General features: G+C 56.3%; 53 protein-coding genes, 2 pseudogenes and 1 riboswitch (1 of these 56 cut by a window edge). Of the genes and pseudogenes, 24 read left to right on the forward strand and 31 right to left on the reverse strand.

The window, feature by feature from the left end; genetic code table 11:
* Positions 1-403: 403 nt before the first annotated feature.
* On the forward strand, positions 404-3,484 hold the full coding sequence (locus IBT46_RS23185; RefSeq protein WP_200547575.1) for a beta-galactosidase: 3,081 nt from the start codon (positions 404-406) through the stop codon (positions 3,482-3,484).
* On the opposite strand, the gene IBT46_RS23190 is transcribed toward IBT46_RS23185, so the two are convergent.
* Positions 3,473-4,693 carry a multidrug efflux MFS transporter gene (locus IBT46_RS23190; protein ID WP_200547576.1) on the reverse strand — a complete coding sequence of 407 codons (1,221 nt, stop codon included), beginning with the start codon at positions 4,691-4,693 and terminating at the stop codon, positions 3,473-3,475. The two genes, IBT46_RS23185 and IBT46_RS23190, sit on opposite strands and share 12 nt — an antisense overlap.
* A gap of 220 nt (positions 4,694-4,913) precedes the next feature.
* Positions 4,914-5,126 carry an RNA chaperone/antiterminator CspA gene (gene cspA, locus IBT46_RS23195; protein ID WP_105590741.1) on the reverse strand — a complete coding sequence of 71 codons (213 nt, stop codon included), beginning with the start codon at positions 5,124-5,126 and terminating at the stop codon, positions 4,914-4,916.
* Between the two features lie 429 nt (positions 5,127-5,555).
* On the opposite strand from cspA, the gene IBT46_RS23200 reads away from it, so the two are divergent.
* From IBT46_RS23200 to IBT46_RS23210, 3 genes are all read left to right on the forward strand, one after another.
* The gene (locus IBT46_RS23200; protein ID WP_200547577.1) at positions 5,556-6,227 is read left to right on the forward strand and encodes a MarC family NAAT transporter; all 672 of its coding nucleotides are present in this window, start codon (positions 5,556-5,558) and stop codon (positions 6,225-6,227) included.
* Between the two features lie 239 nt (positions 6,228-6,466).
* Positions 6,467-6,712, forward strand: coding sequence for a biofilm development regulator YmgB/AriR family protein (locus IBT46_RS23205; RefSeq protein WP_200547578.1), 246 nt, complete (start codon positions 6,467-6,469; stop codon positions 6,710-6,712).
* Between the two features lie 282 nt (positions 6,713-6,994).
* Entirely contained in the window at positions 6,995-7,528 is a 534-nt protein-coding gene (locus IBT46_RS23210) for a redoxin domain-containing protein (protein WP_234480259.1), read from the forward strand.
* A gap of 27 nt (positions 7,529-7,555) precedes the next feature.
* On the opposite strand, the gene IBT46_RS23215 is transcribed toward IBT46_RS23210, so the two are convergent.
* Positions 7,556-7,852 carry an I78 family peptidase inhibitor gene (locus IBT46_RS23215; protein ID WP_200547579.1) on the reverse strand — a complete coding sequence of 99 codons (297 nt, stop codon included), beginning with the start codon at positions 7,850-7,852 and terminating at the stop codon, positions 7,556-7,558.
* A 430-nt stretch (positions 7,853-8,282) separates the two neighbouring features.
* Here IBT46_RS23215 and IBT46_RS23220 point away from each other — a divergent pair, with 430 nt between their 5' ends.
* From IBT46_RS23220 to IBT46_RS23250, 7 genes are all read left to right on the forward strand, one after another.
* Positions 8,283-8,939, forward strand: a complete 657-nt coding sequence (locus IBT46_RS23220) for a CPBP family intramembrane glutamic endopeptidase (protein WP_200547580.1) — start codon at positions 8,283-8,285, stop codon at positions 8,937-8,939.
* A 143-nt stretch (positions 8,940-9,082) separates the two neighbouring features.
* Positions 9,083-10,651 carry an ABC transporter substrate-binding protein gene (locus tag IBT46_RS23225; RefSeq protein ID WP_105590735.1) on the forward strand — a complete coding sequence of 523 codons (1,569 nt, stop codon included), beginning with the start codon at positions 9,083-9,085 and terminating at the stop codon, positions 10,649-10,651.
* Positions 10,651-11,718, forward strand: a complete 1,068-nt coding sequence (locus tag IBT46_RS23230; RefSeq protein WP_200547581.1) for an ABC transporter permease — start codon at positions 10,651-10,653, stop codon at positions 11,716-11,718. The genes IBT46_RS23225 and IBT46_RS23230 overlap by 1 nt, the downstream gene beginning before the upstream one ends.
* Positions 11,715-12,566: an ABC transporter permease gene (locus IBT46_RS23235; protein ID WP_105590733.1), complete on the forward strand. Its 852-nt coding sequence runs from the start codon at positions 11,715-11,717 to the stop codon at positions 12,564-12,566. The genes IBT46_RS23230 and IBT46_RS23235 overlap by 4 nt, the downstream gene beginning before the upstream one ends.
* Entirely contained in the window at positions 12,556-13,404 is an 849-nt protein-coding gene (locus IBT46_RS23240; RefSeq protein WP_200547582.1) for an ABC transporter ATP-binding protein, read from the forward strand. The genes IBT46_RS23235 and IBT46_RS23240 overlap by 11 nt, the downstream gene beginning before the upstream one ends.
* A complete protein-coding gene (locus IBT46_RS23245) occupies positions 13,397-14,062 on the forward strand; it encodes an ABC transporter ATP-binding protein (protein ID WP_200547583.1) in 666 nt (221 codons plus the stop codon). The genes IBT46_RS23240 and IBT46_RS23245 overlap by 8 nt, the downstream gene beginning before the upstream one ends.
* A gap of 112 nt (positions 14,063-14,174) precedes the next feature.
* The gene (locus IBT46_RS23250) at positions 14,175-15,755 is read left to right on the forward strand and encodes an ABC transporter substrate-binding protein (RefSeq protein ID WP_200547584.1); all 1,581 of its coding nucleotides are present in this window, start codon (positions 14,175-14,177) and stop codon (positions 15,753-15,755) included.
* Positions 15,756-15,818: 63 nt separating this feature from the next.
* Here the strand turns inward: IBT46_RS23250 and IBT46_RS23255 are convergent, their stop codons facing one another.
* Positions 15,819-16,013: a hypothetical protein gene (locus IBT46_RS23255; RefSeq protein ID WP_200547585.1), complete on the reverse strand. Its 195-nt coding sequence runs from the start codon at positions 16,011-16,013 to the stop codon at positions 15,819-15,821.
* Between the two features lie 357 nt (positions 16,014-16,370).
* Here IBT46_RS23255 and IBT46_RS23260 point away from each other — a divergent pair, with 357 nt between their 5' ends.
* Together IBT46_RS23260 and IBT46_RS23265 are read left to right on the forward strand one after the other, a co-directional pair.
* The gene (locus tag IBT46_RS23260; RefSeq protein ID WP_200547586.1) at positions 16,371-16,574 is read left to right on the forward strand and encodes a KTSC domain-containing protein; all 204 of its coding nucleotides are present in this window, start codon (positions 16,371-16,373) and stop codon (positions 16,572-16,574) included.
* A 312-nt stretch (positions 16,575-16,886) separates the two neighbouring features.
* Entirely contained in the window at positions 16,887-17,033 is a 147-nt protein-coding gene (locus tag IBT46_RS23265; RefSeq protein ID WP_172606521.1) for a hypothetical protein, read from the forward strand.
* Positions 17,034-17,127: 94 nt separating this feature from the next.
* Here the strand turns inward: IBT46_RS23265 and IBT46_RS23270 are convergent, their stop codons facing one another.
* From IBT46_RS23270 to sgrR, 3 genes are all read right to left on the reverse strand, one after another.
* Entirely contained in the window at positions 17,128-17,358 is a 231-nt protein-coding gene (locus IBT46_RS23270) for a hypothetical protein (protein WP_105590725.1), read from the reverse strand.
* A gap of 515 nt (positions 17,359-17,873) precedes the next feature.
* A complete protein-coding gene (gene crcB, locus IBT46_RS23275; RefSeq protein ID WP_105590724.1) occupies positions 17,874-18,251 on the reverse strand; it encodes a fluoride efflux transporter CrcB in 378 nt (125 codons plus the stop codon).
* An 81-nt stretch (positions 18,252-18,332) separates the two neighbouring features.
* A riboswitch (Fluoride riboswitch) is annotated at positions 18,333-18,405 on the reverse strand.
* Between the two features lie 61 nt (positions 18,406-18,466).
* Positions 18,467-20,230, reverse strand: coding sequence for an HTH-type transcriptional regulator SgrR (gene sgrR, locus IBT46_RS23280; RefSeq protein ID WP_200547587.1), 1,764 nt, complete (start codon positions 20,228-20,230; stop codon positions 18,467-18,469).
* A gap of 106 nt (positions 20,231-20,336) precedes the next feature.
* Here sgrR and IBT46_RS23285 point away from each other — a divergent pair, with 106 nt between their 5' ends.
* Positions 20,337-21,155 carry a shikimate 5-dehydrogenase gene (locus tag IBT46_RS23285; protein WP_200547588.1) on the forward strand — a complete coding sequence of 273 codons (819 nt, stop codon included), beginning with the start codon at positions 20,337-20,339 and terminating at the stop codon, positions 21,153-21,155.
* 143 nt (positions 21,156-21,298) lie between these two features.
* Here IBT46_RS23285 and IBT46_RS23290 read toward each other — a convergent pair whose 3' ends face one another.
* The 6 genes from IBT46_RS23290 to gatZ are packed head-to-tail and all read right to left on the reverse strand — an operon-like array spanning position 21,299 to position 26,703.
* Positions 21,299-22,153, reverse strand: a complete 855-nt coding sequence (locus IBT46_RS23290) for a tagatose bisphosphate family class II aldolase (RefSeq protein ID WP_200547589.1) — start codon at positions 22,151-22,153, stop codon at positions 21,299-21,301.
* The gene (gene gatD / locus IBT46_RS23295; RefSeq protein WP_200547590.1) at positions 22,153-23,217 is read right to left on the reverse strand and encodes a galactitol-1-phosphate 5-dehydrogenase; all 1,065 of its coding nucleotides are present in this window, start codon (positions 23,215-23,217) and stop codon (positions 22,153-22,155) included. Before gatD ends, IBT46_RS23290 begins: the two co-directional genes overlap by 1 nt.
* Positions 23,218-23,256: 39 nt before the next feature.
* Positions 23,257-24,630, reverse strand: coding sequence for a galactitol-specific PTS transporter subunit IIC (locus IBT46_RS23300; RefSeq protein WP_105590719.1), 1,374 nt, complete (start codon positions 24,628-24,630; stop codon positions 23,257-23,259).
* A gap of 4 nt (positions 24,631-24,634) precedes the next feature.
* Complete coding sequence (gene gatB, locus IBT46_RS23305) at positions 24,635-24,919, reverse strand: PTS galactitol transporter subunit IIB (RefSeq protein ID WP_105590718.1); 285 nt, start codon at positions 24,917-24,919, stop codon at positions 24,635-24,637.
* A gap of 37 nt (positions 24,920-24,956) precedes the next feature.
* Complete coding sequence (gatA, locus tag IBT46_RS23310; RefSeq protein WP_200547591.1) at positions 24,957-25,415, reverse strand: PTS galactitol transporter subunit IIA; 459 nt, start codon at positions 25,413-25,415, stop codon at positions 24,957-24,959.
* A complete protein-coding gene (gene gatZ / locus IBT46_RS23315; RefSeq protein ID WP_200547592.1) occupies positions 25,408-26,703 on the reverse strand; it encodes a tagatose-bisphosphate aldolase subunit GatZ in 1,296 nt (431 codons plus the stop codon). The genes gatA and gatZ overlap by 8 nt, the downstream gene beginning before the upstream one ends.
* 309 nt (positions 26,704-27,012) lie before the next feature.
* On the opposite strand from gatZ, the gene IBT46_RS23320 reads away from it, so the two are divergent.
* The 3 genes and pseudogenes from IBT46_RS23320 to IBT46_RS23330 all read left to right on the forward strand — a co-directional run bounded on the left by IBT46_RS23320 (position 27,013) and on the right by IBT46_RS23330 (position 29,438).
* Positions 27,013-27,795, forward strand: coding sequence for a DeoR/GlpR family DNA-binding transcription regulator (locus IBT46_RS23320; protein WP_200547593.1), 783 nt, complete (start codon positions 27,013-27,015; stop codon positions 27,793-27,795).
* A 277-nt stretch (positions 27,796-28,072) separates the two neighbouring features.
* Positions 28,073-28,724: pseudogene (locus IBT46_RS23325) on the forward strand (hypothetical protein).
* 231 nt (positions 28,725-28,955) lie between these two features.
* On the forward strand, positions 28,956-29,438 hold the full coding sequence (locus tag IBT46_RS23330; protein WP_200547594.1) for a type VI secretion system tube protein TssD: 483 nt from the start codon (positions 28,956-28,958) through the stop codon (positions 29,436-29,438).
* Between the two features lie 248 nt (positions 29,439-29,686).
* On the opposite strand, the gene IBT46_RS23335 is transcribed toward IBT46_RS23330, so the two are convergent.
* The 4 genes from IBT46_RS23335 to proB form a co-directional block, all read right to left on the reverse strand.
* Positions 29,687-30,436 carry a glycosyltransferase family 2 protein gene (locus tag IBT46_RS23335; RefSeq protein WP_200547595.1) on the reverse strand — a complete coding sequence of 250 codons (750 nt, stop codon included), beginning with the start codon at positions 30,434-30,436 and terminating at the stop codon, positions 29,687-29,689.
* Between the two features lie 298 nt (positions 30,437-30,734).
* Positions 30,735-31,364, reverse strand: coding sequence for a LysE family translocator (locus tag IBT46_RS23340; protein ID WP_105590713.1), 630 nt, complete (start codon positions 31,362-31,364; stop codon positions 30,735-30,737).
* Positions 31,365-32,376: 1,012 nt separating this feature from the next.
* Positions 32,377-33,630, reverse strand: coding sequence for a glutamate-5-semialdehyde dehydrogenase (gene proA, locus IBT46_RS23345; protein ID WP_105590712.1), 1,254 nt, complete (start codon positions 33,628-33,630; stop codon positions 32,377-32,379).
* A 9-nt stretch (positions 33,631-33,639) separates the two neighbouring features.
* On the reverse strand, positions 33,640-34,743 hold the full coding sequence (gene proB / locus IBT46_RS23350) for a glutamate 5-kinase (RefSeq protein WP_200547596.1): 1,104 nt from the start codon (positions 34,741-34,743) through the stop codon (positions 33,640-33,642).
* Between the two features lie 301 nt (positions 34,744-35,044).
* On the opposite strand from proB, the gene ompC reads away from it, so the two are divergent.
* On the forward strand, positions 35,045-36,157 hold the full coding sequence (gene ompC / locus IBT46_RS23355; RefSeq protein ID WP_200547597.1) for a porin OmpC: 1,113 nt from the start codon (positions 35,045-35,047) through the stop codon (positions 36,155-36,157).
* Between the two features lie 83 nt (positions 36,158-36,240).
* Here the strand turns inward: ompC and crl are convergent, their stop codons facing one another.
* The 3 genes from crl to gpt form a co-directional block, all read right to left on the reverse strand.
* Positions 36,241-36,642, reverse strand: coding sequence for a sigma factor-binding protein Crl (crl, locus tag IBT46_RS23360; RefSeq protein WP_105590709.1), 402 nt, complete (start codon positions 36,640-36,642; stop codon positions 36,241-36,243).
* Positions 36,643-36,698: 56 nt separating this feature from the next.
* Positions 36,699-37,949, reverse strand: a complete 1,251-nt coding sequence (gene frsA / locus IBT46_RS23365) for an esterase FrsA (RefSeq protein WP_200547598.1) — start codon at positions 37,947-37,949, stop codon at positions 36,699-36,701.
* A gap of 118 nt (positions 37,950-38,067) precedes the next feature.
* Positions 38,068-38,526: a xanthine phosphoribosyltransferase gene (gene gpt, locus IBT46_RS23370; protein WP_105590707.1), complete on the reverse strand. Its 459-nt coding sequence runs from the start codon at positions 38,524-38,526 to the stop codon at positions 38,068-38,070.
* 258 nt (positions 38,527-38,784) lie between these two features.
* Here gpt and pepD point away from each other — a divergent pair, with 258 nt between their 5' ends.
* On the forward strand, positions 38,785-40,242 hold the full coding sequence (gene pepD, locus IBT46_RS23375; protein ID WP_200547599.1) for a beta-Ala-His dipeptidase: 1,458 nt from the start codon (positions 38,785-38,787) through the stop codon (positions 40,240-40,242).
* A 215-nt stretch (positions 40,243-40,457) separates the two neighbouring features.
* Here pepD and dinB read toward each other — a convergent pair whose 3' ends face one another.
* Entirely contained in the window at positions 40,458-41,513 is a 1,056-nt protein-coding gene (dinB, locus tag IBT46_RS23380) for a DNA polymerase IV (protein ID WP_200547600.1), read from the reverse strand.
* Between the two features lie 225 nt (positions 41,514-41,738).
* On the opposite strand from dinB, the gene dpaA reads away from it, so the two are divergent.
* Entirely contained in the window at positions 41,739-42,473 is a 735-nt protein-coding gene (dpaA, locus tag IBT46_RS23385; RefSeq protein ID WP_200547601.1) for a peptidoglycan meso-diaminopimelic acid protein amidase, read from the forward strand.
* On the opposite strand, the gene IBT46_RS23390 is transcribed toward dpaA, so the two are convergent.
* Both IBT46_RS23390 and lpcA read right to left on the reverse strand, forming a co-directional pair.
* Positions 42,444-43,211 (reverse strand): class II glutamine amidotransferase, encoded by a 768-nt coding sequence (locus IBT46_RS23390; protein WP_105590703.1) that lies wholly within the window; start codon positions 43,209-43,211, stop codon positions 42,444-42,446. The genes dpaA and IBT46_RS23390 overlap by 30 nt on opposite strands.
* 81 nt (positions 43,212-43,292) lie before the next feature.
* On the reverse strand, positions 43,293-43,871 hold the full coding sequence (lpcA, locus tag IBT46_RS23395; RefSeq protein WP_105590702.1) for a D-sedoheptulose 7-phosphate isomerase: 579 nt from the start codon (positions 43,869-43,871) through the stop codon (positions 43,293-43,295).
* A gap of 218 nt (positions 43,872-44,089) precedes the next feature.
* Here lpcA and fadE point away from each other — a divergent pair.
* Positions 44,090-46,498: pseudogene (gene fadE / locus IBT46_RS23400) on the forward strand (acyl-CoA dehydrogenase FadE); the annotation flags it as partial.
* Between the two features lie 400 nt (positions 46,499-46,898).
* Here fadE and mtnK read toward each other — a convergent pair.
* A complete protein-coding gene (mtnK, locus tag IBT46_RS23405; protein ID WP_200547603.1) occupies positions 46,899-48,098 on the reverse strand; it encodes an S-methyl-5-thioribose kinase in 1,200 nt (399 codons plus the stop codon).
* A 110-nt stretch (positions 48,099-48,208) separates the two neighbouring features.
* On the opposite strand from mtnK, the gene mtnA reads away from it, so the two are divergent.
* The gene (gene mtnA, locus IBT46_RS23410; RefSeq protein ID WP_200547604.1) at positions 48,209-49,234 is read left to right on the forward strand and encodes an S-methyl-5-thioribose-1-phosphate isomerase; all 1,026 of its coding nucleotides are present in this window, start codon (positions 48,209-48,211) and stop codon (positions 49,232-49,234) included.
* A gap of 191 nt (positions 49,235-49,425) precedes the next feature.
* Here mtnA and IBT46_RS23415 read toward each other — a convergent pair whose 3' ends face one another.
* The 3 genes from IBT46_RS23415 to IBT46_RS23425 are packed head-to-tail and all read right to left on the reverse strand — an operon-like array spanning position 49,426 to position 51,265.
* A complete protein-coding gene (locus IBT46_RS23415) occupies positions 49,426-49,968 on the reverse strand; it encodes an acireductone dioxygenase (RefSeq protein WP_105590698.1) in 543 nt (180 codons plus the stop codon).
* Positions 49,965-50,654, reverse strand: a complete 690-nt coding sequence (gene mtnC, locus IBT46_RS23420) for an acireductone synthase (protein ID WP_200547605.1) — start codon at positions 50,652-50,654, stop codon at positions 49,965-49,967. The genes IBT46_RS23415 and mtnC overlap by 4 nt, the downstream gene beginning before the upstream one ends.
* On the reverse strand, positions 50,651-51,265 hold the full coding sequence (locus tag IBT46_RS23425) for a methylthioribulose 1-phosphate dehydratase (RefSeq protein ID WP_200547606.1): 615 nt from the start codon (positions 51,263-51,265) through the stop codon (positions 50,651-50,653). Before IBT46_RS23425 ends, mtnC begins: the two co-directional genes overlap by 4 nt.
* Before the next feature lie 147 nt (positions 51,266-51,412).
* Here IBT46_RS23425 and IBT46_RS23430 point away from each other — a divergent pair, with 147 nt between their 5' ends.
* Both IBT46_RS23430 and IBT46_RS23435 read left to right on the forward strand, forming a co-directional pair.
* Complete coding sequence (locus IBT46_RS23430; RefSeq protein WP_200547607.1) at positions 51,413-52,573, forward strand: pyridoxal phosphate-dependent aminotransferase; 1,161 nt, start codon at positions 51,413-51,415, stop codon at positions 52,571-52,573.
* A complete protein-coding gene (locus IBT46_RS23435; RefSeq protein ID WP_200547608.1) occupies positions 52,561-53,328 on the forward strand; it encodes an amidohydrolase in 768 nt (255 codons plus the stop codon). Before IBT46_RS23430 ends, IBT46_RS23435 begins: the two co-directional genes overlap by 13 nt.
* A gap of 521 nt (positions 53,329-53,849) precedes the next feature.
* Here the strand turns inward: IBT46_RS23435 and hpxK are convergent.
* From hpxK to IBT46_RS23455, 4 genes are all read right to left on the reverse strand, one after another.
* The gene (hpxK, locus tag IBT46_RS23440) at positions 53,850-55,109 is read right to left on the reverse strand and encodes an allantoate amidohydrolase (RefSeq protein ID WP_200547609.1); all 1,260 of its coding nucleotides are present in this window, start codon (positions 55,107-55,109) and stop codon (positions 53,850-53,852) included.
* Positions 55,109-56,344, reverse strand: coding sequence for an alanine--glyoxylate aminotransferase family protein (locus IBT46_RS23445; RefSeq protein ID WP_200547633.1), 1,236 nt, complete (start codon positions 56,342-56,344; stop codon positions 55,109-55,111). Before IBT46_RS23445 ends, hpxK begins: the two co-directional genes overlap by 1 nt.
* A 143-nt stretch (positions 56,345-56,487) precedes the next feature.
* Positions 56,488-57,222, reverse strand: coding sequence for an amino acid ABC transporter ATP-binding protein (locus tag IBT46_RS23450; protein WP_105590685.1), 735 nt, complete (start codon positions 57,220-57,222; stop codon positions 56,488-56,490).
* Positions 57,203-57,253, reverse strand: the end of a protein-coding gene (locus IBT46_RS23455) for an amino acid ABC transporter permease (protein WP_123335480.1). Its footprint extends 606 nt past the window's final position; the window shows 51 of its 657 coding nt (coding positions 607-657); the start codon falls outside the window, past its right edge; the stop codon is at positions 57,203-57,205. The genes IBT46_RS23450 and IBT46_RS23455 overlap by 20 nt, the downstream gene beginning before the upstream one ends.

Raw genomic sequence — 57,253 nt, forward strand, 5'->3', positions numbered from 1 at the left:
CGCCCCAACCGCCACCGCCGCCGCCGCCGCCCGGAGGAGGGAACAGGCATCCACTGAGCGCTGCCACCAGCGCGACGATACTCGCCGCCTTAAGAATACGAATCATGATAAAACCTCACGGGTCACAATATGAGGATGCCCTCCTCATTTCTCCGGCGATAGTAAGCGCCGCCTGAACCGCTCACAATGCAGAATAATCCGGTTAGCGGCGCTTTTTACTCGCCGTAACCGCGCTTAACGATTTCCTGTTAATTTCTGCGCACAACCCTGCCCTGGACACACGAGCTATTCGCTTTCACCAGATTTAATTGCCGCGATCCACCTCGCATTCCCTGGGATTTTCACTTTACAACAACATCGATTCGCGACAATGTGAGCGCATAACATTGATGAGGTTTTGACCATGTCCGATCGCAATCCGCTTTCTCTACAGCAGCTGGTATCTCTCCGTTACTGGGAGAACCCTGCCGTCACCCAGATCAACCGCTTACCCAGTCATCCTCCTTTCGCCAGCTGGCGCAACAGCGAATCCGCGCGACAGGATCTCCCCAGCCCATCGATCCAGTCGCTGAGCGGTGAGTGGAAATTTAGCTACTTTGACCGGCCGGAAGCGGTTCCGGATAGCTGGATCGCAGACGACCTCGATTCAGCCGATCGCGCCACCGTGCCGTCAAACTGGCAGCTTTCCGGTTACGATGCACCAATTTATACGAATGTGCAGTATCCAATCCCGGTCGATCCGCCGCGCGTTCCTGCGGAAAACCCGACAGGTTGTTACTCGCTCACATTCGATTGTTCTGCCGACTGGCTGCGAAGCGGACAAACGCGGATTATCTTCGACGGCGTGAACTCCGCCTTCTATCTGTGGTGCAACGGTACGTTTGTCGGTTATTCACAGGACAGCCGATTACCCGCCGAATTCGACCTCAGCGCCGTTCTGCAAAGTGGCGCAAACCGGATTGCGGTGATGGTGCTGCGCTGGTGCGACGGCAGCTATCTGGAAGATCAGGATATGTGGCGGATGAGCGGCATTTTCCGCGACGTCAGCCTGCTGCATAAGCCCTCGGTTCGCCTGCAGGATGTTCAGATCGAAACCCGCCTGAGCGCAGAGTTTCACAGCGCCGACTTGCGGGTGCTGGCGGTCTGCTCGGAGCAGGATGCACGCGACCACCAGGTTGAAGTTACGCTGTGGCAGCAGGATACGCTGATTGCAGAGCACCGCCAGGCATTGGGTAGTGCCGTTATTGATGAGCGCGGCAGCTATACTGACCGTACGCTCCTCAGTATCAATGTGCCACGGCCGCTGCTGTGGAGCGCGGAAACACCGCATCTTTACCGCGCGGTGGTTACGCTGCTTAATGCCAGCGGTAACCCTCTTGAAAGTGAAGCGTATGACGTCGGTTTCCGTCAGATCGCGGTAGAAGGCGGGCTGCTGAAGCTTAACGGCAAGCCACTGCTGATCCGCGGAACTAACCGCCATGAGCATCATCCGGATCGCGGGCAGGTGATGGATGAGGAAACAATGATCCGCGACATCACACTGATGAAGCAGCACAATTTCAATGCCGTACGCTGCTCGCACTATCCTAATCACGCCCTGTGGTATCGCCTGTGCGATCGCTTCGGCCTGTATGTGGTTGATGAAGCCAATATTGAAACCCACGGTATGCAGCCGATGAATCGCCTGTCTGACGATCCGCAGTGGTTCAATGCCTTCAGCGAGCGCGTCACGCGTATGGTGCAACGCGATCGCAACCACGCCTGCATTATTATCTGGTCACTCGGTAACGAATCCGGCCACGGCAGCACGCACGATGCGCTTTATCGCTGGATTAAAAGCCACGATCCGAGCCGTCCGGTGCAGTATGAAGGCGGCGGTGCCAATACCGCCGCCACCGATATCATCTGCCCGATGTATGCCCGAGTGGATCAGGATCAGCCGTTTGAAGCCGTACCAAAGTGGTCGCTGAAAAAGTGGATTGGCCTGCCGGAAGAGCAGCGCCCGCTGATCCTGTGTGAATATGCCCACGCAATGGGCAACAGCCTCGGCGGATTTGACCGCTACTGGGCGGCGTTCCGCCAGTTCCCACGCCTGCAGGGTGGATTCGTCTGGGACTGGGTCGATCAGAGCCTGACCCGCCATGAGGCGGACGGTAGCAGCTGGCAGGCCTACGGCGGCGACTTCGGCGATACGCCTAACGATCGCCAGTTCTGTATGAATGGCCTGGTCTTTGCCGATCGCACACCGCACCCTTCTCTGTTTGAGGCCCAGCGCGCCCAACAGTTCTTCCAGTTTGCCGTGGAGAGCTATGCCCCGCTGACACTGCGGATTACCAGTGAATATCTGTTCCGCAGCAGCGATAACGAAACGCTGCGCTGGTCTATTGAGCACGAGGGTCAGCGGATAGGTGGAGGAGAGCAGGCTCTTGACCTGGCCGCGGAACAAAGCATCAGTCTGGTACTGGGCGATCTGCCTGCACTGGCCGGAGAACTGTGGCTGCGGGTCGAAGTGATACAGCCAGCTGCCACGGCGTGGTCACCCGCCGGGCACCGCATGGCATGGGACGGCTGGCGCCTGCCGGCTGCGCTCTCGCTGCCGCGATCCCGGCAAAATCTTGAGCGCCCCCGGCTTACCGAAACCGCACAGCTGTTCGACGTGCAGCACGGTGAGCAGCGCTGGCAGTTCAGCCGCAGTAGCGGCGAGCTGACGCAGTGGCTTCGGCGCGATAAACCGCAGCTGCTCTCCCCGCTCTCCGATCTGTTTGTGCGTGCGCCTCTGGATAATGATATTGGCATTAGTGAGGTCACCCGCGTCGATCCCCGTGCATGGGTTGAACGCTGGCGGCGGGCCGGTTACAACCAGCTTGAGCCATTACTGATTAGCCTGCAGGCGGATGAACTGAGCCACGGTGTGCAGATCGCCAGTATCCACGCCTGGCAGGCCGCGGGGGAAACGCGCTTTATCAGCCGCAAACGCTATCTGTTCGACGGTGAAGGCAAACTGCGCATCGAGGTTGAGGTGGATATTGCCGCCGGGCAGCCGGAACCGGCACGTATCGGCCTGCGCTGTCAGCTGGCGGAAGTGGCAGAGCACGCCAGCTGGCTGGGACTGGGGCCGCACGAAAACTATCCCGATCGGCGGCTGGCCGCAGAGTTCAGCCGCTGGCAGCTACCGCTGGCAGAACTCAGCACCGCCTATGTCTTCCCGGGGGAGAACGGGCTGCGGGGCGGCACCCGCGAACTGGAATACGCCGGACTCAAGGCTGAGGGAGATTTCCACTTCTCACTGAGCCGCCACAGCGTAGAACAGCTCCGCGATACATCACATCGCCACCTGCTGCGTGATGAACCGGGATGCTGGCTGATCCTTGACGGTTATCATATGGGCATAGGCGGCGACGACTCCTGGAGCCCGAGCGTTAACCCTGACTTCCTGCTGTCTGCCCGGCAGTACCGTTATCAGCTAACGCTGTCACTGGCCTGACGTTACGCCGCCTGCGGGATTGCCACGCGGGCGGCGGTAAACCCAGATCAGCTGCACGGTGTTCACCAGCACCACAACGGCCGTTGCGGCGAATACCCAGCGGAACCCGCCGACGGCTGAAATACCCGAGCCCATCAGAGGCCCAACTACGTTGCCCAGATACATAAACGACTGGTTGTAGCCAAAAATTCTGCCGGTCACCCGGTCGCTGCAATAACGCAGCAGCAGGGTCTGTACGGCAGGCATCATCGCGCCGTCGGCAAAGCCCAACAGGAAACGCAGAATACCCAGCTCAAGGGCACTGTTGGCCCACGACATGCCGATAAACAGCAGGATGGATAAGATCAGAGACGCAAAAAGGATGCGCTGCGCGCCGATGCGGTCGCCGAGTTTCCCCAGCGAAGGTGCGGACAGTAGCGCAGAGACTCCGGGGATCGCCGCAACGACACCGCTAAGAAAAGCAATATTCTGCACGTTCGGTTCAAGTTCGCGCACAAACAGCGTCAGAATCGGACTGATCGACCCGTTGCACAGCTGAATAACCAGCGTGGTAAAAAACAGGCTGATGGTCAGCTTTGGCCACGGCAGGGTACGGAAAACCATGCTGCCGCTGAGATTGTCTTCTTTCTTGACCCGAATGACGCCGCTCTCTTTAATCAGGAACAGCGTGATCAGAAAGCTTATCAACAGCAATCCTGAGGTAATGATGAATACCGCCCGCAGCCCGATCCAGTCCGCCAGCAGTCCCCCCATCAACGGCCCCATAATCACCCCGCATATTTGCGCGGTGGATACCATGCTCATTGCCCAGCCGCTGCGTTCGCGCGGTACCTGTGCCGCCACCAGCGCCATCGCGTTGGGTATATATCCCGAAGTCAGCCCCATCAACGCACGCAGTACCAGCAGTTGCCAGACGTTAGTAACAAAAGCCTGGAGCAGGATCACCACGCCCATACCGAGCGAAGCACGCAGCAGCATCAGCTTGCGCCCCTTTCGATCGGCAAGGCTTCCCCACATCGGCGACACAATCGCTGAAACCAGGAAGGTGATACTGAAAATCAGCCCGGACCACAGCGTCAGCGATGCGGGATCGGTCACACCAAGCTGCTCAACGTAGAGGGGAAGAAACGGGATTATCTGACTGATCGCCAGCCCGGTAAACAGACAGCCAAACCAGACTGAGATTAGATTAACCTTCCAGGATTCCATCGGACTGCACTTGCGGCCTTATAGCAACATCACGAGCGACAAGTGTAACAACTGTCAGCAACGGAGTGAGGGCAAATAAGGTGATGGACATCACTTCAGAATTTTCTACTAACACCAGTGGTGCTTCAGGCCTGAAAACGCAAAAAACCCGCCGAAGCGGGTTTTTTAACTTTCATCATCTCAGGCGTTAAACGCAGAGCTGATGAAAAGAGTGACTATCTTACAGTGCAGTTACGTTAGCAGCTGCTGGGCCTTTCTGGCCGTTTTCGATAGTGAACTCTACTTTCTGACCTTCTTCCAGAGTTTTGAAACCGTTGTTCTGGATTGCAGAGAAGTGTACGAAAACGTCTTTGCTGCCGTCGGTTGGGGAGATGAAGCCGAAACCTTTCTCAGCGTTGAACCATTTTACCAAACCAGTCATTTTGTTAGACATGAGTCTTTCCTTCAATTATGTAGTAAGCCACGGGGGCACAAGGTTTTTCAACAGGGGATTACTATGAGGCACTCAAGAAGGAAGTCAGGAATAAGCTGTGTAACGCTTTAACTGCAGACTGCTTTACTAAAATTGCTCGCATACGTGGGTCTGTATCAAAACCAACGGACGCATTTACGCATAACACTGCTCCGGGTTCAAGAGAAATAAAAACAAAAAAACAAAAAAACAATCAAAGCCATGATTTAGATATCAATTTAACTGCCTGTATCACGCCAGTCATTTTGTCTTCTTATCTTCATTCTGCTTTTCATGTCTCAGGTCATTTTTTGTCAACGGGATAGATCAGGGTTAATGTAGGCTTCCTTTTCAGGTCGACGATTGTGCATGACAAATGACCCAGTCTGTATTCAATGAGGATATTACAGGATGCTTGAACTGATTAAGGCCGTGGGCCTTGGCCTGGTAGTACTGCTGCCCCTGGCAAACCCACTGACGACAGTCGCCCTGTTTTTGGGGCTGGCCGGCGACATGAACTATCAGGAGCGTAACAGGCAGTCGCTTCAGGCGTCTGTTTATGTGTTTATTATTATGGCCGTTGCCTACTACGCCGGTAACGTTGTCATGGATACCTTTGGCATTTCGATTCCCGGTTTGCGTATTGCCGGGGGATTGATCGTGGCGTTTATCGGTTTCCGCATGCTCTTCCCACAGCAGGAGGCCGGACATTCCATGGAAGCCGAGCACAAACTGGATGAGATGAGCGAGCGGAAAAGCGTCAATATCGCTTTTGTTCCGCTGGCCATGCCCAGCACCGCCGGACCGGGTACGATTGCGATGATTATCTCCACCGCCTCAACTATCCATAGCGGCACCCCCTTTGCCCCCTGGATTATTACCGTTGCACCCGTACTGACCTTTTTTGCCGTCAGTCTGATTCTGTGGGCCTGCTTGCGCAGCTCCGGGGCAATTATGCGTCTGGTGGGGAAAGGCGGTATTGAAGCCATCTCACGCCTGATGGGTTTCCTGCTGGTCTGCATGGGTGTGCAGTTTATGATCAACGGTACGATTGAAGTGATTACGACCTACCACGCAGGATAAACGCACTTTCCCTTCCGGGTGGGTTCCTCCGCCCGGAATATTTTTCAGGGTGCTTAGAAATATTTCTTTCTGTTACTGGCATTCCGGCACCGCACATCTACAGTTTACAGAATCTCCGGTCATCTTTTTCAGGTAGCGGGAGAGCATGTTTCTTGCCCTACTCTCTCGTATTCACAACAACATTATGATTCCACGGAAGCCGCTCCGCGCTTCAGTGGACGCGTCTGTGGAGGTTTATCATGGCTTATCACGTTCAGGGCGCAGGCCGCGCAATTACCGACTATTTTAACAGCCCGGCTTTCCAGGCTCCCAGAGAAAGCGAACTACTGGAAGCGATCATGATGGAGTTAATGCAAAACGGGAAACCGCTCAGCAATGACGCGATTATTTCCAGCGTCATCGCCCGACTGGAAGGAGAAGCCGATGAAGCCATACTCCAGGGATACCGTAACCTGCTGACGCAGATTTTCAACGGCAACAAATAAACAGGATACGCAGCCTCAAAACGCTGAGCCGCCGCTCTGTCTGTCTGTCACAAAAAAAACCCGCACACGGCGGGTTAAAGACGAGCATTGCATATCTGGAGTGACGAGGAAGTCACGTTGTGTGCAGCAAGATACTGCCATCAGCGCGTTGCAGGATGATGACAGCTCAAACCCGCCTGCCCGTGTGGGGAATATTCCCTATACGAATGTTTACACGGCAAACGATTGTTATTCGGCATAGCGTCATTAAGATATGCGCCGAAGGCAGGCTGGAGATGGCAGATGAATAACTGGTATAACGTTCTTATTAACCGCTTTAAAAAGGTCGGTCTTTACCTGCTATTACCTCTTCTATCCCTTATTCTGATCATCCGACTGGTCGATGGTATTCGGGCTCCGTACCTGCCCGCCGATTTCGCCAGCCAGTCGTTGCATACCATTGATGGCAGAGACCTGACGCTCGCGGAACTCAGCGAAAAAAAGCCGCTGCTGGTGTTGTTTTGGGACCGCTGGTGCGCGGCCTGTCACGACACCATCCCTTTGATGATCAAACTCAACGATAAACGCACCAACGTGCTCACCGTCGCCAGCATGTCGGGAGATGACATCAGCGTTGTACGCTATCTGAATGGGCATCATTTCAATCTGCCGGTGGTCAATGACCGTAACGGCAGCCTTGCCGCTCACTGGAAGGTCACCAGCAAACCTACACTACTTGTTGTCGCAAAGGGGGAAGTGGTCAGCACCAGCAGCGGCTGGACCAGCAACACCGGTGTACTGTTGCGCCTGTGGTGGGTAAGGAAATGGCAGTACTGACTGGCCTGTGCGGCCAGCCAGAATCGATCAACCGCAGTAGACTTTAATAATGTTGCCCTGCTGATCGCCTAAGAAGTTAATGCGATTCAGATTAAAGTCCATGGTCACGGCAGAATTGTAAGGGATCGCGCGCACCGGCTTCTCGAAGCGCAGCGTTTCCAGCCCGGTAAGCGGCTTACCAACATACTGCTGCAGTTCCGATGCGCCACAGCGATCCATTTCCGGGTCAACCGGCGCATTCGCCGCCGTTTTCTGGCCAGACGACTGGCAGCCTGCCAGCGCCATCAACGCCGCAACGAACGCTATTTTTCCATAGTATTTCACTGTTCCTGCTCCTCTTTTCGCGTAGATAATCGGCAAATTGAGTTAAAGATTAACAGATTAACGCCATAATGCGCAGGTAAAAGAACGGATGATTATCCGCCATCTTTAGCCTCCCTGCGCACGCATTGTTCATAAAATATCCAGATATTAGCTATAATTTTAGGAGTTTTCCCAAAGAGGAGATTCTTATGGAACTGGCAATTTTTGTCACCTTTGCCGTCATCATGACGCTGGTCGCGGTGAGAGTCCGCTAACATCCTCCCGGCCCCGGCGCAGTTTACCGGGGCAACCGATAGCACAATCTTAGCTTACCCGGTCACAGGCTTCTCCCCACGAAACTTAACCCGCTTTGTTATGACGTACCCCAAACTCGACACTGCTCGTAACAGTTGTTAACATCGAAAAAAACCTTCCGTGACAGGTTGTTGCCATGAATACCGCTCCCGACAGAGTGTCCCAAACCCTGCTCTGCGCCGGGATGTTGATTATCTGGTACGCCATTACCCTGCTGGTAAGATATCTACCTAACCATGCCATGCTGGTCAGCAGCGGCCTGCTGATGCCGGTGCTCTGCACGCTGGAATTTGCCGTTCTGATCCCGCTCTTCCGCTGGTACAGACGTCATTACGGCGATATTCACGTCGGAAAACTCTTCCCGCGCCAGGTGATGGTATTCAGCGTGCTGCTGATTCTGCTGCTGGTCAGCCAGGCCTTTTATATGCAGCGTGAGAGCTGGACGGGCGGGCAGTTTAGCGGTAATGCAACCAGCTCTATACTGTTCGCACTGGCCGTGGTTCTGCTGGCCCCGGTCTACGAAGAGATTCTGTTTCGCGGTTATTTAATGCAGGGATTTTTACTTTGGGCTCCGCGCCAGCGGGTTGCCTGTTCGGTGCTGACCTCCCTCGCCTTCGCCGCTATCCATACGCAGTATGCCCATCTGCAAACGCTGATCGCGCTGGTTGCCCTGTCGCTTCTGCTCTGTGCCGCGCGACTGGTCTCCGGCGGTTTGAAGTTACCTATTTTCCTGCATATGCTTAATAACCTGCTTGGCGTTGCCCCCTGGCTGTGGCTGACCTTCAGCCGCTAGCGTAATCGGTTGCATACAGGACAAGGTTATAACCTTTCGACTCCTCTTATAACTTTCGCGCATATCGATAGCGAATAATCTACTATTGCTCTTATCGGTTGTTCACTTACACTCGCGAAAAAAATGTAAGGCAAGGAAACGTCATGAAATTTACAGTCCCCTCAGTTATTGCACTGGCGCTGGCGGCATCCTTTGCCGCAACGGCGGCGACCCCCGCTGACACGCTGGTCATTGCGCAGTCTATCGATGATGCCAACAGTTTCGATCCGGCAGACGGTTTTGAACTGACCTCCGTGCAGGCATTTACCAACCTTTATCAGCGTCTGGTTCAGTCCGATCCGCAGAATCCGACCGATCTGAAGCCGACGCTGGCTACCGAGTGGAAGCCCGGCAGCGATAATCGCAGTATGACCTTCACCCTGCGTGATGGCGCGACCTTCTCTTCCGGCAACCCTTTACGCCCGGAAGACGTGATTTTCTCGCTCTCCCGCGTGATTAAGCTGAACCTCGATCCCTCCTTTATTCTGGCGCAACTGGGCTGGACCAAAGATAACGTCGACTCGCATCTTAAAAAAATCGACGATAAACACGTTCAGCTGAGCTGGACGGCGGATGTCAGCCCGACCTACGTGCTGAGTCTGCTGGCGGCTCCGGTTTCATCGATCGTTGATGAGAAAACCGTATCGGCCAATGTGCAAAACGGCGACTTCGGTAATAAGTGGCTGGCCCAGCACTCTGCGGGCAGCGGCCCTTATCAAATCCGCAAATACGTGCCGCATGAAGTGGTGCTGCTCAGCGCTAACCCAAGCTCTCCGGCCGGTGCGCCTAAGCTGAAAAACGTGCTGATTAAAAACGTACCGGAACCGGCCGCTCGCCGTCTGCTGCTGGAACAGGGCGACGCCGATATCGCGCGTAACCTGGGTGCCGATCAGATCGCCTCGCTGAAAGATAAAGCTGGCGTAAAAACCCTCGCGGTGCCGATGGCCTCGCTGTACTACGTGCAGTTCAATATCGACGCCAATCCGGTGCTGAAAAACCCGGCCCTGTGGGAAGCTTCACGCTATCTGTTCGACTATAAAGGCATCGCCAACGACCTGCTGAAAGGCCAGTTCCAGGTTCACCAGTCGTTCCTGCCGGAAGGCTTCCTCGGCGCGCTGAACGATAACCCGTTCACTTACGATCCGGAAAAAGCCAAAGCGATTCTGGCGAAAGCCGGTCTGAAAAACGTCAGCTTTAAGCTGTCGGTCAGCAACCAGCCGCCGTATCTGGATATTGCGCAAGCCCTACAGGCCAGCTTTGCGAAAGGCGGCGTGAAGGTCGAGGTGCTGCCAGGGATCAGCTCAGAAGTCGCGACCCGAGTGAAAGCGCATCAGTATGAAGCCACGCTGAACGCCTGGGGCGCAGACTACTTCGATCCGAATACCAACGCCGCCGCCTTTGCCTACAACCCGGAAGACGGCAGCAAAACGCTGGCGTGGCGCTCTAACTGGCATATCCCTGAGCTGAGCAAGCAGACGCTGGCCGCCACCGCCGAAAGCGATCCGGCGAAGCGCGTTGAGCTGTACCACAAAATGCAGCGTGAAATTCAGCAGAACTCACCGTACGTCGTCGGCCTGCAGGCGCGTAACCTTGTTGCCCTGCGCGATAACCTGAAAGGCTACGTTCAGGGGATCAACCCGGACATGGTTTACTACAGCCAGGTCAGTAAATAATGGCGGCACCTGCTGCTCAGGATCGTGTACCGCGTCAAAGCGGTACACGGCTGTTCTGGCGCCGCAGCAGCGGTGCCTTCAGCGTTGTGATTTCGCTGGTGGTGACGCTGCTTGGTCTGCTGGTGTTCACCTTCGGCTTATCTCATCTTTCCCCTGTCGATCCGGTGCTGCAGATCGCTGGCGATCACGCCAGCGAATCAACCTATGCACAGGTCAGGCGCGATCTTGGACTCGACCAGCCATTGCCGATGCAGTTCTGGCACTATCTGGAACACCTGGTACGTGGCGATCTCGGCATTTCCAGTATTACCAATCAGCCGGTAGCCAGCGATTTGCTGCGCACCTTCCCGGCCACCATTGAACTTGCAACCTGTGCGATGATCTTCGGCGCTATTTTCGGCATTTCTCTTGCGCTGCTGGCGGCGTGGAAGCCGGGTAGCCTGCTGGATAACGTCGCGCGGCTGATCTCCCTGCTGGGCTATTCAGTACCGGTGTTCTGGCTTGGATTACTGGGCCTGCTGCTGTTCTATGCGGTACTGCACTGGTCGGCAGGGCCGGGGCGGCTGGATGATATCTGGATTTACACCCTGGAACCGAAAACCGGGCTGGTGCTGATCGACAGCCTGCTCTCCGGCGACCCGGAAATGTTCCGCAACGCCATCGCCCACCTGTGGTTACCGGTGGTGGTGCTGGGGCTGCTGTCGATGGCGACCATTACCCGTCTGCTGCGCGCTGCGCTGCTGGAAGAGAACAGCAAAGAGTACGTGACGCTGGCGCGGGCAAAAGGTGCCAGCCGGGGACGCATCCTGCTGCTGCACATTTTCCCTAACGTGCGGGGAACACTGATTACCGTGCTGGCGCTCTCCTACGCCACGCTGCTGGAAGGCTCGGTGCTGACTGAAACCGTCTTTGCCTGGCCCGGCGTAGGGCGCTACATGACCACCGCGCTGTTCGCCTCCGATACGCCCGCGATCCTCGGCTCGACCCTGCTGATTGGCGGCTGCTTTATCGTCATCAACGCGCTGGCTGATGCGCTCACCTACCTGACCGACCCGAGGACACGATGACGCAGGCTCTTGATTCTGAAACGGTAAAACCGTTTAAAAAACGGCGAAATATCACCCTGACCATTGGCCTGACGCTGGTCGGGATACTGATTTTTGCCGCCCTGTTCGCACCGCTGCTGGCACCTTTCGATCCGAACGCGCAGGAAATGGCGGTGCGCCTGATGCCGCCTTCCGCCAGCCATTGGCTGGGCACCGACGGCTTTGGCCGCGATCTGCTCTCCCGCGTGATTTACGGTGCGCGCCCGACGCTGCTGCTGGTGTCACTGATTCTGGTGCTGACCATCCCGGTGGGGATGTTAATCGGCATCAGCGCCGGTTACCTCGGCGGCTGGAGCGAACGCGTGCTGATGCGCATTACCGATATTTTCCTTTCGCTGCCTAACCTGGTGATTGCACTGGCGCTGGTCGCGATGATGGGGCCAGGACTGATGAACGGTGCGCTGGCGCTGGCGCTGACCAGCTGGCCGCCGTTTGCCCGCCAGGCGCGCGCGGAAACCCTGGCACTGCGTCGCAGCGACTATCTGGCCGCCGCGCGAATGCAGGGTATTAACGGCCTGCGCCTGATGTTTGGTCATATTCTGCCGCTGTGCCTGCCGACCGCCGTTGTGCGCGCGGCCCTCAGCCTCGGTGGCATTATTCTTTCCGCCGCCGGCCTGGGCTTCCTCGGTATGGGCATTCAGCCACCTACCGCGGAGTGGGGATCGATGGTGGCCGAAGGCAGTAAAGTGATTTTCGACCAGTGGTGGGTCGCTGCCGTTCCCGGCGGTGCCATTCTGTTTGCCAGCCTGGCCTTTAACCTGACAGGCGACGGCCTGCGTGACCGACTGGATACCCGTAATGCTGACTAATGCTGATGCGCCGATTGTGGCGGATGGCCTGACGATTTCCGCCCCAGGCGGCGCGGCGCTGGTAAAAAATATCAGCTTTACCCTTGGCCGCGAGCGCGTGGCGCTGGTCGGTGAATCCGGCTCAGGTAAATCGCTGACCGCCCGCAGCCTGATGGGCCTGCTCTCCCCTTCCCTGCGCCTGCAGGCGCGCACGCTGAGTATCGCTGGTGAAAATGCACTGACCCTGAGCGAACGCCGCTGGAGTCAGCTGCGCGGCAGCCAGCTGGGCATGGTGATGCAGGACCCGAAGTACGCACTTAACCCGATGCGCACTATCGGCTGGCAGGTCGCGGAACCGCTCAAGCTGCACGGCCGTTTTAGCCGCAGCGACATTAAAGAGAAGGTCTGCGATATCCTCTCAGCAGTAGGGCTACCGCAGCCCGTACAGCTGATGCAACGCTATCCCCATCAGCTTTCTGGTGGGATGGGCCAGCGCGTGATGCTGGCGATGGCGCTGATTGCCGAACCGCGCTTCCTGATTGCCGATGAGCCGACCTCCGCGCTCGATCACGCGATGCGCGATCAGGTGCTGGGGCTGATCCGTCAACTGGTGGAAGATCGCAATATGGGCCTGCTGCTGATCAGCCACGATTTACAGCAGGTATCCGAACACTGCGAGCGAGTCATGGTGATGTATCAGGGCGATATTCTCGACACCCTGCCCGCCACTGATTTACCGCACGCCACGCATCCCTATACCCGAACGCTGTGGTCCTGTCGGCCAAATAAATCCACCCACGGTAAACCGCTACCTGTGCTGGATCGCGCCGCGCTGCTCGGGGGAGTTAAACATGATTGAGTTAAACCAGCTCAGCGTGGCTCACCGCCAGGGTTATGAGCTGCGTACCGTGGTGGAAGATGTCACCCTGTCGGTTAACGCCGGTGAGTGCTTCGGCCTGGTCGGCCCGTCCGGCTGCGGTAAATCCTCCCTGCTGTGGGTAATGGCCGGGCTGAATCCGCACTGGCAGGGCACAATGCGGCTGGCGGACCATCAGGCCGAGCCGGGTAAAGCTTTTACCGGCCAGCTGCGACGCGACGTGCAGATGGTGTTTCAGGACCCCTACGCCTCGCTGCATCCGCGCCACCGCCTGCGACGTACGCTGGCCGAGCCGCTGAAGCTGCTTAAGGCGGATAATATCAACGATCGCATCGACGACGGTTTTCGCCACGTTGGACTGGACCCGGCGATGGCCGATCGCTATCCGCATCAGCTCTCAGGCGGTCAGCGCCAGCGCGTGGCTATCGTCCGCGCGCTGCTGTTAGAGCCGAAGATACTGCTGCTGGACGAGCCGACCTCCGCGCTGGATATGTCGGTACAGGCGGAGATCCTCAACCTGCTTAATCAACTTAAGCAGCAGGATCATCTGACCATGGTGCTGGTGAGTCACGATCCCGATGTCATCGATCATATGTGCGATCGCGCGGTGCATATGGATAAAGGCAGGATCGTCGGCTAACCCGTTGATCCGTCAATTATCTTTATCAGCTAACCTTAGTCAGATCCGGCATTTCCGATCGCGCATGACGCGCCTATAGTCCTGATATATCCCACGATTTCAGGACACCATCATGCGAAAAATTGCTCCTCTGGCGCTGGCCTGCGCCCTGGTTTTCGGACACACGGTGCAGGCGGCAACGCCTGCCGATACGCTGATTGTCGCCATCTCGCTTGATGGCATTATCAGCTTCGATCCGGCAGAAAGCTTTGAAACGGTCAGCAACAGTAGCCTGATAAATGTTTATCAAACGCTGGTGACGCCGGACATCGACGATCCGCGCAAACTGGCCCCTTCACTGGCCACCGAATGGCAGGCGGGCAGCAGTGAGCACAGCCTGCTGTTTACGCTAAAGCCTGGCGCGAAGTTCGCCAGCGGCAATCCGGTGACCAGCCAGGACGTGATCTACTCGCTCACCCGCGCGGTGAAACTGAATAAAACCCCGGCGTTTATCCTCGCGGAGTTTGGCTGGACGCCGGAAAATATCGACACCCAGTTTACGCCGCACGGCGATAACCAGATTGAAATCCGCTGGACCACGCCAATCGGTCAGGATCTGGCTCTGCGCCTGCTGACCTCGCCGATCGCCTCGGTGGTGGACAGCAAGCTGGTACAGCAGCATGCACATGGCAATGACCTGGGTAACGGCTGGCTGCACACCCATTCCGCCGGCAGTGCCGCCTATACGATAAGCAATTATGTACCGCAGCAGGCGCTGGTGCTGGAACAGAATCCGTATGCACAAACCCCGCCGCACCTGAAGCGGGTGATCCTGAAGAGCGTCACCGACGCCGGTTCGCGGCGGCTGCTGCTGGAAAACGGCGATGTGGATGTGGCCTACGACCTTGGCGCCGATCAGTTCGCTACCCTCAAACAGCAGGGTAAGGTTAACATCGCCAGTTTCCCTTCCAGCCTGATTTATTATCTTGGCTTCAATACCCAGGACAAGCAGCAGCCCGCGCTGGGAAACCCGGCACTGTGGCAGGCCGCACGCTGGCTGGTGGACTACAAGTCGATTTCTGAACAGCTACTGAAAGGCCAGTATCAGGTTCATCAGACGTTTCTGCCCGCAGGCTTTGACGGCGCACTCACCAACGAACCGTTCCACTATGATGTGGAAAAAGCGAAATCCATTTTGGCGAAGGCAGGCATCAAATCGGGCACGCGCTTTGCTTTGACTATCGTCAATCAGCCGCCTTACAGCGATGTGGCACAGGCACTGCAGGCCAGCTTTGCGAAAGCGGATATTCATCTGGATATTCAACCGGTCGCGGAAGCCGAGCTGTGGAGCAAAATGCGCGGCCGCAACTTCCAGTCGATCTTTATTTACTGGGGCGCGGACTACGTGGATGCCAACAGCAACGCCAGCACCTTCGCCTATAACGTTCCCGGCGGGCCAAAAACCCTGGCCTGGCGCGTTGGCTGGACGATACCTGACCTGAGCGCACGTACGCGAGAAGCGGCCGCCGAAAGCGATGTGAAAAAGCGTACCGCACTGTATCAGCAGCTACAAACGGATATCCAGCAGAACTCACCGTACGTAGTGACGCTACAGGGACAGAAACAGGTTGGACTGGGCAAGCAGATTCAGGGGGCGTATCAGGGAATTGGCGTTAGCCTGCTCTACTTCGACCGCGTGAGTAAGAAAAGCTAGAACACGTAGAGAAATAGCGGGTATGGCGACTGCCCTACCCGCCAGGAGAATTGGCTACGCCACTCAGGAGATAGCAGAATCCGAGGAGTGCTTGTGCTTATCCGCTTCAAAGTGAGCCTTAAACTGCTCATAAATCGAGATCATATTGCTGGCATCACCCTGTAACGGACTGAGTTTACCGGCTCTGACCAGTTCAATAACCAACTGAAGGGCAGCCTGCTTCGGGCTGCTGGATGGATGTGCAATTTCGTTCGACATAAAAATCCCAACACAGTGAAAAGCGAACTTTAGCAAGTTTAGCCGCCTTTCGTTACCCTTTTTGCAGCCTGAAAGCCCGTATCCCCCACCTGACTGGTTCTGTTTCCCGCGACCGACAAACTTGTACAACAAAAATAAATCTGTACAGATTAAAAAAAAGCGTTAAAGTATTCCCCGTAACGTATTGTGCATTTGCATAGCCTCGGAAAGTGTAGTTGGATTTCCACTTTCCGAGGTAATTTTTCCCTCCTCTGATTATTCTTGGATCTAAAAAAAATTAATAATTGATCGAAAACAATGCCAATTCGCCATCGGTAGTCTAAATTTTAACCACCAATGACAGCTGAGAGGTGCAGAATGAAAAGACAGTCCGTAGCCTCATCCGTTATTCGAACCGTGGCCTATGACATGGAAAAACGGATTCTCGAGGTAGAAACGCTGAAGCATGGAACGCTGACCTACAATAACGTTCCCCTGACCACCTGGCACTTCTTTATGGCGGCCCCTTCTAAGGGACTCTTTTTTTACGAACAGATAAAGCAGCACTATCCGCAGCACTGATTTTTTATCCGGCGGGGTCAACATCGCCCGTCGGATAAGAGCGAATCCCCTGAATGCCAGTTTAGTGCTACCCGCAATGCAGCCTTTCTCACAGAAAATTTATTTAACCCCGCGTTTCATCTGTGCTGGCCGGCACAATGCGTTAAAATAGCGGCATCAATAGAGATTTACCTCAGGTTACATTCCGTTTCATAAGGACGTCAGATGCCCTCGCGCAACCGCTACCCGATTTTCCGCGCATACCTATCCGTGCTCTCAATCGTGTTCACTTTGGCATGCAGCCTTTTGCCGCTTAACAGCCGGGCGGAGCAGGTGACCGTTTCACTGAGCCAGGAGCAGGATGGGGGCAATGCGGGACGCGCCTGTATTTATGTTTACCAGGGCAAGGCGGAATATCGTCGAGTGAAAGCGGATGAAAGCTGCCCAACGGAGATTGTGGTAGAACGCGATAAGCACTAACTACGATGGGATTTAGCGGCGGCTGCAATGGCCGCCCGGTGGACACCGGGCGGGCCGCTGACTCCGGTGACAGTCGCACCGGTTGCAGGCAGTTTCAGTAACCTGCCTCCGCAAATTTTTGCGGCTGATTGATCGCCCGGCGGGCAATCCAGTACAGTAAAATACGTTCGTCATCTTTATCCTGGTCGGCCATAGATAACAGCTTTAGTCCAAGCGTTGCTTTATTGACGGGCTGTCCGGTAACGCTGAGGTCAACTACTGCTCTGCCGATGATGTTACATACTTCGTCTTCGTTAGAAACGGGTAAATCTGCTTCGCCGATCATTCTCTCCTCCTCGTTGGTTAAATATAAAGCATAGCGTATCTGCGCGCGTTGCCCACCAGAGTCAGAACAATCGTGATAAAGGGCACATCAGGGATGAAAATACGAATCGCATAATTGACTGGAATGTGCGGTAGCCTGTTGAAACCACTGGCGTGAGACAGGCCGCGAAGGCTATTGTGTGGCTTATCGCCTATACTCAAAGCGACCCCAATCTGCCAAAGGAGTGAGCAATGCTAATCGGCTTCGTATTACTCGTCAGCGCCTGCGGTCATGATGCCTGTGACGCACTACCGGTATCAGAGCATATCTATCCCACACGCACAGCATGTGAACAGATGGCAGAAAGGATCCACGAACGCCGCCCAAATGCGGTACTGCTTTGCGGAGAAGTTTACCGCTAACGCTAGCAAAGCAGCTGGCGACATTCATCGTCGCACCCAGCATCAGAAGGATGCCTGATGGCATCCTCACTCCGTCATTTTCCTGAAAAACCGCCCTGAATGTGCTTTTTCGCCTCAGAACAGCAGAGAGACCAGCCAGAAACCAGCAATCGTCATCAGCAACGATCCGATAACGTGGACCAGCACCGAGGTCAGCGCCCAAAGATAATTGCCGGCCTGTAGTAACGTGACGACTTCCAGCGAAAAAGTAGAAAACGTAGTCATGCCGCCGCATAATCCGGTGGTAATCAGCAGTTTCCATGCCGGGTCCAGCTGTGGATGGCGGATAAACCACGCCATTGCCGCCCCGATAATCAGCCCGCCTACCAGGTTAACCAGCAGCGTTCCGGGGGGCAGATTAGGAAACAGTGAATTCAACCGCACGGCAAGAAGCCAGCGGATCACACAGCCGGCGCAGCCGCCAATCATTACGGCCAGTAAAGGTTTAAGCATAAAATCCTCAGTACTATCGAGGCGGGATGCCAGCGGGCAGAAAACGCATAGCCTGACACACCGACCTCGTGTTAACGGTCAGGGTTATCAGGCGTCATCAGCCCCTTACGATCAGGGCGGTTGGGAAAGGTGGAACACCATCACCTTGTGAACCACAAGATAATCAGTCATCGCCGCTTTTGCAACAGCGAGCTGCCGCAGCCGGGCCTCCCCGGCTACTCAGGCTCCATCCAGGTGCTTTGAAAATCGAACCAGCCCAGGTTGTTCAGGCGTATTCCCTGTGCGTTCTCCGGTGCCTTTAGTCGCATCCAGTGATGGAACAGCGGCTGTAACCAGCCTGCGCCGACCACCTGCTGAACCAGCTGGCGTGATTCAAGAGTTCCATTGCGCCACTGCTGCTGCCAGCGTTGATACTGGCTGGGATCGCCGCCGGAGATATGCGGCTGCAGCAGCGGCATTCCCAGCAGCCAGGCCCCCACGTTCCACTGTTCCGGCGCGGGAAAATTCACCGTACCCAGCCACAGATCGACCTCGGCCTCGCCGCTTGCCCACTGCTGATAGTCCAGCTCGATCACTTCCAGCGCGATCCCTTCCGCCGCCAGATTTTTGCGCATCATCCCCGTCAGCATGGCGTATTCAGGATGCTGCCGATGGCAGGCCAGCCGCAGCACCGCGCCGTGCAGCGGATTTTCATCGGCGGAAAACGGTGAAAGGCAACCCCCCTCATCCATACAGTGAAACCAGGCGGGCAGCAGGCTGCCCGTTGGCACCCACAGCGGCCTGATCGACTCCACCAGCTGCGAGGCCAGCTGCCACGGACTGAGTATCTCCCGCAGCCAGCGCCGCCGTTCGGGAATTTGCCAGCGGCCAGAGCGGCTGTCGCACAGCAGGAAATATCCCCCCTGCTCCAGGAACATCTCCGCCAGCGGCTCAGAAGGCTTGCCGGTGAACTGTTCGGCCTCGCCGGAAACATAGGCGATATCGCTGATGCTGGAACTGAGCCACGCGGCAGGCTGACCGGCAGGAATAAACTGCTCGCTGGCCGCCGCGTGGGCGACATCCGGCCAGACGATCAGCTCCACTTCGTCCAGCAGTCCACGCAGGCCAAAGTAGTGCTCGAACGCCTGCATTTTCAGATGCCAGCGATCGTTTTCGATCACCCGGTAAGGGCCGGTGCCGATCGGATGTGCGGCAAAATCATCGCGCCGGGAATGATCGGCAGGCAGGATCAGCGCGGCAGGATCGGTTAGCAATAGCGGCAGCCGATCGTCGGCATAGTGCAGTTCAACGATCACGCTCAACGTACCCGCAGCCTCAACCCGTTTGATATGTGAAAACAGCGGCAGCGCCGCACTGCGGGTCAGCGAAGAAATCACGTCTTCACTGGTCATCTCACGCCCGTCGTGAAAACGCACGCCACGGCGGAGAAAAAAACGCCAGCGCAGCGCATCCAAACGACGCCAGCGATGGGCCAGATCGCACTCCACTTCGCCGCTCTGCGGGTTGATGCGTGTCAGACCACTAAAGATTTGCCGTACCAAATGGTTTTCCGAGCGCCTGAGCGGCGTGCCGGGATAGAGGTTCAGCATCTCGCGGTAATAAGGAATGCGTAAAGACTGATAGTCATCACTGATGCGATAACCGAGCCGAGTGCGCAGCAGGCTGGCAAGACGGCTTTTTTCCTCGCCCAATAGCTCAACAACGGCGGCAAGGTTCCCCGTTTCCAGTAACCGATCCGCTTTTTCTACTTTAAGCTGCTGCTCATCGCGCAGCAGCCGCAGCTGAGCCTGCCGGCCTCGCCCCGCCTCGGCCTGCCAGTTTACCCAGCCCTCATTCTGCATTTTTACCAGCAGCGCCCGCATATGGCGCTTGCTGCAGCACATCGCGTCCGCCAGCGCCTGCAGGGTTGTCTCGGCTTCACGAGCGGGAAACAGCGTCAGTAGTCGAAGGTAATGATGTTCCAGTCGTTGACCGTACATAAAAGAGGAGCCTTGAGCAAAAAAATCCAGCTGTTTTTAATCTCACCTTTTTAGTCCATTCTGCGCTGAACGGCAATCCCCCTTCATCGAGCACAGGACCGCATCCATGACCCGACAGCTGAACAAAGACACGACTGTATGTATGTCGCTGGCATCCCGCCCGGGAAATTTTGGCACCCGCTTCCATAACTTCCTCTATGACGCGCTGGATCTCAACTACCTGTATAAGGCCTTTACCACGACCGATCTACCCGCCGCTATTGGCGGTGTACGGGCGCTGGGCATTCGCGGCTGTGCGATTTCCATGCCGTTTAAAGAAGCGGTGATCGCCCTGGTGGACGAGCTGGACCCATCGGCGAAGGCTATCGACTCGGTGAATACCATTGTGAACACCGACGGTTACCTGAAAGCCTATAACACCGACTACATCGCCATCGCCAGCCTGCTGAAGCAGCACCAGGTCGATCGCGGGCTGACCTTTGCCCTGCGCGGCAGCGGCGGCATGGCCAAGGCCGTGGCGGCCGCGCTGAAGGATGCCGGGTTTAACCACGGCTATATTGTTGCCCGCAACGAGCAAAGCGGCAGGGAACTGGCGGCGCTGTACGGATTTGAATGGCGAGAAGATCTGGGCGAGCTCCAGCCGGGCCTGCTGATTAACGCTACGCCAACCGGCATGAGCGGTGGCGCTGAGTCGGAGTTGATGTCATTCACGCCGCGCCAGGTCGACGCGGCCGAAGTCATTTTTGAAGTGGTTGCGCTGCCGGAAATCACCCCGCTGGTGCGCTACGCGCGGGAGAAAGATAAAACCGTCATTACCGGCGCGGCGGTGTTTGCCATTCAGGCAGTGGAGCAGTTTGCGCTGTATACCGGCATCCGCCCCGACGACGCGCTGTTCAGGGAAGCCGCGGCCTGGTCCCGGCAATAACCTTCATCAGAGGCAGCCAGCCAGGGTACTCTGTCTGGCACTCGTTACGCGAATAGCCGGTCGGCCAGGGTACTTTATGCAGGCCGCCGGTCAGCAAAAGTGCTCTGCATACCATCAGCTATGCAGACCGCCGGTGGGCCAGGCTAAATACGCCCTTCGCTGCCGCAGATCCTGATTTTTTCCGCCACCACCTGCTTCATCGCCTGCTTACCCGGCTCCATATATTCGCGCGGATCGCTGGCACCGGGATGCGCGTTGAAGAAGGCCTTAACCGCGCCGGAGAAGGCGATTTTCAGCTCTGTAGCCACATTCACTTTGCAGATGCCGAGAGAAATGGAGCGCCTGAGCATCGCTTCCGGAATCCCTGAGGCACCGTGCAGCACCAGCGGAATATCCACCTGTTCGCGGATCTGCGCCAGCCGATCGAAATCCAGCTTTGGCTCCCCCTGATACAGCCCGTGCGCCGATCCGATCGCCACCGCCAGCGAGTCGATCCCGGTACGGCTGACGTACTCCTGCGCTTTGGCTGGATCGGTAAAAAAGCTGTCGCTTTCATCAACGATCATATCGTCTTCCTGACCGCCCAGCCGCCCCAGCTCGGCCTCCACGCTGACATCATAACGATGGCACAGACGCACCACCTCGCGGACTTTTTCAATATTCTGTGCAAAGGGATAATGCGAGGCATCGATCATCACCGATCGCACCCCGGCATGCACTTTGCGGCTGATATCGTTGAGATCTTCGTGATGATCGAGGTGCAGCGCGATCGGCAGATCGTACTTTTTCGCCGCCTGCTGGCAGATTGCGACAAGATACTCCAGTCCGGCGTAGTTCCAGGTGCCGGTGGTGCCCGCCATAATCACCGGCGAGCGCAGTTCCACCGCCGTTTCGGCAATCGCCTGCACGGTTTCCAGGTTATGAACGTTGAATGCCGGTACGGCATAGCCTTCGCGCTGCGCTTTAAGCAGCATCGTACGATTAGAAACCAGATACATTATGCCTGCTCCTTATCCGTGACTGAGAAATCGAGCATGATTTTCCCGCTCATTGGCTTGCCCGCCAGCGCGCTGACCGCCTGGGCGTAATCCTGCGGCGCGGCCTGGACCGCAATCAGCGATGAGAGGTCGATCGATCCCTGCTCAAACAACCGCACGGCCTGCTGCCACTCCACGCCGGGCCACTGACCCGAGTAATTCATCCAGCTGCCGAGAATTCGCAGCTCTTTACGCAGGATCAGACCGAAGGTGCTGCTGCTAAGCGGTAAATCACGATGCAGCGTGCCAATCAGGCCGATCTGCGCCTGCGGTCCGGCGATTTGGATACTCAGCTCCACGGTTTGCGGACTGCCGGCGGTTTCCAGAACCAGCTGATCGAAGCGCCTGAAGTCCATCGCGGTGCGGATTTCTGCGGCGGTCATCTCGGCACTGTTAAAGGTGTAGTCCGCGCCCAGTTTCTGCGACAGCGCCAGCCGCTCAGGATTGATATCAATCGCCGTGACCGAACGTGCTCCCAGCGCTTTCGCACACTGCATCGCCAGCAGGCCGATAGTGCCCGCGCCCACGATAATCACCTCTTTACCTTCACAGCCACCGGCCAGCTGTATGGTATGAAGGCTGACGGTCATCGGCTCAAAGAACGCCCCTTCGGTTGGCGTGGTGTGCTCCGGCAGCAGGAACAGATTGCTGCGCGGCACCACGATATATTCGCGATTGCCGCCGTCGCTGCGGGAGCCGATAAATCGGTAGTGGCGGCACTGGGACCAGAGCTGACGCTGGCACTCTTCACACTGAAAGCAGGGCTGAAGCGGCACGCAGGAAACCAGATTACCGGGCTGTAAATCGTTGACCGCACTGCCGGTCAGCTTTACCCGGCCGCAGAATTCGTGGCCGAGGGTAATCGGATAAAAATGTGCGCCGTTGTGAAAAATACGCGGGATATCGGAGCCGCACAGTCCCGAACTGATCACCTCAACCAGCACATCATCAGCGGCTTCAATCTGAGGCAACGGTCTTTCTTCAACCGTAACGCTGCCTCCGGCGTGGATCACGACAGATTTCATCAGAGAACTCCAGAATGGCGGGGGATCTCCCCCCGCAGTTTATTCAGACAGTGTTTTAGAGCTGGAAAGCGTGGGTTCCGGCGGCGTGCTGAAGCTGCGTGCGCGACGCCACGTCAGCAGGACACCGGCAAAATAAATCAGGCCAATCACCACCAGCGCAGTGACGTTTTGCCAGGTCAGGAGCTGAATCAGAAGGTAAGTGATCGGCGATCCGCCCTGGTCCATTGAAGCCACCTGCCCGCCCGCCTTCAGCGCACCGGCGTTGGCCGCCAGCTGGGTATGCAGCCCGATGGTCTGGGTGGCGATCCACAGAGTGATGCTCATAATCACCGTGCCGGAAATCAGCGTACGGAACAGGTTACCCTGATGCACCGCCACCGCCATCGCCACAAAGAACCCGATGGTCGCCAGGTCGCCGAACGGCAGAACTTTATTTCCCGGTAGTACCACCGCAATCAGGATAGTCAGCGGGATAAAAATCAGGCTGGCGGAAACCACCGAGGTCTGCCCCAGCAGCAGCGCCGGGTCAAGTCCGATCAGGAACTCCTGACCGCCAAAGCGGGCCTGCAAACGCTTACGGGCATGTTTGGCAATCGGGTTGAGGCCATCCATAATCGGCTTGATCACTCGCGGCATCAGCAGCATCACTGCGGCGGTTTTTACCGCCAGCTGCAGCACGTCTTTCACATCGTAATGCGCCAGCAGGCCGATGATGATCCCCATGATAAACCCGACCGTCACCGGTTCACCAAAGGCACCGAAGCGCTTTTGCACATCGTCGGCGCTGAAGTGAATACGGCGCAGACCCGGCACTTTCTCAATCAGGGTATCCACCAGTACCGCAATCGGCCCCATATAGGCGGAGGTGCCGTGCGGCACGGCGATGCCGTCAAGATCGAAGAAGTTTTTTGTATCGCGGGCAAACCAGTCACCGAGCTTATAGGCAAACGCCGCATGTACCACCACGCCGAGCATCCCCAGCCAGTAAGAGCCGGTGGCAATATGTACCATCGCCCCGGTGAAGGTCATGTGCCAGATATTCCAGATATCGACGTTCACCACCCGCGTCATGCGGGTGACCAGCATCAGAATATTGACGCCAATCGCCACAGGAATAGCAATCAGGGCAATCTGCGACGCCCAGGTCATCGGTGACGATCCCGGCCAGCCGACATCCACCACCTCAAGACCAATTTCGAAGTTGGCGGCCATCGCTTTGGCGGCAGGGCCTATGGAATCCAGCATCAGCCCAATCACCAGTCCGATACCGACGAAGCCAATACCGATATGCAGGCCCGACTTAAAGGCATCGCCCACCTTCATCCCCAGACTGACGGAGAAGATAATGATCACAAACGGCAGCATCACCGTTGGGCCAAGATCGAGGATATAACGCATTATTTCCGTAAACATGTGTTCACCCCTGCAGAATGGTCAGGATTTTATCCCGCAGCGCGTCGATACCCACGCCGGAGATAAACGGCATGCCGTGTACCACCGGGATATCGCCAAACTGCCGATCGACGCGCGCCGTGGTGCAGATCAGGTGGACGCCATCCATATAGGTTTCGATCTCATTCACCCGGCACTGAACCAGCTCGGCTTCAATGTGGTTCTCGTCGCACAGCTCTTTAATTTCTTCAGCGGCCATCGTCGAGGTAGCCACCGCGCCACCGCAGGCAACAATGATTTTGCGTTTCATTTTTTTTATTCTCCGTTTTGCAGGGTCAGGGATAACGTTATGCCGCAGCGGCCAGGATGCGTTCGCTGAAGCAGTGCGCGACGTCATCTTCCGCCGCGTTTAGCAGGCTGCTAATAAATTCCGGCTGCTGCAGTTGGCCAAACAGCGCCCGCAGCAGCTTGAGCTGCTCCTGCGGGTGGGTCACCACCAGCGCGATAATCAGTTCGGCGTTGATGCTGCCGTCATCATCCGCCTGCTGAAACGCTACCGGTTTTTCCGGGCGGATCAGATAGATGGCGGGTGCGATAGCGTGAGAAGCATCGCAGTGGGGAATCGCTACCGCGTGGCCGTCAAGCGCAATCCCGGTGGGGTACGTGGCTTCGCGCTCCAGCAGCGCGGCGGGATAGCTGTCGCGGCACAGCCCCTCCTGCACCATTCGCTCACCGATATGCCGCAGGGCGTCTGTAGCGCTGGAAAAATTCATCGCCGAAGAGACGATCAGGCGGTAGTCATGCATGGCTTACCTCTTTGTGTTGGATGGATTCAGGATCGCAGCCCCACGCGTAGTCGCGCAGCACATCCTGAATTTTGTCGATAATCAGCGAATGCGGGTTAGCGGCAAGTGAGCCGGTCAGCACGCGATCGAACTGTTTTGGCAGATACTGACTCAGCAGCCCCAGCGGGATCGCCTGCTGGTTAAGATTTTCGGTCAGTGCGCTCAGCGCATCGCTGATGCGGCTATTCGGCCAGTAGTAGCGAATACGATCGGACAGGCTGTAGTGGATATCCACCAGCGACTGGCTGAACGCCGGGCGATAATATTTTTTCCAGTAGCCCGGTTCATCCAGCATCACCTGGTCGATTACAGCAAGGATCTGGCTCTGTTTCTCAGGCGCAACCAGCGCTTTTTCAATATTGGCCAACGCAAAAATCGCCTCACGCAGCGCAAAGGTCAGCGCCGGTCCGACTTTCAGAATGGCAAAGTGATCTTTTACCAGCGCGCGATAGGCGCTGCGGGTTTGATAATCGGTGGAGTGCGCTTCATACACCACCGGCGTGGAGGCAATAAACTCGCTCAGCGCCCGTGCCTGCGACGGCTGATAGTGGATCACGCTGCTGTGGTCAAACTCGACGCCCGGCTGAACCACCAGCCCGATAATTCGGGGAATCGCCTGTTCAAGACCCGCTTCGCTAAAGGCCTGATGGTGCAGTGCCAGCGTGTGTGCCGCATCTTCCGGGCGGGTAACGTGAACTTCATGGATAGCCGATGCTTCACCGCCCGGCACCGGTACTTCGGTGCCTATCACGTAGGTCAGCAGTGCCTTCTGCTGCGGGGTCGCCGTTTCTTCGGCAATACGGCACAGTTCGGCAGCGCGCCGCGCAACGGTTTCCGGCGGCAGCGGGATCGGATCGTCAGCGCAGGACATCGACGCATCCAGATGAATCTTGCTGAATCCGGCCTGCACATATTCCGCAATCAGCACCCGGGATTTCTCCATCGCCTGGTCGGCGGGTTCATTCTGCCAGCAGTTGGGTCCGAGGTGATCGCCGCCGAGGATCAGCCGTTGCTCCGGGAAGCCAACGCGCCGGGCAATCGCCAGTACGTAGTCGCGGAAGGCCGCCGGGCGCATGCCGGTATAGCCGCCGAACTGATTAACCTGATTTGAAGTCGCTTCAATCAAGACCTGACGCTGGCTGTTAAGGTCGAAGCGCAGTGCCGCTTCAATCACCAGTGGATGAGCAGAACACACTGAGCAAATACCGCAGTCCAGACCGTCTTTATGTTGCTGAATTATCGTTTTCATCACGTCCTCCGAAAGTATGCGTAAACAATCGTTAGTTTTCGCAAATTGCACAATCCCTTTCCTTTCGTTGTGTGATCGTGATCTATTTATTTTCGAAGTCATTCTTTATCTTTCGTTTTCTTTCTTTTTATCAATTCATCGAATAACTTACTCGCAAATTGATTTTTATATATCCAATACAATGGGTTATAAACATCACTGTTTTAAGACATTTCTCCAGTACCCGTGAACGCTCACAATCCTGAGATTTTTGTTTTACTTTCTATTTCTTTCGTTTTAGGATTCCCCGACCAGCTCAAAGGAGTGTTGATGAATACCTTCGAACGCAGAAACAAAATTATCGAAATGGTGAACCGCACCGGCAGCGTGCTGGTAAACGATATCTCCGCCAGACTCGGGGTGACGGAAGTGACCGTCCGGGCCGACTTGCGACTGCTGGAAGAGCGCGGGCTGCTGAGCCGTTTCCACGGCGGTGCCGCACGCAAAGAAGGTTCCGTTCCGGCTGAAACCACAATAGAAACCAGTGAGTTTAGCCTGACCGATCGCTACCAGCTGGCTGCTGACCCGAAGCGGCGCATCGCTATCGAAGCGGCAAAGCTGGTACGTGAAGGGGATACGGTCATTCTGGACAGCGGCAGCACCACCAAGCTGCTGGCCGAAGAGCTGGTGGCAATGAGCAGCATTACGGTGATTACCAACAGCCTGCCTGCGGCGAATATCTTGTTTGAAAATAAAGACATCACCCTGGTGATCTGCGGTGGCACCCTGCGGCATAAAACCGTCTCGCTGCACGGCAACATTGCGGAATATGCGCTGCGGGACGTTTCTGCCAATCTGATGTTTGTGGGTGCAGATGGGCTGGATGATGAGAACGGCATCACCACCTTTAACGAAGGCTATGCCATCAGCGGCGTGATGGCCGCCGCGGCGCAGCAGGTGATCGTGCTGACCGACTCGACGAAGTTTGGCCGTAAAGGCTACAACATTGTGCTGCCGGTGGAAAAAATCGATACCATCATCAGCGATCGCGAAGCGCCGGAAGAGATGGTGAACAGCCTGAAAAAGCAGGATAAAAAGGTGATTCTGGTTTAGCTTTTGCCGACTAAACAAATTGATTGGAGTGCCGAACAGGTCGCTTAGAAATGGCGAGGGCGCGCCGCAGTAAAAGCGGCATGATTCACTGTCGAGCAGGCAGGTTAGAAACTTCTCTTTAGCTCTTCCTCTGCGGCTTGGGCATTCACTGCCGCACAGGAAGCCAGGAAAGTTATCGGCACAGTGGTTGAAAATGGCAAACTGTTCACTGTTGCGCAGACAGATTAGAAGATTGATTTATCAATCACCTTATCTACACAATAGGAATGGAATCCTTATGAGCACTTACACAGACATCGCAAAGCGTATAGCAAAGATAATTGTTTCACCTGATGCAGTAATTGGTTTTATTCATGGTGTGTTATCAGTTCCGCAAGATTTAGGCTATCTGGCATATGGCTATATTGATACTGACTCCAGGTATAATAGAGAAACAGAACGCATCAGGCTAATCAAAGCTATTAGGTTTGGCATCCTTCAAAATGAAAATTTTGTAAGAACGATAGAAATCGTATTGAATAAATTCAATCAATACATGCCGATTGAAAAGAGAGACGAAATTTACGCAAAAAATGGGAGCATCTGTACTTGGGCGTGCAATTACCAATTCAATTCTCTCTAAAAAAATAGCCACCATAATAGCTCAACGTAGTTCACTTATGGTCGCTCTGCGGGGCGGTGTTGTTGGCAATACGCTGTTAGCTGGCGGTATGGCAGAGCGTAGCATTTATAACTCACAAAAACTCCAGAGCACTGACCCTGAAATATATTATGCATTACGTGAAAGAGATTATGATTTTCTTTATTTCCTCGTGGAGCCTGCTCTAAATCCTTTTGTTGAAGCACTAAGGATTAGAAGAAACCAAGGAGAAACAGCGTTCATTCAGATTCTGGACCTTGTGGAAAAAGAGGTAAAGTATGCCCGATGATAAACCGGAAAAACCATCACTTTGCAGGCGCGTATTTCATAGTTTCATGGAATATACTGTTTCCTTGCTTGGTGGTATGTTGGTTTTTATATGTATTTATTTTTTCTTTCATTTTGAAACGTGGCATGAAAGATTTATTTATATTTCCATCAGTATCGTTGTCGTCTGCTTCATTGTTAAGGTTCTACCTGAAAGACCAGAGGAATAATTTTTTAACAAAAGGAGAATCACATGTCTTTACCAGCTTACCTTTTTTTATATGATGAAAATGGTGTTCAAATTAAAGGATCTTGTTCTGCATTAGGTCGTGAAGGCGCGATTGAGGTAATGAATACGCAGCATGGTATCACATTGCCGACAGATCCATATACAGGATCAATGACTGGAACAAGAATGCATGAACCTGTAATAATGAGTAAAGAGGTCGACAAATCATCACCTTATCTCTTTGATTCCGTTTGTTCCTGTAAAAGACTTAAAAACGCAATAATAAGATTTTATGCTATAAACAATGCGGGCATGGAGGCAGAGGTATATAACATCAAGCTTGAAAGCGTGGTGGTAAGTTCCATAGTGTTTAACCATTCATACATTCCCGGTTCAACAAATCCTAATATGAACGAAGTAATTAAACTTAGATATAGAGGTATCGAGTGGAATTATTTACCTGGTAATATAAAGGCTGATGACTATTGGGATAAGGTTTCAAAATGATTGTAATCATCCCTATCAAAAACGCTAATCTTCCTCACCGAAAGCATTAGAATGCACAGTATCAATAACTCATGTTCCGTTCACCTACGTACAGGCAGTGTAGTCTCCCGTCAAATTGGTGGTTGAAATGCCTGTACAAACGCCGTGTAAATACCGATATCCGTGCCGAAGCAGCTTTATCAATGATGGTATACCGGCTGCTGTCGTTTCATCGTTATTTAACTAATAGCAGCTGGCGCGCTCACTGATTATTTTTTCACAGCATAGAACCACGCCTTAAAATATTTAAGGAAGCTGTAAGAAACGGCATACACGCCCGTCACAAAGCCCACCTTGCCGTCTTTCCACGATCCGTTCAGCAGATACCATTTAAACATCGCACCAAACGCGCTTATTGCCCCCCGGCTTAATGACGGTCTGATTTTTTTATATTTCACCACCCGAGAGGTATAAACATTAAGCTTGTTAAACACCTCATGCAGAGAATAAAACGTATCGTGCCTGACGCGGCCCGCTAATACCTGCCGCTGCACCTCTCCTTCCGCTGCATCGTCAACCGGACTATCGTTAAACTTTACCCGGTTCCGGTTATACAGGCGGATGGGAAAATCAGGGGAGGAAACCGGGTAAATGGTACGTACGGGCTTACCCAAAACGTACCAGTAACGCGGAAGGCACCATGCAACACCTTCATTATTCAGACCTTCTTCTTTTATCCGCCTGATGTCGGCGATAGTGTCGTCATTGAGGATTTCGTCGCTGTCCATGCAGAGCACCCAGTCATTTTTTGCCAGAGAGACCGCGTAGTTCATTTGTTGTGCGTGGGTGGTATAGACGTGATAGTGACAGGTGATGCCGAATTCAGCGAGAATTTCCAGGGTGCGATCGGTGCTGCCGGAATCAATCACAATAAATTCATCAGCAACGGGAATTAATGACTTAACCACATCGTTGAGCAGACGATCGGAGTTACAGGTAAGCAGACAAACTGACAGCATAGATCCCTCTATATATTTACACCCCCTCTTATTCCCTAAGAGAGAAAGATTTCTCCCGGGCAGGGAGAAGTAAAACTCAGGCTGTTATTTCCGAAAAAAATCCAATATAAAAACCCGCCGAGTATAGTGGATAGCTCCATTTGCTAAATTAACAAAAAATGCCGGATGGATGCATAGAAAACGACCGATAAACAGGCCACCGCCGCTTCAGGCGGACAGCAGCGGATAGCCAGCGGTAAGCGGTGAGTTGCTCAGAGCAGGTGGCAGGATTCACGTAACCGGTATTTCAGGATTTTATTCAGCGTTTGCTGTCCACCACCATTCTCACAGCCAAACCCGCCAGCACCGTACCCATCAGCCAGCGCTGAGCTTTTTGCCAGACGGGGCGCTGTGCGAGGAATGCGGCAATGGAGCCAGCAGCAAAGATAATCAGGCCGTTGACCAGCATGCTAATCGCAATCTGAGTAAAGCCCAGCGTCAGCGACTGCCCGAGGACGTTGCCCAACTCCGGGCGAATAAACTGGGGCAGCAACGTGAGATACAGCACCGCAGCTTTGGGATTCAGCAGATTGGTCAACAGCCCCATGGTAAACAGCCTGCGCGGGCTATCCGGCTGGAGTTCACGCACTTCAAAGGGAGATTTTCCGCCAAAAATCGCCTGCCACGCCATCCACAGCAGATAAGCGGCTCCGGCAAAGCGCAGTGCGTCATACGCCAGCGGTACCGCCATCACCAGTGCGGTGATGCCCAGCGCAGCGCAGAGCATGTAAAACATAAAGCCCAGAGCCACGCCGGTGAGTGAGGTGAAGCCCGCGCGTTTTCCCTGGCACAGTGAGCGGGAGATCAGATAGATCATGTTAGGCCCGGGCGTGAGGACCATGCCGAGTGAGACGGCGGCAAACGGCAGGATCTGGCTGAGTGTCATCATGAGTTCGGGTCCTTGTATCGGGTGCTTCAAGGTTATGTGCCAGCGATCGAATTTCGGCCTGAGTTCGGCATTTCACGGCGATCGGGTTTCGGCCTCTGCTAACAGGTCTGAGTTCGGCATTGGCCGGTGATCGGGAATCGACCTCTGCGGCTGCCGGCCGGTCCTCGCGCCGCGCCGGGCGCGGTACCTTCGGTTCCGGTTGCGGGCCTTACGGATCGGCCTGGAGCGGGCGTCCTGCCAGCGCCAGGCCTGATGTCCGCGTCCATGCGGCCATCTCCGGTCCCGCAGCCTGCACCTCAGCGCTGCGGATTACCCGCCAGCCGCAGAGGTCGCTCCCCTTCAGGCTATAGCATTGCGGCTTTAAGGAAACTTAAAACACCGGGCAGATAAAATCTACAGCAATGGCTGGAAATAACGACCATCACCAACACGGAATTAAATAGTCAGACAGCACGTAAGCCAAAGCGCGGGCTGGCGGCACCTACGATCGGGCAATCCGCAGCGCTGAACGCAGCGAGGAAGACAGGATTCGCCCACAGGGAAGTGGGCGAAAGGCACAGCCGCGCAGGACGCGCGTCTGTGGCGGTCCGGCAGGCTGACGAACGGAGTGAAGGCACCGCAAAGCGGCGCGAGGACCCGCCCGACGGAGGAGCAGCCAGCCAGCCAGCCAGCGCAGACTCCGATCGTTGCCAACACGGAATCAAAAGTCAGGCGACTCAAAAGCTAAAGCGAGGGCTGGCGGCACCTGCGATCGGGCAATCCGCAGCGCTGAACGCAGCGAGGAAGCCAGGATTCGCCCACACGGACGTGGGCGAAAGGCACAGCCGCGCAGGACGCGCGTCTGTGGCGGTCCGCCCGGCTGACGAACGGAGTGAAGGCACCGCAAAGCGGCGCGAGGACCCGCCCGACGGAGGAGCCGCCAGCCAGCGCAGTCTCCGAACCCTGCCAACACGGAATCAAACAGTCAGACTACACAAAATCCAAAGTCTCGGCTGACTAAGGCTCCAGCCAATCACCCGCGGATCGTATCATCCCCAAACGCCACCCACTTATACGTGGTTAACGCTTCCAGCCCCATCGGGCCGCGAGCGTGCAGCTTCTGCGTGCTCACCGCCACCTCGGCCCCCAGACCAAACTGACCACCGTCGGTAAAGCGGGTGCTGGCATTAACGTATACCGCCGAAGAATCCACCTCGTTAACGAAACGATCGGCATGCTGAATGGTGCGCGTCAGGATCGCATCGGAATGCTGCGTGCCGTACTCGCGAATATGGGCGATGCCCTCATCCAGATCGTCCACCAGCTTCACGTTCAGATCCAGCGCCAGCCACTCATCGCGGTACTGGGCATCGGTCACCGCGCTGACGCTTGCCGGGCCGTTTTCCAGCAGCGGCAGCGAACGCGGATCGGCATGCAGAGTAATGCCCTCTTCCGCCATCCGCGCGCTCAGCACCGGCAGGAAACTGTCGGCAATGGCAGCGTCAATCAGCAACGTTTCCACCGAGTTACAGGCGCTTGGGCGCTGCTTCTTGGCGTTAACGATCACCTTCAGCGCCGCTTCCTGCTCGATACTGCGATCGACATAGATATGGCAAACGCCGATACCGCCGGTGATCACCGGGATGGTTGAATTTTCACGGCACAGCTTGTGTAAACCGGCACCGCCGCGTGGGATCAACATATCCACGTAGCGATCCAGCTTAAGCAGCTGATTGACCAGCTCACGATCCGGGCTCTCAATCGCCTGAACCGCACCGGCAGGCAGGCCGTGCTGCTGCAGGGCATTCTGGATCACCCGTACGGTAGCGGCATTAGTCCGATACGTCTCTTTACCGCCGCGCAGGATCACCGCGTTACCGGTTTTCAGGCACAGACTGGCGACGTCTACGGTAACGTTCGGGCGCGCTTCATAAATCACGCCCACCACGCCGAGCGGCACGCGGCGGCGTTCGATGCGCAGACCGCTGTCCAGCTTGCCGCCGTCAATCACCACGCCAACCGGATCGGCCAGATGGCACACCTGACGCACGTCGTCGGCAATGCCCTTCAGGCGTGCCTGATTCAGCATCAGCCGGTCCAGCAGCGCGGCACTCATGCCGTTCTGGCGCGCATCGGCCAGATCCAGCTCGTTAGCAGCCAGAATCTCTGCGCTTTGCGCTTCCAGACTGTCGGCAATCGTCAGCAGTACCTGATTTTTTTGTTCGGTAGACAGTACCGAAAGCTGATATGACGCGGCCTTGGCCGCTTTACCCATTTGCTCAAGCATTGGTATTCCTTAGCTGACAATCATATCGTCGCGGTGCACGGCAACCGGACCATATTCATAACCTAAAATATCGCCAATCTGCTGGGAGTGATGCCCGGCAATCATTCGCATGGCGTCGCTGTTATAGCGCGACACGCCGTGGGCAACATCGCGCCCCTGCAAGCTGCGGATGCGGATCACTTCACCACGAGAGAAGTTGCCGCTGATATCGCGGATACCTTTAGGCAGCAGCGAACTGCCGCGCTCCAGAATGGCGGACAGCGCACCGTCATCCACCACCAGCTCACCGGCAGGCGGTGCACCAAAGATCCAGCGTTTGCGGTTCTCCAGCGGGGTGGCAAAGGCGTGGAAGCGTGTACCCACCGGCGTGGCGGCAATCACATCACCGATCACGCCCGGACGGCTGCCTGCGGCAATGATGGTGTCGATGCCCGCGCGGCAGGCAACGTCGGCGGCCTGCAGTTTAGTGGTCATGCCGCCGGTGCCCAGCCCGGAAACGCTGTCTCCGGCCAGCGCACGCAGCGCGTCATCAATAGCATGAACGTCGCTAATCAGCTCCGCTTCCGGGTTATTGCGCGGATCGGCGGTAAACAGGCCCTGTTGATCGGTCAGCAGCAGCAGCTTATCGGCACCGGCCAGAATCGCCGCCAGCGCCGACAGGTTATCGTTATCGCCCACTTTGATCTCGGCGGTCGCCACCGCGTCATTTTCATTAATGACCGGCACAATATGGTTATCGAGCAGCGCGCGCATGGTGTCGCGGGCGTTAAGAAAACGCTCGCGATCTTCCAGGTCGGCACGAGTCAGCAGCATCTGACCGATATGAATGCCGTAGATGGAAAACAGCTGTTCCCACAGCTGGATCAAACGACTCTGCCCCACCGCAGCCAGCAGCTGCTTTGAGGCGATGGTGGGCGGCAGTTCGGGGTAGCCCAGATGCTCACGCCCGGCCGCCATCGCGCCCGAGGTGACAATCACAATCCGGTGGCCAGCCGCATGTTGCTGTGCGCACTGACGCACCAGCTCAACGATATGTGCCCGATTCAGCCGACGCGATCCGCCGGTCAGTACGCTGGTCCCCAGTTTCACCACCAGGGTCTGGCTGCTGCTCATTATTTCCTGCCGTTTTTGTCATAAAAGAGTGCAAAGAAACGTTTTAACAGGAGTCGTGAAGGAAGCCAACAGCCAGACGGGGAAAAGCGTGAAAAAGCCCTGACCATTCGCTAGTCGAAAAGTTCGTGATTAACAAGAAATGTTTAAAACTGTAATAAAACTTTAATACAGAAAAGGTAAAACGTTCGTGCCTTAGAAGAGCCTCCGGGCCACTTAGTCCCAATTAGTTCAGTCGAAGTCTGCCCCGCAGCCGTCTGGAGTATGAAGGGACATAAACTTTACTCTTTCGGGATTGATAGCAATGAAGAAAAGCGCACTGGCAATTTTAACCGCCGCACTGGCCCTGTCCACCGCCGCTCAGGCTGCTGAAGTTTACAATAAAGACGGCAACAAACTGGATCTGTACGGCAAAGTGAAAGGCCTGCACTACTTCAGCGACAGCGCTGGAAACAACGGCGACAAATCTTACGTTCGTCTTGGCTTCAAGGGCCAGACCCAGATTAACGACCTGATGACCGGTTACGGTCAGTGGGAATACCAGTTCAACACCAATAACACTGAGAGCACCGACGCACAGACCGGTAACAAAACCCGTCTGGGCTTCGCCGGTCTGAAATTCGGCAGCTACGGCTCCATCGACTACGGCCGTAACTACGGCGTACTGTACGATGTGGAAGCCTGGACCGATATGTTCCCGGAATTCGGCGGTGACGGTACTGCACGTACCGACAACTTCATGACCGCGCGTACGACCGGCGTGCTGACCTACCGTAACACCAACTTCTTCGGCCTGGTTGATGGCCTGAAGTTCGCCCTGCAGTATCAGGGTAAAAACGACGCGGGCGGCGCTAACGACCGTACCAGCGTAGCGCGCCAGAACGGCGACGGCTACGGCGGCTCACTGGTTTACGCACTGGGCGACAGCGGCGTGAGCATCAGCGGTGCCTACACCTCTTCTGACCGTACTAACCAGCAGCAGGCTCAGGCTTACGGTCACGGCGACAAAGCAGATTCCTGGGGTACAGGTCTGAAGTACGATGCCAACAACCTGTATCTGGCAGCGATTTACTCTGAAACGCGTAACATGACGCCAATCAGCGGCACCAGCACCGTAACCGGTTCTTCCGTGAGCGGTATGGCGAACAAAACTCAGAACGTGGAACTGCTGGCGCAGTACCAGTTCGACTTCGGTCTGCGTCCATCACTGGGCTATATCCAGACCAAAGGTAAAGATATCGAGAACGGTATCGGCGATGAAGATTTAGTGAAATACATCGATGTGGGCGCAACTTATTACTTCAACAAGAATATGAACGCCTATGTTGACTACAAAATTAACCAGTTGAAAGACGACAACAAACTGTCTCTGAACACCGATGACGTTGTGGCTGTCGGCCTGGTTTATCAGTTCTAAGTTGTAAAACTGTACCACCCCTCGCTGTGTCTACTTAAAACAAAGGCTGGAATTATCCAGCCTTTTCTTATTCTCAGATTGAATCAGGCACTCAGCTTTACCGGCTCCTCGGCAAAATCAGCCGCAGGACGCAAATCCAGTTCCAGTTCAACCAGCACGGCCTTCAGTCGCTCATGGAAGTTACGTAACGTCTCTTCGAGGCGGGCATTGTTATCCTTACCCTTTACGGCTGTCGGCTTCCAGTTGCCTTCCTTGTCAAACAGACCAAAGTAGTACTCATAGGTGAAATGGTCCGCCTGCGCTTCCAGTTCCATCCACCAGCCCCAGAATTCTCGTTCTTCCGGTGCGGGTTTCACATTGACGCAAACTGCCAGACAGTCGAAGAAAAAGCGATCGCCTTCACACTTGTTCTCGCGGATGTAAGGGCCTAACGAGCCAAAGCGTTTCATTAAACGGCTCTTAGGATGTCCACTCGGTAACGTCATCGTTAAACCTCCTTGGTTGGGCCTATAGTTGTAGCAAAATCATGGATTTTAGCAACTCATGCGCTTAACTGCCGGGCCAGCCAGTCGCAAATATCGCGCAGGCCGCGGTCGAAATTGTTCATTGAGGGCGAAGGCTTAATCGGTAATAGCTTGCCGCTGACGGAGGAATTCACAATAGCGCGTGACTCCTCCTCCGGGCTGAACGGATCGTTAGCCCAATAGCCGGAAAGCATCGGCACGGTGCAGCGGCGCCCCAGCAGTCCCTGAAGCTTGAGCGAGAAGCGGCTCAGCTCAATACGCAGCGCGCTGTCGGAGGTGCTGGACATCCCCAGACGGCTGGCCAGCATATCCATATACATTTCCGGGACCCGATCCTGTAGGGCGATATCACTCAGCAGGCTATGGACGATGGGGCCAAGGCAGGCCACCGCACGCAGACGCTGAGGTTCAAGATAAGCTAAACGGACGGCAACGTTCGCACCGAAGCGGAAGCCGAAGGCGGCTACACGGGTATGATCGACCCACGCCACCTGCTCGAGCTGGCGCAGTACGTGTTGATGCAGGAAGCTGGAATCATGCGTTAGCTTCCATTTGGCGGAAAAGCCCACCGACGGAACGTCGAGGGTCAGCATGGCGATACCGCGCGGCGCGAGGTAGTCATGGAACAGGCGGTAGTGATCGCTTTGCAGCGAGTCAAGGTTGGCACACAGCATCACCGTCGGATAGGGTGCCGATACGCCCGGCGGCATATGCAGGAAGCCAGTGACCGGGCTGCCATCGGGAATGTTGAACGTCAGCTCGCGCAGTTCGCCAGACAGGCGGCTGGTCGCTTCCTGATAGGCTCGGTTCGCCAGCAGCTGTGCCTGCTCAGCCAGTTCGTCTTCTTTCAGATAGGGATAGCCCGCCAGGCTGTACAGATTCGCCGCGTGCAGCCAGTGCTGGCCGGACAGCAGATCGTCTTCACATTCGCTGGCCTTTTGCTGCCACTGTGCCGCCTGCTTTGACCATTCATAAATCCAGTTGCCGCTGCGATAGCCAATTACCGTATCCAGCAACCGATCGTCGGTATGCTCCACCCGGCTGACCGCAATGCGTGCCAGTACTTCGCTGATTTCCTGCGGCGTCAGCCCTCGCCAGGTCCACAGCAGGCGGTTAATCATGCGATACCAGCCAGCATGGCTTTCGCCATCCAGCGCGGAGTGAATGTTTATCGGGCGGTGATGATGCACACGCCGCACCAGCGACGAGGTTTCAGGATGCTTAAAACGCGGTTTGAACAGTTCTTCGCTGAGGTTTTTCGGCGACATGACTGGGAGTTCCTCCGGCATTCTGGACAGATATCCAGTCTATCGTAGCCACAGCTCGCACGCGAAGGATAAAAACAGACGCGCCCGGTAAAACCGGGCGCGCATTGAGCAGCATCAATCAGTTTTTAACAATGGGTGGAATATAGGCAACGCCCATATCCCATGGCTGCTCAATCCAGGTGTTTTGCGGGATGTCGATGATGTAATCGTCAACCAGAGGGCGGCCGGCCGGTTTAGCAAAGATAGTGACAAAACGCGCCTGCGGATACATATCGCGAATCGCCTGCGCTGTACCGCCGGTGTCCACCAGGTCATCAATTACGATAAACCCTTTGCCGTCCCCTTCTGCACGCTTCAGCACTTTCATTTCACGCTGATTATCGTGGTCGTAGCTGGAGATGCAGACGGTATCAACGTGGCGAATGCCCAGCTCGCGAGCCAGCAGTGCAGCAGGCACCAGGCCACCGCGGCTGACGGCAATAATGCCCTGCCACTGTTCTACAGGAAGCAGGCGCTGTGCCAGTTTACGGGCATGAATCTGCAGCATGTCCCAGGTGACGACGTATTTTTCACTCATAAAAAGATCCCGACCAGAAACTGGCTTAAAAATGTGCAATGGGAAAGGTTGCGCGAAATTATAGAGATCTGAGGCGCTAAAAACCAGCACCAGAGGCGTCGATAACCGCTTTTTTGCCGGGGCGAAGTAAGCAGCGTCTGATAAACGGTGATACTATTTCCCCATCGCGTCAGATCCGCTGACGGGAATTGTCCAACCGAATTTAACGCACGCCCCTGCCTTGATGGCGGTCGGTGGTGCTGACACAGGAGAGTCAACGTGTCTGAATTGTCTCAATTATCTCCGCAGCCGCTGTGGGATATTTTTGCCAAAATTTGCTCCATTCCTCACCCTTCTTATCATGAAGAAGCGCTGGCCAGCCACATTATGTCGTGGGCCAAAGAGCAGGGGTTCTGGCATGAACGTGACCAGGTCGGCAATATCCTGATTCGTAAACCGGCCACGCCGGGCCTGGAAAACCGTAAGCCGGTGGCGCTGCAGGCGCACCTGGATATGGTGCCGCAAAAAAATAACGATACCGTGCATGATTTCACCAAAGATCCGATTCAACCGTGGGTTGATGGGGAGTGGGTGAAGGCGCGCGGTACCACGCTGGGTGCCGACAACGGCATCGGTATGGCCTCCGCGCTGGCTGTTTTAGCCGATAGCAGCGTTGAGCACGGTCCGCTGGAAGTGCTGCTGACCATGACAGAAGAAACCGGCATGGCCGGCGCATTTGGTCTTCAGGCCGGCTGGCTGCAGGCTGATATTCTGATCAACACCGACTCGGAAGAAGAAGGTGAGATCTATATGGGCTGCGCGGGCGGTATCGACTTTACCAGCACCCTGCCGCTGACTCGCGAAGCGCTGCCAGCGGGTTATCAAACGCTGAAGCTGACCTTAAAAGGCCTGAAAGGCGGCCACTCCGGCTGCGATATTCACGTCGGTCTGGGCAACGCCAACAAGCTGCTTTCCCGCTTCCTGTTTGCCCACGCGGCGGAACTTGACCTGCGCCTGATCGATTTTACCGGCGGTACGCTGCGTAATGCCATTCCGCGTGAGGCGTTTGCTACCCTTGCGGTTGCGGCCGATAAGGTCGATCGTCTGAAGTCGCTGGCGGCTGGCTACCTGACCACGCTGCAAAATGAACTGAGCCTGGTTGAGAAAAATATCGCTATCGTGACCGAAGCCGTGGAAAGCAGCGAACAGCCGCTGACTGCCGCAAGCCGCGATGCCTTTATTGCCCTGCTGAACAGTACCCCGAACGGCGTGATCCGCAACTCTGATGTGATGAAAGGCGTGGTGGAAACCTCGCTGAACGTCGGCGTGGTGAAGTTTGAAGGCGACGAAGCGGTCATCAATAGCCTGGTGCGCTCCCTGATCGACAGCGGCAAAGAGTACGTGGTCGAAATGCTCACCGCGCTCGGCCAGCTGGCGGGGGCAAAAACCCTGGCGAAGGGCAGCTACCCGGGCTGGCAGCCGGATGCCACCTCACCGGTGATGGCGCTGGTGCGTGAAACCTATGAGAAGCTGTTTAACCGCACGCCGAACATTCAGGTGATTCACGCGGGTCTGGAGTGCGGTCTGTTTAAAAAGCCGTACCCGGAAATGGATATGGTTTCTATCGGCCCCACCATTACCGGCCCACACTCACCGGATGAACAGGTGCATATCGCAAGCGTAGGCCTGTACTGGCAGCTGCTGACCGCGCTGCTGAAGGCTATCCCGGCGAAATAAACGTATTCCCAGCCCGGGAATCCCCGGGTTGGATAATCTTTGCCGGCAAGCCGACACCGCAGCGCAGAATACCCGCGCTAAGCCATGCGAGTGTTCACAAAGCAGGATGTATGTGAACCCTGCCTGTGTTCACCATGGAATGCACTATCTGATGAACGCTGCCGCATAACACTGCGGCAGCATTTTTATTATGCAACGTGTAGCCGTTTCCCTCACTACAGCCCCAGCAGCAGCTGCCGCTCGATCTGCGGATTCAGCAGCGTCACGTGCAGCCCGACCAGCCTGACCCCGCGCCCTCCCCGCCGTTCGTCCCAGCTTTTACGCGCCACGGCAATCAAATCGGCTTTATTCAGCTCCGGCCAGACGTGTTCCTGAGTAGTCAGCTGGAAGTCATTAAACTTCAGCTTCACGCCCTGACGGGCAATCTGGCGGTCCGGCTTGATTTTGATCAGCCGCCGTTCCAGCTCTTCGTATAGCGTATCGATAATTTCCAGGCACGCTTCCCAGTCATGAATATCTTCAGACAGCGTGCGTTCCACGCCGAGGGACTTACGCTGACGCTCGGTGATCACCTCGCGGTCGTCAAAACCGTGGCTTCGCTCCCACAGCACGCGGCCAAATTTACCAAACCGCTTAAGCAGCATTGCCAGATCGCTTTTTTGCACATCGGCACAGGTATTCAGCCCCAGCTCTTCCAGCTTGCGGGCGGTCACTTTGCCGACGCCGGGAATTTTTGCCAGCGGCAGGGCCAGCAGAAAGTCGGGCATCTCCTCGGGAGTGATTACGCACTGGCCGTTGGGTTTATTGATATCAGAGGCGATTTTGGCGAGGAATTTAATCGGTGCCACGCCGGCAGAAGCGGTCAGGTTTAGCTCCTGCTGGATAGTCTGGCGGATTTCCCGCGCCATCAGCGTCGCCGATCCCTGGCAGTGGGAACTGTCGGAAACGTCAAGATAGGCTTCATCCAACGAAAGTGGCTCAATCAGCGAAGTATAGCGGGAGAAAATTTCACGGATATGGGCGCTGGCCTCTTTATAAGCGTCATAGCGGCCGGGGATCACTTTAAGATGGGGGCAAAGTTTTAAGGCCATGGCCGTTGGCATCGCGCTGCGCACACCGTACTTACGCGCCGGATAGTTGGCGGTGCTGATCACTCCACGTGCCACCCGGCTGCCGCCAATCGCAATCGGGATATCGCGCAGGCTGGGATCGTCACGCATTTCTACTGCGGCAAAAAAGCAGTCCATATCAACGTGAATGATCTTACGCATAATGCCCCCGACAATGCACTGTATAAGTATACAGTTAAATCAGGCGATATCAATAAATGTCGGTTCACCCGCAATCATGGCGGGTATTAAGGTATTTAATCTTTCTAATCTTGAGAAAAAAATAGACAATGCTATGGTATCGCCGCGATAGCGGAATTGTCCTATATTGCAAGAAACAGACGCCTTTTGGCGTTGCACTCCACCCTCTTTTTCAAGGGAACAAGAATGGCCAAAATCGCACTGCTGTTTGCGATGATTTTTCTGCCCGCCGTTGTCTTTGCCAGCGTACCCGATGCGGTACAGCCATTGGCTCCGGTCAGCAAAGAGTTAAAGAAACAACTGCTGGGTACACCGGTGTATCTGCAGATCTTTAAAGAAGAACGCACTCTCGAGCTTTACGGCAAGATCGGTAACGAATATCGCCTGCTCGACAGCTATCGCATCTGTAATTTTTCCGGCGGACTGGGGCCAAAACGCCGCCAGGGCGATTTTAAAAGCCCGGAAGGTTTTTACAGCGTCGGGCTTTCCCAGCTTAAGCCGGACAGCCGCTTTTATCGCGCGATTAACGTCGGCTTCCCGAATGAATATGACCGCCAGCAGGGTTATGAAGGGAAATATCTGATGATCCACGGCAACTGCGTGTCTGTTGGCTGCTATGCCATGACCGATGCCTATATGGACGAAATTTATCACTATGTGGAAGCCGCCCTGCGTAACGGCCAGCAGCGCGTTGATGTCAGCATTTATCCCTTCCGCATGACCGAAAGCAATATGCAGCGCCACCGTTACTCGACCTATTTCAGCTTCTGGAAAGAGCTGCAGCCGGGCTATACGCAGTTTGTGCAGACCAAACAGCCGCCGTCAGTGAGCGTCAGCGGCGGTAAGTATGTGCTGAGCCGCCCGATGATGAACGGCACAGCGGCACCAGATTCAGCTCTGGCGCTCACCAAGACAAAATAGCGCCCACTCGCCTGGGGCAATCTTGTTCCAGGTTTCGTTAGCCGTCAGCGGCTGCGTTGCTATCACCGTGACCACGTCATTCGGCGTGGTCTGCTTCTGAAAATCAATTTCCACATCCTGATCCAGCAGCTTCGCTTTGCCAAACGGCGCACGACGGGTGATCCAGAACAGATTGGTGGAACAGAACGCCATCAGATAGCGACCGTCCGACAGCAACATATTGAATACGCCCTTCTCCCTTAGCTCCCCCGCCAGCTCGGCGATATAGCGGAACACCGCAGGCCAGTTGCCCGGCGTACGCGGATAACGCGTGGTCAGCTTATGCAGCAGCCAGCAGAAGGCCAGCTCGCTGTCGGTTTCGCCGATCGGTCGATAAGGCCCGGTATCCAGATTCTTATAGCCTTTCAGCTGACCGTTATGGGCATAGGTCCAGTTGCGGCCCCACAGTTCGCGGGTGAAAGGATGCGTGTTTTCCAGCGACACTTCGCCGCGGTTGGCCTGGCGTATATGCGCCACCACCGAACACGACTTGATCGGGTAATCCTGCACCAGACGCGCAATCGGCGACTGGAAGCTCGGTTGCGGATCTTTAAATGTGCGGCAGCCTTTACCCTCGTAGAAGGTAATACCCCAACCATCTTTATGCGGACCCGTTCCGCCACCGCGCTGCACCAGCCCGGTAAAGCTAAAACAGATGTCCGTCGGGACGTTCGCGCTCATCCCGAGCAGTTCGCACATAGTGATTCCTCGTCAACAACCTTGAAACGGATAACCGTGGAGTGCCCACCGCGCAGCAGCGCCAGCGGGCAACGGCAGGGATTACTTCGCCATCTCTTTTTCGATCAGCAGGATCAGGATATGAATCACTTTAATGTGAATCTCCTGAATGCGATCGGCAAAACCAAAGTGCGGCACGCGGATTTCGACATCTGCCGATCCGTCCATTTTCCCACCGTCTTTACCGGTCAGGGTGATCACCTTCATCCCTTTGGCACGGGCAGCTTCAATCGCTTTAATCACGTTGGCGGAATTGCCGGAAGTGGAGATCCCCAGCAGAACATCACCCGCCTGGCCTACCGCTTCAACATAGCGGGAGAAGATGGCGTCAAAGCCAAAGTCATTGCCCACGCAGGAGATGTGGCTGACGTCAGAGATCGCAATCGCCGGATAGCCCGGACGGTTTTCACGATAGCGGCCGGTCAGCTCTTCAGCGAAATGCATCGCATCGCAGTGCGAGCCGCCGTTACCGCAGGAAAGCACTTTGCCACCCGCCTTAAAGGAATCGGCCAGCAGCACGGCCGCCCGCTGAATGGCATGGATGTTAGCGTCATCGCTTAAAAACTTATTCAGCGTGTCGGCGGCTTCGTTTAGCTCGGCGCGAATGATGTCCTGGTACATAGGGAGAGATCCTTTTTAGGAATAAGTGACGGCTTAAGTTTATCAACTTGCCAGAAGGCCGTGAAGCAATCTCCTTTTCGCTTGCGAGGTTTACCCGGATGTGCGGCGGTTTGTGAGCCAGGTTGTAATTATTATGTAAACAGATTGCATCTGAGCCAGCGCTAATCTAAACATATAACCAACAGGTCGGACCTCTTACTACTTACGGAGCGCACGTTATGATGGTTCTCAGTATTGTGGCGACAATCGTGCTGATTGGTGCCCTGTTTTATCACCGCGTTAACCTTCTGGCTGGCAGTATCGCCTTGCTGGCGTGGACCGCCGTTCTCAGCCTTGTCGGCCTGTGGACCTTCTGGCTGCTGGTCCCGCTCGCTATCATCCTGCTGCCGCTTAACCTGCTGCCGATGCGCCAGGCGATGTTTGGCAAGCCGGTGCTGAATACTTTCCGCAAGGTGATGCCGCCAATGTCGCGTACCGAAAAAGAAGCCATCGACGCCGGGACAACCTGGTGGGAAGGCGATCTGTTCCGCGGCGCGCCGGACTGGAAAAAACTGCACAACTATCCGCAGCCGCGCCTGACCGAAGAAGAGCAGGCATTTCTTAGCGGCCCGGTTGAAGAAGCCTGCCGCATGGCGAATGACTTCGAAATTACCCATGAAATGGCCGACCTGCCGCCGGAACTGTGGGCATATCTGAAACAGCATCGCTTCTTTGCGATGATCATTAAGAAAGAGTATGGCGGGCTGGAGTTTTCCGCCTACGCGCAGGCCCAGGTGCTGCAAAAGCTGGCCGGTGTGTCCGGTATTCTGGCGATCACCGTCGGCGTGCCTAACTCCCTCGGCCCCGGTGAACTGCTGCAGCACTACGGTACTGAAGAGCAGAAAAATCACTATCTTCCTCGCCTGGCGCGCGGCGATGAGATCCCCTGCTTTGCGCTGACCAGCCCGGAAGCGGGCTCCGATGCCGGGGCAATCCCTGATACCGGCGTGGTCTGCATGGGCGACTGGCAGGGCGAGCAGGTGCTGGGCATGCGCCTGACCTGGAACAAACGCTACATTACCCTGGCCCCGGTTGCCACCGTGCTGGGCCTGGCGTTCAAACTGTCTGACCCGGATCGTCTGCTGGGCAACACCGAAGAACTGGGCATCACCTGTGCGCTGATCCCGACCCAAACCCCGGGCGTGGAAATCGGCACCCGCCACTTCCCGCTTAACGTGCCGTTCCAGAATGGCCCGACGCGCGGTAAAGACATCTTTGTGCCGATTGATTTTATTATCGGTGGTCCGGTAATGGCCGGTCAGGGCTGGCGGATGTTGGTTGAATGCCTCTCCGTCGGTCGCGGTATTACCCTGCCGTCAAACTCCACCGGCAGCCTGAAGAGCATTGCACTGGCGATTGGTGCCTACGCCCATATCCGCCGCCAGTTCCGCCTGCCGATCGGCAAGATGGAAGGGATTGAAGAGCCGCTGGCACGCATTGCCGGTAACGCCTATGTGATGGATGCCGCCGCGTCGCTGATTACCTACGGCATTATGCAGGGAGAAAAACCGGCGGTGCTGTCGGCGATTGTGAAATACCACTGCACCCACCGCGGCCAGCGGGCGATTATGGATGCGATGGATATCGCCGGGGGCAAAGGCATTATGCTCGGCAACAGTAACTTCCTCGCCCGCGCCTATCAGGGTGCACCGATTGCAATTACCGTTGAAGGCGCGAACATTCTGACCCGCAGCATGATTATCTTCGGCCAGGGGGCGATTCGCTGCCACCCTTACGTACTGGAAGAGATGGAAGCCGCGCAGAATAACGACGTGGCTGCCTTTGACCGGGCGCTGTTTAAACATATCGGCCACGTAGGCAGTAATAAAATGCGCAGCCTGTGGCTGGGCCTGACCGGCGGCCTGACCAGCGCCTCGCCAACCCGCGATGCCACTCGCCGCTACTATCAGCATCTGAACCGCATCAGCGCTAACCTCGCCCTGCTGTCGGATGTTTCAATGTCGGTACTCGGCGGCAGCCTGAAGCGCCGCGAACGTATCTCGGCACGCCTGGGCGATATTCTCAGCCAGCTTTACCTCGCCTCGGCGGCGCTGAAGCGCTACGACGATGAGGGCCGTAACGAAGCCGATCTGCCGCTGGTGCACTGGGGCGTTCAGGATGCACTGAATCAGGCTGAAACGGCGATTGACGATCTACTGCGTAACTTCCCGAACAGAATGGTAGCGGGCCTGCTGCGCGTAGTGATCTTCCCAACCGGCCGCCACTGCCGCGCACCGTCCGATCGCCTGGACCACCAGCTGGCGCGTATTCTGCAGCTGCCGTCTGCAACCCGCAGCCGTCTGGGACGCGGTCAGTATCTGGCATCGAGCGAACACAATCCGGCGGGCCAGCTGGAGCAGGCATTAACCGACGTGATGGCGGCAGAAGTGATTCACGAACGCGTCTCGAAAGAGCAGAAAAAGCACCTGCCGTTCACCCGCCTGGACGTGCTGGCCGCCGAAGGTCAGCACGCAGGATGGCTGACCAAAGCCGAAGCTGACGTGCTGATCCGCGCCGAGGCCAGTCGCCTGCGTTCCATTAACGTTGACGAATTCGAGGCCGATGCGCTGGCGACCCGTCCGGTGAAAGCCGAAGGTTCTGGTAAGGTCGCGCTGGATAAATCCGCTAAGTCTGGGGAATCTGCGGCGACAGTACAGGGTAAATCGGGCAAGCAGGATGATGCAGCCACGGTCACGCTGGAGAAACCCGCTGCGGTAAAGCCGCAGGGGGCGGGTAAAACCGAAGCGGCGTAGCTTCAGGCTGCCTGCGTTTGACGGCCTGACGATACTGCCTGGCGGTTACCTTTGTCAGACAGCTCAGGCAGCTAAATCGCATCAGAAACACGCAATAAAAAAACGCCAACCGGCAAGGGTTGGCGTTTTTATTTCGCTGACTAAGCTGCTCCACATGCTACAGCGACGGGCAACCTGCCCATGCCATCAGCATTCAGCATTCAGCATTCAGCATTCAGCATTCAGCATTCAGCATTCAGCCATTCTGACGGATACGCATAATCAGCGCATCAATATCCGGCACATGGTTAGCCAGCAGGATCAGGCTGCGGCCGAGGGTGATCGCCTGGCGCACGCACTCCACCTGCATCGCACGATCGTCGATGTTTTTAATATCAGCGACCTGTGACATGCCGACGGTACGGCGGATCAGCTCGGTGCCGGAGTAGCCGATAGTGTCGCTCCACACCTTACCGAGGAACTCACGCGCATATCCCGGCGTCGCCAGCGCGCGATCGGTACTCTTCTCGGCGGCCAGCGCCAGGAAGCCTTCGGCAAAGCTATTCCAGGTATCGCGCACGTCGTTCAGGCGCTGTTCGCGTGCATCGGCCGCTTCTCTTGGCACCAGCAGCCCCGGCGCGGCGCAGTAGCTAATCAGCAGGTTACCGATCGCCGTGCCGATATCAAAACCCATCGGGCCATAGAAACCAAACTCGGCGTCGATCACCTTCAGGCGGCCTTCGGCAACGAAAATCGAGCCGCTGTGAATATCCCCGTGCAGCAGCGCTTCGGCATTACTGAAGAAACGATGCTTCAGCCCGGCAACCGCCACTTTCAGCTCTTCATCGTCGCGCAGGGCTTCGGCCAGGCGCTCCAGCTCACGCGGATAGGCGTTGCGATCGTGCTGCTCATAAGGCTCGTTGAAGAACAGCTCCTCGGTGATGTCGCACAGTTCCGGATTGGTAAAACGGATCACGTCCTTTTTCTTCTGATACGGATGCTGGAAGAAATCAGAGGTATGGAACAGCGTCTGCGCCAGGTAACCGCCCAGCTGCGTCGCGGCCAGAGGATAGTTTTTCCCTTTTACCAGCTCGCCGCGCCAGATAGCGTGATCGGAGAGATCCTCCATCACCATCACCGCCAGATCGGCATCGTAATGCAGGATCTTAACCGTGTGTTCCGGGCAAAACTTACCGTGCTCAATCAGGGTTTCCGCTTCCAGCCTTGCCCGGTCCAGCGTCAGTGGCCAGGATTCACCCACGCAGCGGACGTAAGGCAGCGCCTGCTTGACGATAATCCGGCTCACGCCCTGGGTATCGAAAATCTTAAACACCAGGTTAAGATTACCATCGCCCACTTCCAGCGAATCAACCAGGCTGTCAGGATTATCCACGCCGCCAAACTGGCGAGCATATTCCACGGCATCCGCTGCGGTGAACGTACGGTATTGCGACATTAACCTAACCCCCATAAGACAAATTCGTTTTAATAAGCCGTTCAGACGTCTATACATCCATCAGACATGTTGGCACAATGTGTCGCATTAAAGCAACCAGGATTTCACTTATGCAGACACTCAGCACCACCAGCCTACAGATCCGCGACAATCAACTGTGGATACTCGATCAGCAAGCCCTCCCGCAGAAAAAAATCTGGTGTCCGACGCCCGATGTGGCCAGCCTGGTTGAACACATCAAAACGTTGCGGGTACGCGGTGCGCCGCTGATTGGACTGTCTGCCAGCCTGCTGCTGGCGCTGCTGGCGGAACAGGGAATGCCGCGCGCTGAACTTGCGGAGGCACTGGAAACCCTGCGCGCTTCACGCCCGACGGCGGTTAACCTGATGAATAATCTCGATCGTATGAAGTTAGTGCTGGCGCAGGAAAATTATGCCACCGCGCTGACCGAGGAGGCGCTGCGTCTGGTTGCGGAGGATAAAACCCTGTGTAACAACATCGCCGAAGCGGGCAGCACGCTGATCGTTCCAGGCAGCCGCCTGCTGACCCACTGTAATACCGGTGGACTGGCGACCGCCGGCGTCGGCACCGCACTGGGGGTCATCGCCCGCGGCTGGCAGCAGGGAAAAGTCGCCAGTGTGTGGGTCGATGAAACCCGTCCTTTATTGCAGGGGGGACGCTTAACGGCATGGGAACTGGGTGAACTCGGCGTCCCCTACCATCTTATTTGCGATTCAATGGCAGCCACCTTGATGGCCCAGGGCAAAGTTGATGCGATCTGGGTCGGAGCGGACCGCATTGCCGCCAACGGCGACGTTGCCAATAAGATCGGCACCTACAGCCTGGCGGTACTGGCGCAGTATCATAATGTGCCGTTCTACGTTGCCGCACCGCATACCACGCTGGATCGCCACTGCCCGGACGGCAGCGCCATTCCGATCGAGCAGCGCGCGGCCAGCGAAGTGACCGGCGTGGCGGGCAGCTTCGGTGACGTCACCTGGGCACCGGAAGGCGCGCAGGTTTACAACCCGGCGTTTGACGTTACGCCAGCGTCATTAATTAGCGGATGGGTTCTGGATACCGGCGTGGTCACACCGGAGCAGGTGACTGCGGGTGTCTTCCAGCCGCGCGTTTAACGAATAGAATCAGCGGATCGGAAAGGGTCCGCTGCTCCGAGAATGCCATTACCCCTTGCGCAAGGATCGCTGCAAGGCTATGGCTGACGCTCGCTTCTCGTCGACACGGGTATTCCGAAGTGAACGAAGTGTGAAGTTCGGGGGGCGGGGTAAAGAGTTCGGGGGCTGAAGCAGCGCCCCCGTTATGCAAATTACGGCAGGCGCGGATAGGCATCGGCGATGGTGTCGCCGGTGAAATTGGCGATCCAGCCTTCCTGATTGTCGAAAATACGGATTGCGGTGAAGTGCGGCGCGGAACCCATATCAAACCAGTGCGCGGTGCCTTCCGGCACTGAGATCAGATCGTTTTTCTCGCACAGGATCTGATAAATGTGACCATCCAGATGCAGGCAGAACAAACCTGCGCCCTCAACAAAGAAGCGAACTTCATCTTCCGCGTGGGTGTGCTCCGAGAGGAACTTGGTGCGCAATACGTCTTTCTGCGGGTTATCCGCACGCATGCTGATCACATCCCAGCTCTGATAGCCTTTCTCGGCGACCAGGCGATCGATAGCATGCTGGTAAGCTTTGATAACCGTTTCAGAATCCGGGTTTTCCCCCAGATCGCGATCGGCTTCCCAGCGCTCAAAGCGCACGTCTTTGGATTTCAGCTTCTCGGCGATTTCCGCCGCATCGGTACTGTGCCAGACCTGGGTGGCCGCATCGGTATCGGTAAAAATAGTCAGTGCACTCATGAATTCAACAGCTCCTGGTTAATCTGATCAAAACCTGAAACCTGGCGATGGCTGCTTTCGGTATCGGCCTCGCCACGTATTAACTGAAGGGTATTCCAGCCCGCTTCCCGTGCGGCGTCCAGCTCCTGGTGGATATCGGATAAAAACAGCAGTTCCGCCGCGGGTAGCGCAATCTGCTCCGCGATGTTGCGATAGGAATTCACTTCGCGCTTGGCACCGACGTGAGTATCGAAGTAACCGCTGAACAGATCAGTGATATCACCCGCATCGCTGTAGCCAAATAACAATTTCTGCGCTGCTACTGAGCCAGATGAATATACATACAGCGCGATGCCCTGCTGCCGCCACTGTTGCAGTGCAGGCAGCACATCGGCATACAGATGGCCGGTAAAGCTGCCGTTCAGATAGCCGTCGCGCCAGATCATGCCCTGTAGCGCTTTCAGCGCGGTGGACTTGCGATCTTCATCCATAAAGCCGTACAGCACTTCAATCAGCTCCTGTGCCGTGGCATCCGGTCGGTTCACTTCAGCGCGCAGATCGGCCAGCGCCTGAGCCACCGCAGGCTGCTGCTCGTTGCCTTTAATAAAGGCAGGCAGGTTTTCACGGGCATAGGGGAAAAGAACGTTATGAACAAAGCGAATATCGCTGGTGGTGCCTTCAATATCGGTAACAATAGCGCGGATCATTTGCTCTCCAGAACGCGGCGTTGCAGTTCGCACTGGAAAAGGAATTCCAGCCCTTCAAGATGGCGGCGCGCCTCGTTAACGTCTTTGCCCCAGCAGGTCAGACCGTGGCCGCGCAGCAGAAAACCGTAGCGCAGCGGATTCTGCGCGGCAAACTGCTCGATGCGCTTCGCAAGGCCATCAATATCCTGATCGTTATCGAACAGTGCAATCGGCACACAGTCCAGATGGCTGTGCTGGCCCGCCAGCGTTTTCTGCATTTCGTAACCCTGCAGCTCCAGCGCAGCGCCTTTCTCCACGCGTGACAGCACCGTTGAGTTAACGGTGTGGGTATGCAGAACGGCTCCGGCTTCGGGGAACAGACGATAAATCAGCGTATGCAGACCGGTTTCTGCGGAAGGTTTACGCCCCGAAGGCACGCGATTACTGGCAATTTCTACCTGAATAAAGTCATCACGGGTCAGGCTGCCCTTGTCTTTACCGGATTCACTCAGCAGACAAAACTCCGCGTCCTGACGAACGGACATATTGCCGCCGGTGGCAGGAGCCCAGCCGCGTTCGCCAATCCAGTGACAGGCGCTAACCAGCTGATCCAATTGTGAGGTCTGGGTCATCTCTTTTTTTATTCCTCTGGGACTATTTTATTCAGGGCTTACATTTAGCCGTCTAAGCGTCTCGATTGCCAAATAGTATCACCGTGATATATTGGCAGCAACACAGGACACAACATCATAAAACCGCATTCAGCAAGGGTTGTAACCATGAGCCAGACGTCATTCACGCCAGAGAGCAAGCTGCCCGCACTGGGTACTACCATCTTCACACAGATGAGCGCGCTCGCCCAGCAGCACAACGCGATCAATCTTTCCCAGGGGTTCCCCGATTTTGACGGCCCGGCCTATTTGCAGGAACGCCTGGCTTATCACGTCAGCCAGGGCGCTAACCAGTACGCACCAATGATCGGCGTGGCTCCGCTGCGTGAAGCTATTGCGCAGAAAACTGCTGAGCTGTACGGCTATCAGCCGGATGTAAATAGCGAAATTACCGTCACCGCCGGTGCTACCGAAGCGCTGTACGCGGCGATCACCGCGCTGGTGCGCCCGGGCGATGAGGTAATCTGCTTCGACCCGAGCTACGACAGCTACGCCCCGGCGGTGACGCTGGCGGGCGGCATCATGAAGCGCATTGCGCTACAGCCGCCCGGCTTCCGCGTTGACTGGGCGGAATTCACCCCTCTGCTGTCGCCGCGCACCCGTCTGGTGATTCTCAATACGCCGCACAACCCTTCCGCGACCGTGTGGCAAAAAAGTGATTTCGCCCAGCTGTGGGAGGCCATTGCCGCGCAGGAAATTTATGTCCTGAGTGATGAAGTGTACGAGCACATCTGCTTTGATGAAGCCGGACACGCCAGCGTGCTGGCGCATCCGCAGCTTCGCGAGCGGGCGATTGCCGTTTCTTCCTTTGGCAAAACCTTCCATATGACCGGCTGGAAAGTGGGTTACTGCGTAGCCCCCGCCGCGCTGAGCGCGGAAGTGCGTAAGGTTCACCAGTATCTGACCTTCTCGGTCAACACCCCGGCGCAGCTGGCGCTGGCCGACATGCTGCAGCAGCATCCGGAGCACTACCGCGAGCTGCCGGAGTTTTATCGTGCCCGCCGCGATCGCTTTGTTGAAGCGCTCTCCGCCAGCCGCTTTAAGCTGCTGCCCTGCGAAGGCACCTACTTCCTGCTGGCGGATTACAGTGCTATCTCAGATCTCGACGATGTGGCATTCTGCCAGTGGTTAACAAAAGAAGTAGGCGTGGCGGCGATTCCGCTGTCGGTGTTCTGCGCCGATGCCTTCCCTCATAAACTGATCCGCCTGTGCTTCGCCAAACAGGAAGCCACGCTGGATGCTGCTGCGGAGCGACTGTGTCAACTTTAAAAATTAGCGTACTCCAGCAACCGCTGGTCTGGATGGATGGCGAAGCCAACCTGCGTTTCTTTGATTCGCTGCTGGACGGCCTGAAAGATCGCGACCTGATTGTGCTGCCGGAAATGTTCACCACCGGTTTTGCTATGGAAGCGGCGAAAAGCTCGCTGGCTGAAAGCGAAGTGATTAGCTGGCTACAGGCGAAAGCCGCTGCAACCCACGCGATGGTGGCAGGCAGCGCGGCGATCCAGACGGCAAAAGGCGCGGTTAACCGCTTCTTCCTGGTTGAGCCGGGCGGCGCGGTGCATTTCTACGATAAGCGCCATCTGTTCCGCATGGCCGGTGAGCACGAGCACTATCTGGCGGGCGATCGCCGCGAAGTGTTCGAGTGGCGCGGCTGGCGCATTCTGCCGCAGGTGTGTTACGACCTGCGCTTCCCGGTGTTTGCCCGCAACCAGAATGATTACGATCTGGCGCTGTACGTGGCGAACTGGCCAGCACCGCGCGCCTTACACTGGCAGACGCTTTTGCAGGCGCGAGCGATTGAGAATCAGGCCTATATTGCCGGATGCAACCGCGTTGGCACCGACGGCAACGGTCACGGTTACAGCGGCGACAGCCGGATTTTCAGCCCACTGGGTGAAGTGCTTGCCGCCGGAGAGCCGCATCAGCCTGCGATTCTTGAAGCGGAGCTGTCGCTGGAGAGCCTGCGCGAGTATCGCGAGAAGTTTCCGGCATGGCGGGATGCGGATTCGTTTAGTTTGTGAGTTAATAAGGCGCTGCTTGTTAAGTGGCGCTGCTTGTTTCGCATCTGGCTTATCGGTGTGGGGCGGGTTCGCCGACTCGGCGTGAATACCCCCATGTAGCCTCGACGGGCGCGTCCTTGCGCCCGACGGTCTGCGAACCCGCCCCACACCGATTGCCTGCTAATCAAAGTGTTGCTGTCAGTCAAAACCGACGTTTCGCGCAGCAACACCATTATCTGAAAGGCCGAGCGTAACGGTCAGCCTTAGCAACCGACTGCCCACCACGCCATTCCGCCCAACACCGCTTGCAGGTTAATCAAGGTGTTACTGTTAGCCAAAATCGACGTTTCGCGCAGCAACACCATTGCATGGAAGGATGACCGCTACGGGACAGGTTAGCCGGGTATCTGCCGCAAAGATGCGGCAGCCAAGCCTACAGGGACGTATTTACGGCGACCCGGCGATCTGCCCGTAACGGTCAGCCGGGGCACCGAGTTCACAGCAAAACAAAACCACGCACCCGATGCCCGACAAAAACAGCCTTATCCCCCCGCTACCTCATTCACCACCTGCACATACGCCTGAACTGCCTGCGCCACATCTTCCGTGGTCACCGACTCTGCCGGATTATGACTGATACCGCGATCGCAGCGCACGAACAGCATCGCCGACGGCCAGCGCTCGGCCACGGCGATAGCATCATGCCCGGCACCGCTCGGCAGCGATACGCTGCGCCCCTGCACCTGAACAACGGCGCGGGTCAGCGCGGCCTGCAGTTCGGTATCACAGGCGGTGGCAGCAATGCAGTAAAACTCCTCGGCGCTGAAGCTGATGCCGCGACGCTGGGCAATCGCCTCGCCTTCGGCCAGCAAATCGGCCAACAGTGCGGAGAGCGGGCCGTCTTCCGGGCCGCGCACGTCGAGCGACAGCGCCACATCACCAGGAATCACATTTACCGCGCCCGGCTGGCACTGCAGCGTGCCGACCGTGGCCACCAGCTGCGGACCAACCTGCGGCGTGCGGCGTTCGATATACACCATCCACTCGGCGGCAGCAGCCAGCGCATCTTTACGGTGGCTCATTGGTACGGTTCCGGCATGACCGGCCTCGCCAACAAAGCGACAGTTCAGGCGGTGCGCACCGTTAATCGCCGTCACCACGCCCAGCGCCAGCTGTTCCTGCTCCAGGCACGGCCCCTGCTCGATATGCAGCTCCAGATAGGCCACGAAGTCTTCGACATCGCGCGCCGACTGCCAGATGCGGTCGGCATTCAGCCCGCAGTTTTTCATCGCCTGCGCCACGGTAATGCCGTTGGCATCCGGGTGATCGACCCAACTTTCCGGCCAGCTGCCGGTCAGGCCGCGGCTGCCCAGCAGGGTGATACCGAAACGGGTGCCTTCTTCATCGCAGAAACCGATAATCTCAATGGCCAGCGGCAGACGCTCGCCGCGATCGTGCAGGTACTGCACGGTTTCAATCGCGGTCAGCACACCGAGCATGCCGTCATAGCGCCCGGCATTGCGCACTGTGTCCAGGTGAGAACCCAGCAGCAGCGCTTTCGCGCCGACCTGCTGGCCCTCATAGCGCCCGCAGATATTGCCGACGCTGTCCTGCCACACTTTCATCCCTGCCGCCGTCATCCACTTGCCAACCATCGCGTTAGCCCGCAGCAGCTCCGGCGACAGATAAACGCGGGTCAGTTCGCCCGGCGTTTCGCTGATTTCTGCCAGCGCATCGCAGCGGGCCATCACGCGCGCCGCTGCCTCAGCGGCGGCGGCGGCCGTCATCAGGCACTCACTCATTAACGGCTCCCGTTATAGTGATCCCAGGCAGCCTGCATCGCAGCGCCCTGGGTTGTGCGGAATCCAAGGTGGTTCAGCACGGCTTCCAGCGCGCTCAGGGTCTGCATCACGCAGTCTTTACGCGCGTTATAGCCCATGGTGCCGATGCGCCACACTTTGCCAATCAGCGGGCCAAACGAGGTGCCGATCTCAATGCCGAAGTCTTCCAGCACCAGCTTACGCACCAGATCGCCGTTGACGCCCTGCGGGATCACCACGCCGAGCACGTTGTTCATTTTGTGGTTAAGGTCACCGAAGGTTTCCAGCCCCATTCCCTGAATGCCTTTCAGCAGCGCGTCGCCGTGCAGCTTGTGGCGGGCGATGCCGTTATCCAGCCCCTCTTCCAGAATCAGGCGCGCGCATTCGCGGGCACCGAACAGCGCGGAGGTAGCCTCGGTATGGTGGTTCAGACGCTCAGGCCCCCAGTAATCCATGATCATGCCAAGATCGAAATAGTTGGAGTAGATCATCTCATCGTCGCCGTCCTGGTGCGCATCGGTACGGATGCCCGCTTCCACGCATTTGCGCTTGCGGATCGCCTCTTCCATCAGCGGGCTGAGGGTGATCGGCGACGTTCCTGACGGGCCGCCCAGGCATTTCTGCATGCCGGCAGAGACCGCATCCAGTCCCCAGGCATCGGTTTCCAGCGCGTTACCGGCGAAGGAAGCGGTCGCGTCGGTGTAGAACAGCACGCCGTATTTACGGCAGATGGCACCCAGTTCTTCCAGCGGTTGCAGCATGGTCGTCGAGGTGTCGCCCTGCACGGTCAGCAGCAGGCGCGGCTTCACTTTTTTGATCGCGTCTTCAATCTGATCCGGGGTGAACACTTCGCCCCACGGTACTTCAATGGTGTGAACTTCCGCGCGGCAGCGGCGGGCAATTTCGCACAGCAGATGGCCGAAACGGCCAAAGACCGGCACCAGAACTTTGTCACCCGGACGAATAGCAGACAGCAGGATGGCCTCGATCCCCGCGCGCGAAGTGCCATCAATCAGCATGGTCCACTGATTTTTGGTGCGGAACACACCGCGATAAAGCGCCATCACTTCGTTCATATACTGGGTCATGGCCGGATCGTACTGCCCGATCAGCTGGCTGGACATGGCGCGAAGCACGCGCGGGTCAGCGTTAATCGGCCCCGGCCCCATCAGTAAACGCTGCGGCGGGTTGATCTGGGTAAATTTAGATAAATCCATCATCGATTCCTATAAGTAAATAACGCTTCAGGCGTTACTGGTGCAGGCAGTTTGCACACGGACAGCGCGCAAGAAGCGGAGCGTACACGTAGTACGTGAGGATTCTGAGCACTGCCCGGGTGCAAAATGGCAAACAAAGTAGCCTAAAGCCCACGCACCGAGGAGATAAACTGTTTAAGCTCATTGGTCTGTGGATTGGCAAACAGGGTTTTACTGTCGCCCTGCTCCCAAACGCGGCCCTGATGCATAAACACTACGCGGTCGCCCACTTCGCGGGCAAAATTCATTTCATGCGTCACGAGGATCAACGTCATGCCCTCTTTCGCCAGCTGCTCCAGCACTTTCAGTACTTCGCCAACCAGCTCGGGATCGAGCGCCGAGGTAATCTCGTCGCACAGCAAGACTTTCGGTGACATCGCCAGCGCACGAGCAATCGCCACGCGCTGCTGCTGGCCGCCGGACAGGTTGGCAGGATAGTAATCCATGCGATCCCCCAGCCCGACTTTATTGAGCATTTCCGCCGCCAGCGCCCGGCACTCGGCGTCGCTTTTTTTCAGCACGCGGCGCGGTGCCAGCATGACGTTTTCCAGCGCGGTCATATGCGGGAACAGATTAAAGTTCTGGAACACCATGCCGACAGAATGGCTGATTTCCCGCGCCTGAGATTCACGATCGGTGATGGTCATCCCGCCCAGTTTAATGCTGCCTTCCTGATAGCCTTCCAGCCCGTTCATGCAGCGCAGCAGGGTACTTTTCCCTGAACCGCTGCGGCCGATGATAGAGATCACCTGGCCCATTTCGATGTCGAGATCCACGCCTTTCAGTACGTGGTTGTCGCCATAGTATTTCTGCACCTGATTAATGGTGATGAGCGGCATTGAATTTCTTCTCCAGATACTGGCTGTAGCG

The organism is Erwinia sp. S38 (genome assembly GCF_016624545.1).
GTDB lineage: Bacteria > Pseudomonadota > Gammaproteobacteria > Enterobacterales > Enterobacteriaceae > Erwinia > Erwinia coffeiphila.

Coding starts and splice junctions, on each gene's coding strand:
- IBT46_RS23185 (WP_200547575.1), top strand. CDS start 404: ATGTCCGATCGCAATCCGCTTTCTCTACAGCAGCTGGTATCTCTCCGT.
- IBT46_RS23190 (WP_200547576.1), bottom strand. CDS start 4,693: ATGGAATCCTGGAAGGTTAATCTAATCTCAGTCTGGTTTGGCTGTCTG.
- cspA (WP_105590741.1), bottom strand. CDS start 5,126: ATGTCTAACAAAATGACTGGTTTGGTAAAATGGTTCAACGCTGAGAAA.
- IBT46_RS23200 (WP_200547577.1), top strand. CDS start 5,556: ATGCTTGAACTGATTAAGGCCGTGGGCCTTGGCCTGGTAGTACTGCTG.
- IBT46_RS23205 (WP_200547578.1), top strand. CDS start 6,467: ATGGCTTATCACGTTCAGGGCGCAGGCCGCGCAATTACCGACTATTTT.
- IBT46_RS23210 (WP_234480259.1), top strand. CDS start 6,995: ATGAATAACTGGTATAACGTTCTTATTAACCGCTTTAAAAAGGTCGGT.
- IBT46_RS23220 (WP_200547580.1), top strand. CDS start 8,283: ATGAATACCGCTCCCGACAGAGTGTCCCAAACCCTGCTCTGCGCCGGG.
- IBT46_RS23225 (WP_105590735.1), top strand. CDS start 9,083: ATGAAATTTACAGTCCCCTCAGTTATTGCACTGGCGCTGGCGGCATCC.
- IBT46_RS23230 (WP_200547581.1), top strand. CDS start 10,651: ATGGCGGCACCTGCTGCTCAGGATCGTGTACCGCGTCAAAGCGGTACA.
- IBT46_RS23235 (WP_105590733.1), top strand. CDS start 11,715: ATGACGCAGGCTCTTGATTCTGAAACGGTAAAACCGTTTAAAAAACGG.
- IBT46_RS23240 (WP_200547582.1), top strand. CDS start 12,556: ATGCTGACTAATGCTGATGCGCCGATTGTGGCGGATGGCCTGACGATT.
- IBT46_RS23245 (WP_200547583.1), top strand. CDS start 13,397: ATGATTGAGTTAAACCAGCTCAGCGTGGCTCACCGCCAGGGTTATGAG.
- IBT46_RS23250 (WP_200547584.1), top strand. CDS start 14,175: ATGCGAAAAATTGCTCCTCTGGCGCTGGCCTGCGCCCTGGTTTTCGGA.
- IBT46_RS23255 (WP_200547585.1), bottom strand. CDS start 16,013: ATGTCGAACGAAATTGCACATCCATCCAGCAGCCCGAAGCAGGCTGCC.
- IBT46_RS23260 (WP_200547586.1), top strand. CDS start 16,371: ATGAAAAGACAGTCCGTAGCCTCATCCGTTATTCGAACCGTGGCCTAT.
- IBT46_RS23270 (WP_105590725.1), bottom strand. CDS start 17,358: ATGATCGGCGAAGCAGATTTACCCGTTTCTAACGAAGACGAAGTATGT.
- crcB (WP_105590724.1), bottom strand. CDS start 18,251: ATGCTTAAACCTTTACTGGCCGTAATGATTGGCGGCTGCGCCGGCTGT.
- sgrR (WP_200547587.1), bottom strand. CDS start 20,230: ATGTACGGTCAACGACTGGAACATCATTACCTTCGACTACTGACGCTG.
- IBT46_RS23285 (WP_200547588.1), top strand. CDS start 20,337: ATGACCCGACAGCTGAACAAAGACACGACTGTATGTATGTCGCTGGCA.
- IBT46_RS23290 (WP_200547589.1), bottom strand. CDS start 22,153: ATGTATCTGGTTTCTAATCGTACGATGCTGCTTAAAGCGCAGCGCGAA.
- gatD (WP_200547590.1), bottom strand. CDS start 23,217: ATGAAATCTGTCGTGATCCACGCCGGAGGCAGCGTTACGGTTGAAGAA.
- IBT46_RS23300 (WP_105590719.1), bottom strand. CDS start 24,630: ATGTTTACGGAAATAATGCGTTATATCCTCGATCTTGGCCCAACGGTG.
- gatB (WP_105590718.1), bottom strand. CDS start 24,919: ATGAAACGCAAAATCATTGTTGCCTGCGGTGGCGCGGTGGCTACCTCG.
- gatA (WP_200547591.1), bottom strand. CDS start 25,415: ATGCATGACTACCGCCTGATCGTCTCTTCGGCGATGAATTTTTCCAGC.
- gatZ (WP_200547592.1), bottom strand. CDS start 26,703: ATGAAAACGATAATTCAGCAACATAAAGACGGTCTGGACTGCGGTATT.
- IBT46_RS23320 (WP_200547593.1), top strand. CDS start 27,013: ATGAATACCTTCGAACGCAGAAACAAAATTATCGAAATGGTGAACCGC.
- IBT46_RS23330 (WP_200547594.1), top strand. CDS start 28,956: ATGTCTTTACCAGCTTACCTTTTTTTATATGATGAAAATGGTGTTCAA.
- IBT46_RS23335 (WP_200547595.1), bottom strand. CDS start 30,436: ATGCTGTCAGTTTGTCTGCTTACCTGTAACTCCGATCGTCTGCTCAAC.
- IBT46_RS23340 (WP_105590713.1), bottom strand. CDS start 31,364: ATGATGACACTCAGCCAGATCCTGCCGTTTGCCGCCGTCTCACTCGGC.
- proA (WP_105590712.1), bottom strand. CDS start 33,630: ATGCTTGAGCAAATGGGTAAAGCGGCCAAGGCCGCGTCATATCAGCTT.
- proB (WP_200547596.1), bottom strand. CDS start 34,743: ATGAGCAGCAGCCAGACCCTGGTGGTGAAACTGGGGACCAGCGTACTG.
- ompC (WP_200547597.1), top strand. CDS start 35,045: ATGAAGAAAAGCGCACTGGCAATTTTAACCGCCGCACTGGCCCTGTCC.
- crl (WP_105590709.1), bottom strand. CDS start 36,642: ATGACGTTACCGAGTGGACATCCTAAGAGCCGTTTAATGAAACGCTTT.
- frsA (WP_200547598.1), bottom strand. CDS start 37,949: ATGTCGCCGAAAAACCTCAGCGAAGAACTGTTCAAACCGCGTTTTAAG.
- gpt (WP_105590707.1), bottom strand. CDS start 38,526: ATGAGTGAAAAATACGTCGTCACCTGGGACATGCTGCAGATTCATGCC.
- dinB (WP_200547600.1), bottom strand. CDS start 41,513: ATGCGTAAGATCATTCACGTTGATATGGACTGCTTTTTTGCCGCAGTA.
- dpaA (WP_200547601.1), top strand. CDS start 41,739: ATGGCCAAAATCGCACTGCTGTTTGCGATGATTTTTCTGCCCGCCGTT.
- IBT46_RS23390 (WP_105590703.1), bottom strand. CDS start 43,211: ATGTGCGAACTGCTCGGGATGAGCGCGAACGTCCCGACGGACATCTGT.
- lpcA (WP_105590702.1), bottom strand. CDS start 43,871: ATGTACCAGGACATCATTCGCGCCGAGCTAAACGAAGCCGCCGACACG.
- mtnK (WP_200547603.1), bottom strand. CDS start 48,098: ATGTCGCAATACCGTACGTTCACCGCAGCGGATGCCGTGGAATATGCT.
- mtnA (WP_200547604.1), top strand. CDS start 48,209: ATGCAGACACTCAGCACCACCAGCCTACAGATCCGCGACAATCAACTG.
- IBT46_RS23415 (WP_105590698.1), bottom strand. CDS start 49,968: ATGAGTGCACTGACTATTTTTACCGATACCGATGCGGCCACCCAGGTC.
- mtnC (WP_200547605.1), bottom strand. CDS start 50,654: ATGATCCGCGCTATTGTTACCGATATTGAAGGCACCACCAGCGATATT.
- IBT46_RS23425 (WP_200547606.1), bottom strand. CDS start 51,265: ATGACCCAGACCTCACAATTGGATCAGCTGGTTAGCGCCTGTCACTGG.
- IBT46_RS23430 (WP_200547607.1), top strand. CDS start 51,413: ATGAGCCAGACGTCATTCACGCCAGAGAGCAAGCTGCCCGCACTGGGT.
- hpxK (WP_200547609.1), bottom strand. CDS start 55,109: ATGAGTGAGTGCCTGATGACGGCCGCCGCCGCCGCTGAGGCAGCGGCG.
- IBT46_RS23445 (WP_200547633.1), bottom strand. CDS start 56,344: ATGGATTTATCTAAATTTACCCAGATCAACCCGCCGCAGCGTTTACTG.
- IBT46_RS23450 (WP_105590685.1), bottom strand. CDS start 57,222: ATGCCGCTCATCACCATTAATCAGGTGCAGAAATACTATGGCGACAAC.